Genomic DNA, 56,439 nt, shown 5'->3' on the forward strand with positions numbered 1-56,439 from the left:
TGAACGGTTTCCCGACGAGCGCGGATGGGTAGCACCACTGGTTGGCACGACGGACCCGATGCGGCGAGGGGGACCGATGGCGATCCGGTACCAGCAGTTCGTCGATGGTGTGCGGGAACGGGCGGACCTGCCCGCTGCGGAGGATGCCCGGCACACGGCGGTGAACGTCATCGAGGTCATCGCAGGGTATCTGGACGGTGTCGACCAGCAGCAACTGGCTACGGTGCTGCCGGGGAAGATCAGCGAGAAGGTGCACTGGGACCGCTCGGCGGTGGGAGCGGTCGACAGCGAAGGTGAACTGGTCGCCGAAGTCGCGCGAAAGGCAGGAGTTTCACCCGAGCGCGGCCGCTACCTGACGCAGGCGGTGCTGTCCGAACTCGCGGCGGACGAGAGTTCGCTCGCAGAGTCGCTGCGCCACCGGCTGCCTTCGGAAATCATCGGGATGTTCGAGGCTCCCGGACACGGACCACCACCGGATTGGGCTGCCGCCGAAGCCGAGGCCCGTCCACGACCACTGGACTCCGACGAGCTCTCCCGGGCTCTCGGCGAACTCGTGGACTGGTCCGGGACGACCGAGCAGATCAGCAGGCTTGTCGGGCTGCCGAAGGACCGGTTCTCGCCGCTGATGACTCAGGTGAAGGCCGCCGAGAAGGAGCTTTCCCACCACGCGTCGATCGACGAGCGGGATGACGGCATCCTGTTCTCGCTTCGGACCTGGTCGTTGGAGGCGGTGACCGAGCTCGACCTGCAACTGGCACGCCGCATCGACGCGGCCGTCACCGAGGTGAGCTCGGGAGGGTGACCGGACGGCGGGAGTCGCTCGTTCCGGAGCGGATCACCGTCGAGTGCCGGCGGGCCGAGTCGCGGCAACCGGGTGGCGGGTCCGTCCCCGCCGGTGACCCGCCTGCACAGCGCCGGTGTCTCGAGCCGCGAGTTCCGGCCTCTGCTCGAAGCCTTGGCTGGACGACGGGCACGTGGGCGCTGGACTTGCCCGGATTCGGCCGCAGCGCGGGGTTGGCCGGGCCACCGACCGTGAACGCGCTCGCGGATTGGCTCGTCGACTGGCTGGACGCGGCGGACATCCCCGAGGCGCACCTGCTCGGATGCTCCTTCGGGTGTCAGGTCGCAGTGGAAGCGGCGTTGCGGAACCCGGGACGCGTTCGCAGCCTCGTACTCGTGGGGCCGACCACCGATCCGCGGGCCCGCTCGCTGCCGCGCAGGCCGTCCGATCGGGACCCGCCGGAGGCGGACGGCAAGAGCCCGGAAGCCGAGTGGGGCTTCGACCGGTCACTGCTGGACGACCTGACGGAGTTCGACGATCGGTCCGGGTCCGCGGTGCGCCGCCTGCGCTTCGAGCATCCTGAGCAGTGAGCCCGGCGGTAGCCGAGATCTATCGCCGGTGGTACAGGCATCGTGGAATACCGGCCGGCCGCTTGTTGGCCGAATGCTTCGTCCCCGTGGAACCGTGGTGGGCGCTGCGCAGCGGGTCCATGCCGTACTGGATGACGCCGAGCAGTCCCGGCAGAATCTTTGCGAGCACTTGGATGCCACCGGCGAGCCCGAGGAGATTCGGATCCTGCTGTTCCCCCACGGTGTCGAGTCCATCGGGCTGGCGGGCATCGAGGAGTGGCTGCGCGTGGCCGCGAGGGCGGGCAAGGTCGGCTCGTTGGTCGGTGTGGACGAATCGGCCTTTCCTCGCGATTTCGCCGGTCTGGTCCGGGCACATCGCGACCTGTACAGGATCCGCCGCAAGTGCTATCCCATGCCGAGACCGTTGCGCTTCGACGAGGTCGAACCGGTGTTGCGGGAAAGCCCCGGAATGTCGTTGGCGCCTCGTTGAGCATGGGGTGGATCGCCTACGTGCGGAGCGAGTCACATCTCGGTGAGGTCGATGCCGTACTCGTTGATGCGGCGGTAGATCGTGGCTCGGGAGATCCCCAGCGTCCGAGCGGCCCTCGCGCGATTCCCCCCGTTTTCGGCGAGGCTCCGCACGATGGCGTCCCGTTCCATAGATTCGATCGGGGTCAGCACGCGCCGGTTTTGGCTCCGGCACTCGGGTGGGAGATCCTCGAGCGCGATCACCCCGGCCCGGGTGCGTTTGAGCGAGTGCAGGACGACCCGGTGCAACTGGGCGATGTTGCCCGGCCAATTGCCCCGAAGGAGTGCGCGCATCGCCTCGGGCGCGAACGTTGGGCCGGTGCCCTTTGTAGCCTGACGCACGAACAGATCGACGAGGCCTTCAACATCCTCGATGTGGTGACGTAGTGGAGGCACCTCCACGGTGTGCGCGAGGTGCTGGAGTACGGAGGTCAGCTTGGAGTGGTTCTCGCGAGCGCTGAGAGTCGCGGTGACGAGCGCTCCGCCGCCGCGGTGCTGGCGGAGGACCTGATCGACCCGGGTGCATCCGTGCGCGGGCAGCTTGTCCAGGTGACGGAGCACGACCGTCGTGTCATCGCTGACGAGCTCGCTCGCGAATTCGTCGATCCACTCGTGCGTGGCGGAGGCTTCCGCGAGGTCGAAGACCCGTAACCGCCCGGTGGGCTTGTGGTGCTGCTGCATCGCTCTCAGCAGGGCGAGTTTGCCGGTGCCGCGTTCGCCTTCCAGCACGACCGGGGTGTGGTCGTCGAAGTGATGGTTCAACTGACGACAGCACTTGTCCCACATCGGGCCGGTGCCGATGATGCCCGGCAACGCGGGTTGAGTGCGGGGAGCTGGCCGGGTCACTCGCGGTGCCTCCCGCAACTCCACACGCACCACGCTCCCGGCGACCGCCGCCTCGTAGCGAACCTGGTTGACATGGACGCGGCACCGCATACCGCTCGGTAGTTCGATCTCGGCGGGAGGGTTTCGAGTTCCTCCGGTGACGGTGTGGAAGTGTTCGGTCAGAGCGGTCTGGTCTCCAGTGCTCAGCAGGTTCCGGGCCTTGTCGTTCATCATGAGGATGTCGGAGCTGAACGCCAGCACCGGTTCGACGCATCGGGCCGAGGCCTGGCGGTACTCGTGCAACAGCGCGAGTTCCCGTCCGCGGGCCTGACCGAGCATGATCGACTCGATGTCGTGGGCAGCACTCCGTGCCATGGCCATCAGGAGCGGGTTGGCGTCCTCAGCCCAGCAAGTCAGATCCAGGACACCGGCCACTTGACCGGACAACGGGTCGTGCACCGGAACTCCGGCGCAGGCGAGTTCTCCGAGCTGGTCGGTGTAGTGCTCGCGCTGGTACACGTAGGTTGCGCGGCGACCTTCCAGCGCGGTCCCGATGCCATTGGTGCCCACGAAGTGCTCGGCATAGCTGAAACCGGGTGCGAGGAGGACTTGATCCAGGTGGTCCCGGAGGCCGTGGGTTCCCGTTCGCCTGGCGAGCACGCAACCACGTGCGTCGGTGAGAACCACGCTGACCGGCTGGTCGGCGAGTTGGTCGCGCACCCGGTCCAGAACCAAGGTGGCATGGTGCGCCAGCCGTCCCTGCGTATCGAGGTCTTCGTGGAAGGGCGCGTCGAGGCGGTCGACGGTCACCTCCGCCTCGGCGCACCGTTGCCAGGAGGCGAGGATCGGACCCCGGACGGCGTCGGATTCGACGTGGCGGCAGTCGAGAAAGCGTTCACGGGCTTGGACGACGGTCTCGGATTCACCCGTGGTCGTGGTCATCCGGTGCGAAGCACGGGACGGATTCGTGTGCTCCTCCATGGGCGGTGTGCCTCCTCGGTCGGCCGAGGGTTGTGGCCGGACCGAACGGACCACAACACGCACCCATCACAACAACACAGAGCGCCCGAAACAAGTGTCTCATATTGAGATGAACAAGAGCTGCTGTTCGAGGTGTGATTCTGGTCATCCCGGCGCCGCGACGACCTTTCCGGGAAGACGTGACACGCAGGAGGCAGCTCGTGAGCCGACAGAGTTTGAGCAAGGCGCACAAGAAGATCACGGAACTGTCCTGGGAGCCTACGTTCGCCACCCCGGCCAAACGGTTCGGAACGGACTACAAGTTCGACAAGTCCCCGAAAAAGGACCCGCTCAAGCAGATTCTCCGGTCGTATTTCCCCATGGAGGAGGAGAAGGACGGCAGGGTCTACGGCGCGATGGACGGGGCCATCCGGGGGAACATGTTCCGTCAGGTCCAGCAGCGCTGGATGGAGTGGCAGAAGCTCTTCCTCTCGATCATCCCGTTCCCGGAGATCTCGGCAGCACGTGCGATGCCGATGGCCATTGATGCCGTGCCCAATCCGCAAATCCACAACGGACTGGCCGTGCAGATGATCGACGAGGTTCGGCACTCGACGATCCAGATGAACCTCAAGCGCCTGTACATGAACCACTACATCGACCCCGCGGGCTTCGACATCAGTGAGAAGGCGTTCTCGAACAACTACGCGGGCACGATCGGTCGCCAGTTCGGAGAAGGGTTCATCACCGGCGATGCGGTGACGGCGGCGAACATCTACCTCACGGTCGTGGCCGAAACCGCGTTCACCAACACGCTGTTCGTCGCCATGCCATCGGAAGCCGCCGCCAACGGTGACTACCTCCTCCCGACCGTGTTCCACTCGGTGCAGTCCGACGAGTCCCGACACATCAGCAACGGATATTCGATCCTACTGATGGCGCTGGCCGATGAGGACAACCGCAAGCTGCTCGAACGGGACTTGCGGTACGCGTGGTGGAACAACCACTGCGTGGTTGACGCCGCGATCGGAACGTTCATCGAGTACGGATCGAAGGATCGGCGCAAGGACCGGGACAGCTACGCCGAGATGTGGCGGCGGTGGATCTACGACGACTACTACCGCAGCTACTTGCTGCCGCTGGAAAAGTACGGACTGGAGATCCCGCACGACCTGGTCGAGGAGTCCTGGAGCCGGATCGTCGACAAGTTCTACGTGCACCGGGTCGCCCAGTTCTTCGCGACGGGATGGCCAGTGAACTACTGGCGTATCGACCCGATGACCGATGCGGACTTCGAATGGTTCGAGGAGAAGTACCCGGGTTGGTACGACCAGTTCGGCAAGTGGTGGGAGAACTACAACCGGCTGCGCTATCCGGGCCGGAACAAGCCGATCGCTTTCGAGGACGTCGGCTACGAGTACCCGCACCGTTGCTGGACCTGCATGGTGCCCTGCCTGGTGCGCGAGGACATGGTGGTGGACAAGGTCGACGACCAGTGGCGTACCTACTGCTCCGAGACCTGTCACTGGACCGACGCGGTCGCGTTCCGGCAGACCTACGAAGGCAGAGAGACACCCAATATGGGGCGGCTCACCGGCAAGCGCGAGTGGGAGAGCCTCTACCACGGTTGGGACCTCGCGGAAGTGGTCAAGGACCTCGGTTACGTCCGCGACGACGGAAGGACTCTCGTTCCGCAGCCGCATCTGGACCTGGACGATCAGAGCAAGCTCTGGACTCTCGATGACATTCGCGGGATCGAGTTCGGTAGCCCGAACATCAATCTCAACGAGATGACCGACGCGCAGCGGGAAGCGCACGTGGCCGCCTACCGCGCGAACCCGAACGTGAGCTCCTGAAGCCCGGGTGGAAGCGGCCGAGTCCATCTCTCCGGCCGCTTCCACCCAGCCCACTTTCCGGTGCGGTGCGCCCTCGTGCGTGCCGCGAATGAGAGGAAGTGACGTTCATGGGAGATGCCCATCGCATCCGTTTCGACCCCGTGGACATCGAGATCGAGGCGCAAGAGGACGAAACCGTGCTGGATGCAGCGTTCCGGCAGGGCGTCATGCTCATGCACGGTTGCAAGGAGGGGCAGTGCTCCGCGTGCAAGTCCTTCCTGCTGGACGGCGACTTGCAGATGGGGCGCTATTCGACGTTCGCGCTCGCCGACTACGAGAGCGACGAGGGATACGTCCTGCTGTGCCGTTCCCACGCCTACAGCGACCTCGACATCGAACTCATCAACTACGACGAAGACATGATTCGGGCCGGGCTCCCGGTGGTGACGATTTCCACGAGGATCACCGCACTGACCCGGCTGACCCATGACATCACGATGTTGCGGCTCTCCGTGTCGGGCTCCGAGGAATTCAAGTTCCATCCCGGACAGTACGTGGACATAGCGGTACCCGGATCCGACGAGCACCGGTCGTTCTCGATGGCGAACTTACCGATGAGCAGTGATTCGGAGCTGGAGTTCATCATCAAGCGCTATCCGGGTGGGCGATTCTCGAGCTTGCTCGACTCGGAGCTCGCCGTGGGCGACTCCTTGCCGGTCACCGGCCCGTACGGAGCTTTCACCCTGCGGGTTGATTCTGACCGCAAGCTCGTCTTCATCGGCGGTGGCGCCGGAATGGCTCCAATCCTGTCGGTACTCCGGCAGATCGCGGCAAAGGACGATTTCGACCGCGAAGTCGTCTTCTACTACGGCGCGCGGACGGGGGCGGACCTGTTCTGCCTGGACGAGATGCGGGAGCTCGGAGCGAGGATTTCCGGTTTCTCTTTCGTGCCCTGCCTGTCCGAGCCGGGTGATGAGGAAACCGTGCTTCCCGGCGTGCGCCACGGAATGGTCACCGATGTAGCCGATGAGAGCGAACCCGGACTGGCTGACGCCGACGTTTACATGTGCGGCCCACCGCCCATGATCGATGCAGGGCTGGGCATGTGCGAACTGCGGGCGGTACCGCAGGAACAGATCTTCTACGACAAGTTCACCGTGTCGGCCGCGGCCGATTGAGCTGTACGCGCCCGGTCGACCTGTCCGACCAAGAGGAAGTGCCTCCATGACGACACAGCAGAAACGCAGCTTCCCGAAACCGGAATTCACCGACGCCGAGGCCGGTGCGCTGGAATTTCCGAGCTCCGGTAGTCGGGCCTACAACTACTTCACGCCGCAGAAAATGCGGGCAACCATGTACGAGGACGTCACCTTCGACGTGCAGCCGGATCCCGAACGGCACCTGAGCCAGGGGTGGATCTACGGATTCGCGGATGGGATCGGCGGCTACCCGAAGGACTGGACCGCGCTGAAGTCGGGCGACTGGCACGCCTTTCGAGATCCCAATCAGGAGTGGGAACAGACGATCTACCGGAACAACTCGAACGTTGTACGGCAGGTTCAGCAGAACCTGGAGAACGCCAAAAAGGCCGGCGCATACCGGGGCTGGTCGCGAGGCTGGTTGCGGTTCGTCGAACGGCACTTGGGTGCTTGGATGCATGCGGAGAACGGTCTGGGTATGCACGTGTTCGTCGCCGCCCAGCGGTCCGGTCCAACCAATATGATCAACAACGCCATGGCGGTCAACAGCGCGCACAAGCTCCGATTCGCCCAGGACCTCGCGCTCTACAACCTCGATCTGAGCGATGCCGCTTTGGAGTTCGACGGGGCCGCCCACCGGTCGGTATGGCACGACGAACCCGTGTGGCAACCGGTCCGGGAGGTGGTGGAGGAACTGACCGCGATCGAAGATTGGGCAGAGGCGTTGTTCGCGACGAACATCGTCTATGAAGCGCTGGTCGGAGTCCTCTTCCGCAGTCAATTGGTCATGCAGATCGCAGCCCGTAACGGCGATTACGTCACGCCTTCGGTGGTGGGTGCCGGGGAGAACGACTACGAGCGGGACCTCCGGTATACCCGCGCGCTGTTCGCCATGCTCGCGGATGACGCGGAGCACGGCGCCGACAACAAGCGCGTGCTGCGGGACTGGGTCGAGAAGTGGGCCCCGAAGTGCGGTAACGCGGCGCGGGAACTCCAGCCGATCTGGTCGCAACCGCAGGAAAAGGTCGTCACGTTCGCCGATTCGTGGGAAGAAGCCCGTCGCGGATTCGACGAAATTCTCCAAGGACTGGGGCTGGCCGAATCGAAGGAGTGGGTCAAGTGAGCAATCGTTCCGGCAACGCGTTCACGGCGAACAAGACCGCATCCAACATGTGCGGTGTGACGTTGATGAACAACCAGAACGGACACGTCGTCGCGGAGGTGATGGCGCGCAAGGCGGACGTCCAGGTCGACCACCTTCCCTCGATGATCCGGGTGGACGGCAAAGGGACGCTGGTATTTGACTTCGACGAGATCGCGGACGAGATCGGGTTCGAGTTCGATCAGTCCGATTTCGAGGAGATCATGTCGACGCACTACGGACGCATGGTGCACCTGGACGACAAGACGGTGCTGTTCGCGAATCCCGAGGACGCTGCCGAGTACATCGATTTCGACCTGGAGCCGATTCGGTAGCCGGGTCCGATTCCCGCTCTGGGCGAGCGGGCTCCCGCCGGGAGCAGTGCTCGTCCGGAGATCGGTCGGAGGGAGGTATTGCGGGATGGAACGGCAGTCCGAAAGTCGTCTGTTGAGTACGGTCTGGTGTTCGCTGGACGGAATCAGTCCAACCGGGGAGAAAGAAGCGCCAGCTGCTACCGGGTTCGTCACCGCCGTGTCTGTCAATGGGTCTGTGTTGCGGGTGCTGCTGCGCGTGCCTGCCGAGCTCGTACGGAGCACCGGAATTCTCGGCCGGGTCAAGAGAGTCTTGAGTTCCGTGCCTGAACTCGATGGTGTGGCGTTGCACGTCAAGCCCTACCGTCCGGCATTCGAAGTGTGGCGGCCGGAACCGGTCCCGCACGGTAGCTGCGTTGCCAGCGCGATGGCAGGGCTCGTCGGCGAATCGGGATGGGTGTTGGACTGTCCGGAGCAGCCGGGTACGGAGCGGCACGACCGGGAGATGTTCCGTGTGATCGCTCGTGCGGAGGTCGTCGACCATCCAGCAGGAACCAGAATCGCAGTGGACGCACAGGTCCACTGAGGAACTGCACACGTCTTTTCGAAACTGAACCGCGACGATTCACACTCATGCGGAAGGACGAAGCATGGCCAAGGAATTGCGTTTCAACGTAGAGGCACGGCAGCTGCTCGAGTACGGCGTGAACGCGCTGGCCGATGCCGTGAAGGTGACGCTCGGCCCCAAAGGCCGCAACGCGGTGATCGAGAAATTGACCGGGCCGCCCAGCATTACCAACGACGGGGTAACCATCGCACGCGAGATCCAGTTGCGGGATCCGTTCGCGAACATGGGGGCGCAGCTGGTCAAAGAGGTGGCCAACAAGACCAATGGTGTCGCCGGCGACGGAACCACCACCGCTACGGTGCTGGCGCAGGCTCTCGTGCGGGAGGGTCTGCAGGCGGTCGACGAGGGTGCGAACCCGATGCTGCTCAAGCAAGGCATCCAGCGGGCGGCGAACGCGGTCGTGGAGGTGCTCGGGCGGGCTGCTCGCCCCGTCGGCGGCAGAGACTCCCTGGCGCACGTGGCCACGCTTTCGGCGAACAACGATGTCGAGGTCGGAGAGCTGATCGCGGTGGCGATGGACCGGGTCGGGACGACCGGAGTGGTCACCGTCGAGGAGTCGCCGAGCTTCGGGATCGACGTCGACTTCATCGACGGCCTGGAATTTGACCACGGATACATCTCGCCGTACATGGTGACCGACGAGACCAGAATGGAGACGGTCTTCGAGGACCCCTACATCCTCCTGACGAACGAGAAGATCACCCACGTCCAGACGCTGATGCCGGTTCTCGAACAGGTGACGCGGAGCGGTCGGCCCTTGGTAGTGGTCGCGGAGGACGTGCAGGGACCGCCGCTGGGCATGCTGGTGACCAACAACGTGCACGGCACGTTCAAATCGGTGGCGGTGCGTTCTCCTGGGTTCGGACATCGGCGCCTGGCGCAGTTGGAGGACGTCGCCGCGCTCTGCGGTGGGAGAGTGGTGACTCGCGATGCCGGTCTCCAGCTCGAGAACGTCCGGCTGGAGCATCTCGGCCGGTGCGGCAAGATCACGGTTACCGCCGAGAGCACGACCATCGTCGGTGGGGCCGGCGACGAGAGCAGCGTGGTGGCGCGCATCGAGCAGCTCAAGCGGGAGTTCGCCAGGGCCGAGAACGAGCACGATCAGGATTCGCTGCAAGAGCGGATCGCGCGCTTGTCCGGCAGCGTGGCCGTTCTGTCGGTGGGTGCTGCCACCGGCGTGGAGCTCAAGGAGAAGCAGCATCGCGTGGAGGACTCCGTATCGGCCACGCGGGCGGCTATCGAAGAGGGGATCTTGCCCGGCGGAGGTACGGCTCTCGTGCAGGCGGCTCGAGACGTGGACGAGGCCGGTCTTTCCGGGGACGTCGCCCTCGGGTACGAGATCGTGCGGCGGTCGTTGTCCGAGCCGCTGCGTTGGATCGCGATCAATGCGGGTTACGCCGCGGAGGAAGTGCTGCCCCGCGTGGCGGAAGGACCGGCTGGTCACGGGTTCAACGCTTTGACCGGGCAGTACGGCGACATGACGGACTTCGGCGTCATCGACCCCCTGAAGGTCACCCGCTCCGCGTTGGAAAGCGCGGCTTCGATCGCCGCGTTGTTGTTGACCACCGAGACGTTACTGGTCGAAGAGGTGGTCCAGAACCCGGGCGCGATCGTGTCTCCGGAGTTCGGTGACCTGGCAGAGGGAATGGTCCGTCCGTCCAACATCGCCTGAGGGCGCTGGACTGCCGTGGACCTCCACGGCGGCAATGCCCGTGGGGCCGTGGCCGGGTCGCGGTGGTCCCGGCTCCACGGGTGGTCGAGATCAACTGGCATCCGGCGCTGCGGAGCGGCCGCCGTGGATGTTTCCTGAATACCGAACCGCGTCTCCGCGCACGCCCGAGATGTGAAAATCCGTCGTTTCGGGTGCGGAATCGAGCGAGAGGAGTTCGAGGTGAAAGCGGTACGAGTTCATTCCTACGGCGCTCGCCCGCGCATCGAGGCGGTGCCCGACCCGGTGGTGAAAGGGCCGTGGGACGTGCTGGTCGAAGTCAACGCAGCCGGTGTCTGCCGGACGGACCTGCACATCATCGAAGGACAATGGGCCGACAAGAGCGGCGTGGCGCTGCCCTACGTGATCGGCCATGAGAACGCCGGAACGGTTCGTGAAGTCGGGCAGGCGGTAGGCAACGTCCGTCCTGGTGACCGGGTCATCCTGCACCCCCTGGCCACCTGCGGGTTGTGCCGAGCCTGCAGGTCCGGCGACGACGTGCACTGCACGGCTTCCACGTTCCCGGGAATCAACACCGACGGCGGCATGGCCGAGCTGTTGCTGACCAATGCCCGTTCGGTGGTCAAGCTCGACGACGGTCTCGATCCCGCCGACGTGGCCGCTCTCGCCGACGCGGGGTTGACCGCCTACCACGCGGTGCGCAAGGCGCTCCCCCTGCTGCACCCCGGCGCCCACGTGGTGATGATCGGTGCGGGCGGGTTGGGGCACATCGGGCTCCAATCGCTGGTGGCGATGACGTCCGCCGAGATCACCGTGGTGGACCGTTCCCCGGAGGCACTCGACCTCGCCGGCGGACTGGGCGCCCACCACACCGTCACGGCCGACGGCAACCACGTCTCGGAGGTGCACGACATCACCGGAGGCGGAGCCCACGTCGTGCTGGACTTCGTCGGTGAGAACGGCACCGAAGCCGACTCGGTGGCGATGACGCGGAACGCCGGTTCGTACTTCGTCATCGGCTACGGCGGAAAGGTGGACGTGCCCACGATCGACATCATCTCCCGCGAGATCAACATCATCGGAAACCTCGTCGGTTCCTACAACGATCTCGAAGAGCTGATGACACTCACGGCGCAGGGCAAAGTCACCCTCCGCACCCGGATCTACCCGCTCGATGACGCGCTGACCGCACTGGACGACCTCGATCACGGTCGCATCCCCGGTGGCAGGGCGATTCTCGTCCCGTGAAGGACGCACTCCCGAAAGCAGGTCAGAGATGTACACGAAGGACAACGAGCAGTACTTCATCGTCGACGGGCACATCCACTTCTGGGACGGGACGCCCGCGAACCAGGCCAACCGGTACGGCGAAGGTTTCCTCAACTGCTTCTACGACTACCACCGCAACCTCAGTCCCGAATCGGAGAAGTGGTCTCTCGAGCACTTCCAGAAACAGAGCGAACAGGACCTGTTGCACGACCTGTTCGAGGTCGGCTACGTGGACAAGGCCATCTTCCAACCCACCTACCTGACCGACTTCTTCGTCAATGGTTTCAACACCACTGAACAGGACGGGGCGCTGGCCGAGAAGTACCCGGAGAAGTTCATCGTCAACGGAAGTTGGGATCCGCGTGATGGGGAAGCCGGGCTGGTGAAGCTGGAACGGCTCGCCGAACGATGGAATCTGCGGGGAATCAAGCTGTACACCGCCGAGTGGAAGGGCGATTCGAAAGGATGGAAGCTCAGCGACCCGTGGTCGTACCGGTACTTGGAGAAGTGTCAGGAACTGGGCATCCGGAACATTCATGTCCACAAGGGACCGACGATCTACCCGTTGAACCGGGATGCCTTCGACGTCGCCGACGTCGATGAGGCCGCTTCGATGTTCCCGGACCTGAACTTCATCGTCGAGCACGTCGGTCTGCCGAGGCTCGAGGACTTCTGCTGGATCGCCACCCAGGAACCCAACGTCCACGGTGGCCTCGCGGTGGCGATGCCGTTCATCCACACTCGACCGCGCTACTTCGCCCAGATCATCGGTGAACTGCTGTACTGGCTGGACGAGGAGCGGATCATGTTCGCCAGCGACTACGCGATCTGGACTCCCAAGTGGTTGGTGGAGCGGTTCGTCGACTTCCAGATCCCGGAGGACATGCAGTCCGAGTACGGCACATTGACCACCGACATGAAGCGCAAGATCCTCGGGCTCAACGCCGCCCGGCTCTACGACATCGATGTCCCGGAGGAGATGCGCGCATCGGAACCGGAGATCCCGGCGACTCGCGCCCCGGTGGCCTCCGAACTGAACGAGCAGGTGATGACGTCGTGACGGCCGGAACCGGGATCGCGTCCGCGGCGTGGCAGGCGTTGGGCACGGTGCTCGACCCGGAACTCGACGAGCCCATCACCGATCTCGACTTCATCGCGAACCTCGAGGCCGATGAAAACGGCGTACGGGTGGACCTGCGGCTGCCGACCTACTTCTGCGCGCCCAACTTCGCCTACCTCATGGTGGCCGACGCGCAGGACGCACTCCTGGCGACGCCGGGAGTGCGGAACGTCCGGGTCCGGTTGCTCGATCACTTCGCCGCGGAGGAGATCAACGCGGGCGTTGCCGCAGGAGAAGGGTTCGACTCCGCATTCCCGGTGGAGTCGGAAGGCGAACTCGAAGAACTACGTCGGACCTTCCTGCGCAAGGCCCACGCCGCTTACCAGCAGCAAGTGGCCGACCAGCTGCTCGACACGGGGTTCGACCACGCCGACCTGGTTCGGTCCCGGTTGGCGGTCGTGCCGGAATCGGATCTCGTGGAACGCCTGCGGCGGCGGCGAGATCAGCTCGGCTGGCCGTCCGGACCGGACTCGATGCTGCTGCTCGACGATGACGGTCAACCGATGGGCCTGGCCGGTCTGCCGCTGCGGCTGCGGATGGCCCGAACCACCGGCGTGAGCATCGAGGCGAATGCCGCCTGGTGCCGCGGCCTGCTGGGCACCCGTTACGGGGAGTCCGCCGATCCGGAAACCGCGCGCTGCGAGTCCGGCTGAAGCGGGAACCCGGGTGTCGTGGCCGGAACCGTATCCGGCCACGACAGCCGAGTCACACCCGTTCGAGCAGGAAGTAGTAGGGCTTGCCTTCGCCGTAGAGCGGCATCGCGCTTTCCTTGCCGTTCATCACCCCGAGAAGTGTGTTGTCATCGACTTTCTTGAGGTGGTCGAAGATCGGCTGCCCGTCGTAGACCATCGTGGCAGTGACTTCGCCCCGGAACTCCACCATCCACAAACTCGCCTCACTACGACCGAGCTTGGTGTTGGAGAACAGGTTATTTCGACATCCCGGCAGATCAGCGGTTTGGCGTCGGAGGCCGAGTCGAAGAACTTCCCGTACCACTTGCTCGAAATCAGGTGGTCGTGCAGGAAATGACCGGTGGCGAAGTCGTCGCCCTTCACTTGTGGCCCCACGCCACCAGGGAGCATGGTGAACATCGGGGCCGAGCGAATAAGGGAAATGGCGGTCACCCTCAACGCGAGCTCGGCCCCGCCGTCCGTTGTGATCGTCTCGGACAGCTTATTTATCGCTCGGTAGGTTAGCTACTGGGGACGAACGGTTCAAGCATCGAACTTGCGAGCTGTTCGAGTGACGGAACCGGCACGATGCGTGGCGGCGTCGGTTGACACTTCCCACCTCTGAAGCGTTCTAACGAGCGTTCAGTACAGCGGGTCAGCACAGCACGCCGCGATGTTCCAGGTGTGCGGCCCCGGCAGGCGGCCAATGTGCTCGACTGCCTGCCGGGCGGGTCCGCACACTGACCGCCTCCGAGGTCTCAGCGGGGGCCGTGGTTCTGTTGCTTCGGCTTTTCCTCGGGCTGGATATCGGTTCGATCGTCCGAGCTGGGCACGTCACCGGGCAGGTGCACCGCGTCGGTGAGCGGACCGGGCGACCACATGCCCCAGTGCGTTTCGACGTGTACCGACATCGCGGCCTCCGCGGGCAGGGCGGACGGGCCATACGGGTCGATCGCGTACAGCGACCCCCAGTCCTTGTGCAGGTCGTTCTGCATGTAGGTGGGCAGTTCACGAACGCTGGATGCGACGTTGAGCCAGCCGAACGGACCACCCGCGTCCGGGGAGGACCAGCCTTGCCCGATGCTCCGGAACTTGCCCCCGCCCGCTACGCGGAACTCGGGCATCTCCGCGACGCCGTTGCGCAGACCCGAGATCGCCAGGCACGGGTGGACGAGCGCCGCCGGCCATTCCACGAAGGTGGGTGAGTCGCCGACGACCTGGGTCATGCTCTTCAACTGCGGGGCACGTGGTGCGCTGACCGCGACCCAACCGTTGGGGCCGAGCGCCTGATCGAGAGCGACCACCCGCATCTTGGTGGCCCCTTCGGCGTTCCCGCCCACCGTGATCCGGTGGTCGCGCCACTGCGGTGCCTTGCTTTGGCCCACGAAGTGCCGACCGACGATCTCGAAACCCTCGGGCGTGTCCTCGCCGAACTCGACGACCATGGCGTTCGAGCCCGTCTCCTGCCCGGCGAGGGCGATGACGACCGGGACCTCTTGGTTGATCGCCCGTTGGGGCAGGTCGTACCACTGGGTTCGGAGTTCGCCCGTCCCGACCCCGGCGGGGTCGTAGCTTCCCCACACCGGCGCGTTGTCGCCACCGAATTGGTACGGCGGGCGCCAGTCGGGTTCGTTGGGGGCCTGCCCGGTACCGGGCGGCAGACCCGGTCGGTTGAATCCCTCCAGCTTGGCGCGGAGGTAGTCGTCGGCGTCCTCCCTGCCTGCGAGTCGCTTCGGTGGAATGGGCATGTCCTCGTTGGCGGGGGAGGAGACCGAAGGTTGCTCGGCCGACACCCGGAGCATGCCGTGCTGCGGATTGGTCTCCACGTACACGTAGTCGGAAAGACCGCAACTCGTGCCCGCGAGCTGGCGGACGTTGTCCGCCCCGAGGCTGTAGCTGCCCCACCGTTCCTGGATGACCTTGGCGAACGCCGCGACTTCGCCGATGACCAGGAGGGCGCACAGGATCGACAGCGGAGCCGTCCCGAGACGCAGGGCACGGCTGCGCCTCTCGTGGCCGGTGAGCACCGAGCGGTTCCCGTCGAGCCGCAGATGCTCGATGAGCGCGACCAACCCGGCTGCCCCAGCGGCGAACAACAGCAACGTGCTCGCCTGGTATCCGGCGACGTCCGGTGGGCGGTTGAACCAGGGAACACCCCAACCCGACACGTACCACCACGAATTGGGACCGGTGGCGGAGAACGCGAAGATGACCAGCAACCCGGCCAGGAACGCGGCCCGGTTGCGCTTCGATCGCAGCACTGTGCCGCTGGTGGCCAGCGCGGTCAGCGCAGCCAGGGCGCCGCCGAAGGCCGCCAGGATGCCGAAGTGGTGGGTGTGCTTGGTGGGGGTGAGCATCAGGACCACGAACGAGAGCACTGCCACCGAAAGCAGCCGTCTGCTCGGACCGAGCGCGGCTCCGCGGATCTTTCCCCGGCGCAGCAGCACGACCGCGCAGGTTGCCAGGCACAGGATCACCAGCAGCACCGGGAAACGCCTGGTGAGCGAGCCATCCGGGACCTGACTGAACAGCAGGCTGTAGCGCTGGAGTTCCTGGAACCACTTGCCGTTCGGCCCGAACTCGGTCTTGAGGGCGGTGGCGTCCATGACCGACTGCCAGGTCTGGTCGGCGAAGACGGCGGTGAGGATGATGAAACCGGAAGCCGCGAGCGGGGCCAACGGGGGTAGCCAGCCGAACTCGTTGACCCGCTGGCGGACCAGGTGCACGAGCGGCTTGAGCGCGGCGAGGAACGGGAGGACCGCGAGCAGGCCGTGCGGGTTGGCTGCCACCGCCAGTGCGGCAGCGACGAGACCCAGCGCGGCCGGTAGCAGCCTGCGGGTGGCCACGGCCCGTTCGACCGCGCACAGCGAGATCAGCGAGAACAGCACGACGACCGGTTCTGCGCGCAGGCCGTTGTTGTAGGGCAGCCAGAAGGCGAGGAACACCGCCGCGGCGGCCCAACCGGCGGCGTTGCTCCGGCGGACCTGCTGGCCGAGTCTCGGAAGCACCTCACGGCTGATCAGCAGCCAGCTGACGATGCCCATCAGCAGTGCGGGCAACCGAACCCACGGGGTCGACGTGGAGACCTGCACCCACATGGCGTAGACCTCGTAGAACCAGCCGAACGGCGACTCGGGATTGGCGAACCAGCGGAAGTAGTTCGTCACGTAACCGGCGCTCTCCCGCGAACGGATCATGCTCAGCACATATCCGTCGTCGGATGTCATGGCGCCGATCAGCCACCATATGGCCAGCGCTCCGATCACGGAGATGTCGCGGAAGGTGGGTTTCCACCATCCGCGGGTGGCCCACCTGGGAGCCCGGTGGGCCACCCGCCCGTCCAACTTGTGCAGGGAGAAGACGGCGCCGAGGAAGCACAGCACGGCCAGCAAGATCGTGGTGAACTTCAGGAAGGTCGCCGAGGTCGCGAACCGGTTGTCCGTGACCGCTTCGAAGGACAGGCCGTGCACCGAGTCGACGGATTCGTCGAGATCGGAGTAGATGCCGGTCAGTTGCGAGCGATGATCCCCTCGGATGTTCGTCATCGGCTGGTCGCCGAGAAAGGCCTTCGTGCCGTAACCGTCCGAGTGCATCGTGAAATCGCACTGGCCCGCGGGCAGCGGAAGTGTGCTCAGTTGCCTGCCCTTGGACAGCAGGCTCAAGTGGCCGTTGTTGACCTGCAGAGTGAGGCCGGTCAGCTTGCCGTACTCCGAGGACGGTGGGTTCGTGCTGATCAGGGTCGCCGGACGGTTGGTGCGTTCGTCCAGGCTGCGCGCGGTGTCGCACGGAACCGTGATGTCCAGCCAGACCGGCGAGAAGCTGACCAGCGGAGCCGAGACGGATTCCGTCCCTTGGGCCGTCGGCCACTTCAGAGTCGTGATGTTGTGGTGGACCGGCAGGAACGGGACCACAAGGGCAAGCAGAGTGCCGAGCACGCCGAGGACGGCGGCAGCGATCTTGGCTCGTCGCGCCGAGCCAATTCGTCGGGACCGGTGAACCGTCTCGGCATCCCGGTCGTCCTCGCCAGGGCCTTCATCACTTGCTTCCAGCACAGGAGGAGGATAGATGCCGGTCTTGACAGCGGTTCGACCGTGTTCGGGTGTGGCGTCGTGTTCTGCTGTTTCAGTTGGCTCTCAGCTTTGGGTGACCTGCCCGTGACTGCGCGCGTACCTCTCCGCGACCCGTTGGGCGGATCATTGCGGATACGTGGTGGAAGGCGTTTTCGCGAGTTTCTTACTGGGAAGCGGCAGTGCGACCTCACCACGCCGACACGCCAGGTACCAGCGCATCCCGGAGTTGTAGGTGCGCAGCATTCTGCGCAGTGGTGTGAGTTGGGTGGCGCGGTGCACTTGGTATTGCCACGTCGGCTGGTACCCGTGGCGCCCGGTCATCGCGTAGGAGAACGCCACCGCATCCCGGTCCAAGTAGCGATGCGCGTGCTCGAACCACGCCATGCTCGTTCGCGCGGCGGCCTGAACCGGTCGTAGTGCCGCGCGTGCTTCCTGATCGAACTCGCGCAACGCCGTCGCGGTGTCGTCGTGCTCGTAGAGCCGCTGGGCGAGGACGATCGCGTCCATGATCGCCAAACGAGTACCCGAGCCGATCGTGAAATGGGTCGTGTGGGCGGCGTCGCCGACCAACACCACGTTGTCGTGCACCCACGTGTCATTGAGCACTTGCGTGAAGGTCGACCAGCGGGCCGGCCTGCCACGGGACTGGCTGATCAACGAATGTCCGCCGAGCGGCTGCGCAAAGATCTTCTCCAACAGTCGCAGGCTGTCGTCGCTGCCACGCGAGTCGAATTCCAAGGCCTCCCAGGTGTCCGGCTCGCACTCCACTATGCAGGTGCTGATCCCCGAACTCGACGGGTAGGCGTGAAACCAGACCCAGCCCGCGGAGGTCTCCTCGAACGCGAAGGTGAACTTGTCGAACACCTTGTCGGTGCCCAGCCAGATGTACGGGTTTCGACCGGTGTGGCGCACCGTCCCGAAGTGACCGGCGAGCTGATCACGGATCCGGCTGTTGGCGCCGTCGGCAGCGACCACGAGGTCGGCATCGGCGAGATCGGCCGGATTAGTCATCTCTTGCCGGTACTGCAGATCCACGTCGAGGTCGCGGGCGCGCTGGGCGAAGATGTCCAGCAGAGCCGCGCGGTTCATGCTGAACCCGTAGCCGCCCAGATGCGCTGCCTCCTCGCCGCGCAGCACGATCTCCTGCTCCTGCCAGAGGATGGATGCCGCCCGGATGGCGCCTGCGCTCTCCGGGTCGTTGCTGTAGAGCACGTCGAGCAGGTCGTCCCAGTACACGACACCCCAACCGTAGGTGGCCCCTGGCGGGTCGCGTTCGATGACGGTGATGTCGTGCCCCGCGTCTCGCAGCTTCATCGAGATGGCGAAGTACAGGCCCGCGGGCCCGCCTCCGACGCACGTGATCTTCATGTGGCGATCCTTCCCGCAGCCATCTGCACTTCCGGGTGTCACGGTTGACGGAGAGCGGCGCGTTCGCACTCCTGATCGCGAATTCCGCCTCCGCTTGTGTGGCCAACGTCCACTTTCCCGCTCCGCGGAGGACGTCCCGAGATCTGATTGATTCCCACATGCGGAGCGGGGTATGGCGAACCGAACCGAGTAGCCCCCCATTCTTCAGCACCTTTGCGTGGTTGGCAGCGTGCCGCCGACAGTGCGCTCCGGCGCAATCTTGGTACCGGGTCGCGGCCATGGTCTCGGGAAAACCGGTGAGGGGCGGCCGAGCGAGCTTCCGGGTCTTAAGTCATCTCTTCTCCGCAGTCGGCCCGCACGCCTTGTACCGGTACGAGGCGAGACCTACCGTGGGAATCGGCCACAGAACAAGCGAGAACGGTCTCCGATATCGGGGTCGGATCCCGAATGGGTGCACGCGACAGTGGGGTGCGCGTGCATGCTGGGGGTCATGTACGGATCCGGACGAGGTTGTGCCGTCGATCGCACGAATGTCGCTCCGTAATCCGGTCGCGCTCGCTGATCTATGTTCCAGGAAAGGTCTTTCTGGACGGCCTTCGTGAATCGTACGAGGTGATCTGGAATGAATATCAAGGACATTTTCCGGTTCCACTACCGCCGCCGCCACCACCACCGCCACCACCGGCGCCATGGCTGGGGCTGGGGCTGGGGCCACGGCTGGGGTCACGGCTGGGGCCACAAGAAGTAGCAGTCTCGCGCACACGAAGAAGCCGGGGGTAGCGCTCGTTCGGACGTAGAACGAGCCGCTGCCCCCTACCGATGGGGGTGAGCGAGTGCTGGGGGTGGTGAAGTGGCTGCTGCGGCCGGCGGATCCGGACAGCGAAGGGTTGGTGGAGACAGCCCCCACCCTCGGAGTAAGCGAGGTTTTTCGGCGGTTCTGGCCGGACGCGCGTCCGTTTCGCCGGATGATGGCGCTGATCCTGCTGGTGGTGCTCCTCTCACCACTGCTCGACGCGGTTGCCATCTGGCTGTTCAAGGTCCTCGTCGACGACGTGCTGACACCCCGGAACTTCGCCGTGTTCCCGATGGTGGCTGCGGCCTATGCGGGCATCACACTGCTCGCAGGCCTGTTCGACTTCGCCGAGCAGTACCTCATGGTGTGGATCGGGGAGAACTTCCTGCACCGGTTGCGCACTCGCGTGTTCGCTCACCTGCACACGTTATCGGTCGGCTTCTTTGACCGCCGTCGTCTCGGGGACACGCTCAGCCGCCTGACCAGTGACATCGCCGCGATCGAGGCGATGGTCCTTTCCGGAATCACCCAGGCCGTCTCCACAGTGGTCAAGATAGTGGTGTTCGCCGGTGTTCTTTTCTACCTGAACTGGCGATTGGCCGTGGTGGCGCTGGTCGCCGTTCCCCTGTTCTGGTTCGCCGCCCGCTTCTTCGCCCGGCGCCTCAAGGTCGCGTCGCGGGAGGTCCGCGGACGGAGCGGATCGATCGCCACGGTCGCCGAGGAGAGCCTCGGCAACGCTCCCCTGATCCAGGCCTACGGGCGAGAAGAAGCCGAAGTGGACCGCTTCCGGGAGCAGAGCAAAGGCAGCGTACGCGCGGAGCTCTCCGCAGCACGCCTCGGTGCGAGCTTCTCACCACTGGTGGACTTGTTCGAGGTTTTCGGCGTGATGGCGATCGTCGGCGTCGGCATCGCAGAACTATCGGCCGACCGGATCTCGCTCGGTGGCCTGCTGGCGTTCCTCGTGTATCTCTCGCAGCTCTACGGTCCGGTCAGCAACCTCGGTCAGCTCGCCAACACGGTTTTCGAAGCGGCCGCCAGCGGCGAGCGCATCGCAGACCTGCTCGATCAGAAACCCGCCGTGGCAGTGCCCGCCCGGCCCGCACCGCTCGGACGCGCCGAGGGGTTCCTGCGCGTCGAAGACGTCAGCTTCCGCTATCCCGATACGGACGCTGAAGTGCTGTCCCGGGTCGGGTTCAGCGCGCTACCGGGGGAGACCACGGCCGTGGTCGGTGCCAGCGGTGCCGGAAAATCCACCCTGACCAAGCTGTTGCTGCGCTTCTACGATCCCGGCGAGGGACGCATCACCCTCGACGGGCACGACCTGCGCGATCTGGATCCGAAGGAGCTCCGTTTTAACATCGCGATCGTCCTGCAGGAGACCCTCCTCCTGGACGGAACCATCGCGGAGAACATCCTCGCGGGCAAGCCGGAGGCGAGCGAGAGCGACATGGTCGAGGCCGCCCGCGCCGCCGACGCACACGAGTTCATCCAGAACCTGCCCGACGGCTACGGCACTCGGGTGGGGCAACGCGGCCGGTTGCTCTCCGGGGGACAACGGCAGCGCATCGCCATTGCCAGGGCGATGGTCCGGAATGCTCCGATCCTGTTGTTGGACGAGCCGACCGCCAGTCTCGACGCCGAGGCCAGCAGCCGGATTCTGACACCGCTCCGCAGGCTGATGGCCGGGCGCACGACGATCGTCATCTCGCACAACCTCCTCACGGTCACCGACGCCCAGCAGATCATCTACCTGGAGCAGGGCGGTATCCGCGAGTTCGGCACCCACGAGGAGCTACTCGCCGAGGGCCGTCGGTACGCACAGCTGTACCGGCTGCACCACCCGGATTCCGAGCCTGTCGCCGACGCGTGGCCGTCGTCGAACCGTGCGCGGATCTGACCCCGACAGGTTTCGGTCGAGCACACCGCGGATGCGCTGGTCAGGTTTCCTTGCGCCAGACGAACGCAGCCGAGATCGGGTGGTTGCGGAACTTCTCCCACTTCGGTTTCACCGCGATCCAACGGTCGTCGATCACTCCTTCGCGCATCTCCGCCAGCCGCCACCCCGTTCCCAACGCGCTGGTGACGTGGTCGCTGAGCAGGTGGACGTGGGTCGTGATCGCGACCGGTTCGCCCGAATCGCTCGTGTAGTGCGTGGGCATGCCCGCGTGCATGATGAAGTGGGGGTGGAACGCGACGATCGCGAAAGTCGCGTCCGCGCGGGCCAGTCGCCACGCCTCGGCATAGAGGGTGTCCAGGTCCGCGATGTGCTCGTCGATGAGCGACGCGCTGATCAGGTCGTACGTGCCGGACGGGAGGCCGGTGCGGATCACGTCGGCTTCGACGAGGTTGTCATGCGCACCGCGGGTCCGTGCGAGCGCCAACATTTCCGGAGTCAGGTCGACCCCGTCGATCTTTCCGACCCCGTTCCCGCGGAGCCATTGGGCGGTCCGGCCGGTGCCGCAGCCGAGATCCACCGCGTGCTCGGTCTCGTCCCAGGATGGAGTGACGAGGTCGTCCAGCAGTGCGATGTCCATGGTGTCCTGGACGGTGTCCTCGTAGGTCGAAACCCACTCGCCGTAACCGGTCCGTACGTCCACGGTGCGATAGTGGCGGGCGTCGAAGTCGTCAAAGCGCATGGTGCGGAGTCTCGCGGAGCACTAGTGCGACGAGCAACGGGATTCCGATGCAGGCAGCCACCGTCGCCACCGCGCCGGTCCGCTCGGCGCGGGCGCCGACTCGCCGGGTGCCTACCGTTGCGGAAAGACACTCGGCGGGCCGGAACCCGTGGACTCACTCACCCGTGCCACCGTACGAATTGCGGTTCAGCCCGCTCAGGAGTCGCTCCATCACCTGCGGGTCGACCTCGGTGGCCTCGTCGGGCAGCTGCTCCGCGAGGGTCGACCGCTTGCGCTCGCGCCGAGGAAGCGGCACCGCGGAAGCTTCCACACCGCCGGGCAGCGGCAACTCGCACCAAACCCGTTTGCCCTGCCCGTTGGACATCGGCTCAACACCCGAGCGGTACTCCTCGAGTTCGGAGGGGACGGCGGGTTGTTCGATCATCTGCTCGTCTTCGAGTTCGATGACCAAGCAATCGCCACGCAACCGCAATCGCACCGTGATCAAGGAGGGAGATTTGGGGTTGTTGTTGTCCACGGCCGTCTGCACGAGATGACTGGCCGCCTGCACGGCCTCATCCGCCATCGGGCGTAAGGACCATTCGGTGAGCGCGAACCGCACGAAGATATCGGTGCAGTTCACGGCGCTGGGGAGTGCGATGAGCTGAAGGTCGTCGACCTGTGCGGTCTGGTGGTTCACCTGGGTCCTTCCTTCGTTCACGTCCAGTGCGAGCTGTGAGCGTCACCCGAAGGTTGTATCTTGCCAAGCTGATTGCGTCTCGCCTATTGCAGGTCCGCCACGCCGGACACCGAGTTCGGGGCCGACTTGGTCGCGTTGGGTGCTCGGTCCCACTACGACATTAGGTCGTCGCAGCTCACCACATTAGTGAGGGGTGCGTACACCGGTTCCGCATGGGCGATTGCCAACACGCTACGCGCCGTGTTCGAGTACATTGAGTAGTGGTCCGCGAGTGGGGTCGGCAGTTCGAACGCCAGTGGGCTCGTAGGACGGTCGCCTGACGGGGACGATCGCCGCACGACGGGGAGGCGGCCGCCCTGCTTGACGATGAGTGGGCGGCGGTGTGGTTCCGGGCGCAGTTCCTCCCCGCCGAGGTCGAGCGCCGTTCGAGCTACGCATGCGGTCGATCGGACTTCTGCTCCCAGGACGGCGCACACGGTTACCGGGTCGGGGTATTCTGGGCGGCGACGTCGAGTCGGTGAAGGAGCGAGCGATGCACGGGTACAGCCATGACCGGGACGCGTACCTCAAGCGGCTGGCCCGGATCGAAGGCCAGGTTCGCGGGCTGGCTCGGATGATCGAGGAGGACAAGTACTGCATCGACGTCCTGACTCAGGTCTCCGCGGTCACCAAGGGGCTGCAGGCGGTGTCGATCGGTTTGCTCGACGAGCACCTCAAGCACTGTGTCGCGGACGCCTTGGCCGAGGGCGGGAGCAATGCGGACGAAAAGGTGCGCGAGGCGAGTGAGGCCATCGCTCGGTTGGTGCGTTCCTGAGGTGCACCGGGGTGGACCCGACCGCTGTTTGTCCGCTCACTGAGTAGGGCACTCCGAGGCCGGACGTAAATGTCGGCAGGACCGGAGGTGGCAGATGGGCTCTCCGGCCACCCCGCCCGTCGCTTGGCGAACGGTCGGCAGCCTTCAGGGCTTGGTCCTGATCTTGCTGGCAGCTGTGGGTCTGATCATGGCAGCAGGAGAGCAACGGCCGTTGGCGAGATCCGAGGCGCCCTTGCTGTTGTTCGACCTGAACCCGGCCCACGCCGTGCTGTTGCTGGCCACGGGCGTGCTCTCGCTGCTGTCCGCGCAATGGCGGACGAGTCTGCTGTGGTTCTCGGTGGCCGAGACCACCGGTTTCGTGGTGCTGTTCTTGTACGGAACAGCCGAGAGCACGGCGGGGGAGGGCAGGACTCCGCTGGAGCTCGATGCGGCGGAGAACTTCCTGCACGCGGGCTTGGCGCTCATCGGCTTCTGCATGCTGTGCGGTGTCTCCCTGATGCCTTGGTTGACCAGCCAGCGTTCGGCACGGGCACGTCGTTGAGTCCCCGTTCCATCCGCGGCGGGGTTTATCCCGGTCGGTCCCGGGTAGGCCGCCGTGAGACGACTCGGTCGCAGCTGAGAAGGGACGGCAACATGGCTGACGCGTTCACCCCGCCGGCACAGCAACAGGAGCCTCCGGGCACGAGCGGGCCGATGGAGCCGAGCCCGCGGGATGAGATGCGTGATTACACCGGCGGTTCGTTTCTGACGGCCAAGAAAGCGCTGATCACCGGCGGCGATTCCGGGATCGGTCGTGCGGTGTCGGTGGCTTTCGCGAAGGAAGGGGCCGATGTCGGCATCGCGTATTTTGCCCCGGATGAGCGTAACGACGCCGAACACACCGCGGCGCTGGTCCGGGAGCAGGGCCGTCAGTGCTACCTGTTCGAGGGAGATCTCGCCGACGAAGCATATTGCGCGCGGGTGGTCGACGATGCTGCCGAGAAGTTGGGTGGGTTGGACGTACTGGTCAACCACGCGGGGACCCAGTATCCCCAGGACGGGCTGGACAAGGTCGACACCGGTCAGCTGGATCGAACCTTCAAGGTCAATGTGTACTCGTTGTTCTGGTTGAGTCAGGCGGCGTTGCGCCACCTCCCCACCGGGGGAGCGATCATCAACACCGGTTCGGTCAACGGGTTGCGGGGCAACAAGGGACTGATCGACTACTCGGCGTCCAAGGGAGCCGTCCACGTGTTCACCCAGTCGCTGGCGCAATCGCTTGCGGACCGGGGTGTGCGGGTCAACTGCGTGGCGCCGGGACCTGTGTGGACGCCGCTCATTCCCGCCACGTTCGGCGAGGAGAAAGTGGAGGGTTTCGGAGGGCAAACTCCGATGGGCCGGATGGCGCATCCGGACGAGATCGCGCCGTCCTACGTCTTCTTCGCGTCGTCGGTGTTGTCGAGCTATTACACCGGGGAGGTTCTCGCCCCGGTCGGTGGTGAGACGCATCCGGGCTGACCGGCGGGGTCGTCTCCGAAGGTCCGTCACCGACCACGGCAACGAGAGTTCTCGTGAGCGAACGTAACCCGATCCGACCGGACGGCGGGAACAGTGCCGCCTGAGCCCTCGTTCTCGATGGCCTGATAAGTCCGCGGGCGGCTATGGCGAGCCGGCCGGTGCTGCTCGTCTCGGGTAACCGCCCGGTGCGCGACACCGGTGGTGTTACGGTTTTGGCCGCTCGCGCGGCCTGCGTCCGGCATGGACGGGACCGGACGAGCACCACACGCGGTCGGGTACGAAGGAGAAGCACCGTTGGGAGAACAGCGGGTCCATAGTCGGCGCCTGGTCTTGCGCCGCGATGTCGGTGAGGAATCCGTGCAGGAGTTCGCGGTATCCCGGCTCGGTTGGCCCCGGCGTGCGGAGAATCCCGGCGATCCGCGCGCCGGAACCGAACGCCAGATCGTTTGGTATGAGGATCCGGCGATCACCCTGCACTTCTTCGACGAGGTGCTCACCGAGAACGGTTTCGTAACGGTGGCCGGCGAAGACCCCGAAGCCGTGGCGGCAATGGCCGAAACGGTGCAGGACGGACTGGACACCTGGCGCTTGGACGAACTCCTCCATGCGCTGGACGACGCGTCCGCCCCGGAGGAGACCGCCACTGCGTTGTTGCGGGCCGGAGTGGGGTCACCGAAGGAGACGCACGACGGCTTCGTCGCCCGGATCACCGAACTGATGCGCAGTGAGTCTGTACTGGTGCGGGAGGCTTCCACGTGGGCGATCGCGTGTTCGGGCCTGGACGAGTTCAAGGAACCGCTACGGTGGATGGCCGACAACGACCCCGAACCGGAGTTGGCGAAGCTCGCGTGGATGACCCTGGAGGCGTTGTCCGAACACTGAACGTCCGCAGTGGACCGTGCACAAGCACACGATGCCTTCAGCAGCGCTGTTGCCCCCTGGCACATCGGGCGGAATCGCCGTGCCGTGCATCGGCCGGGACGCCGGGAGAAGCGGGATGGGCTGCCACCACCCGGAATTGTCCGGAGTGGAACACCAGTGGTTCGAACCACCGAGGCAGTGATCGTCGACCCGGCCGATGAAGGTCGTGTGGTCGCCCTCGGTCGGTGCCCCGGAGAAAACCGGCTCGCGTTCGGGGCCGGCTGTTCCAGGCTGGGTACCCGAGTCATGACGCGGAGGTGGAGTACGCCACGCGGGTTCCGACGAACGCTCGGTGCCGGCTCGCACCAGCGGACGGCCACGAGGAGCGAACAATGTCGTACCAAGGTGATTGTGCCGACCGAGCCGACGTTGTCGATCCGACAGCGCTGCGCCCGCGGTCGAGCGGGGCCGCGAGCTTCGGGGTGGAGGAGGAGTTCCTCGTAGCCGACCCGGTGAACGGTCGCACGCTGGCGCTGTCGCGCGAACTGCTCGACGAAGCACGGACCTCCGCCAGGGGATCGCTGCTGCAGGAGGAACTGCACGCCTGCCAGGCGGAGGCCGCGACCGGAGTCTGCGGAACCCTGGCCGAGCTCCGGGAACAACTGGTCGACGCGCGGACCCGTCTCGGTCATGCCGCACGGACTCAGCGAGCTCGCCTGCTGTCGACGGGAACTCCGGCGTTGGGAGAACCGGAGGGAGCCGCCATCGTCGGTGAGCGGTACCAGCTGATCAGCGAGACCTACACCGGAATGATCGAGGACTACCTGGCTTGCGGCTGCCACGTGCACGTCGGTGTTCCCGATCGGGAGACCGCGGTAGCGGTGCTGGAATACCTGCGGCCTTGGTTGCCGACACTGCTGGCGCTGTCGGTGAACTCGCCGTACTTCCACGGGCGGGACACCGGCCACCAGAGCTGGCGGACGGTGCAGCAATCCCGGTTTCCGGGTTCCGGGGTGCCGCCCGCGTTCGACTCGGCAGCGGCTTATGACGCCGAGCTTTCCAGGTTGGTCGACTGTGGCGTGCTGATCGACGAGCGGATGAGCTTCTGGTTGGCACGGCTGTCGCCGCGGTTCCCGACCGTGGAGTTCCGCGTCGCGGATGCGGCGAGCAGTGTCGATGGCGCCGTGTTGCAGGCGGGCCTGAGCCGAGCGATGGTGGCGACCGCCCTGGACGAACTGAGGCGCGGGCGGCCACGGCCCGCTCCGAGTGAGCAGGTGCTGGCCGCCGCCGTCTGGTCGGCGGCCCGGTACGGCCCGGGCGGCACGGCCGTGGACCCGTGGCGCGAACACCAGGTCCCAGCTGATCATCTGGTACGGGAACTCCTGTGCTGGGTGATGCCGGCACTGGCCGAGGCGGGAGACCTCGCCGTGGTTCGGGAACTGCTCGAACGCGTATTGCGGGACGGCTCGGAAGCCCAGCGGCAACGTCTGGCTGCCAGAAACGGGGCAGCGGCACTGGTGGACGCGTTGACTGCCGACGCGTTCCCCGAACCGCAGGCAGAGGGGAGCTCCGGCTCGGATTGAGCCGAATCAGCCATCCGATCGACGAATCTGGTTCCGGGGGAGGCGAGCCGCAACGGTGGAACGCGGCGATCGGGTGCTCATTGATCCTCGCCGTCGCCTCCGGCGCGGTTCCTGCGGCGGTGGCTCGTATCGCAGAGGGGAAACAGCCTGCTTCGCCGGCAAGCGCAGATCGCGACCCGGAATCGTTCGGAGACGACAGTGCTCCCGTCCTCCCGAACGAGTTCGACCGGACCGTCCACCAAGACCGGGCCGCCGGGAACGACCACGACGCGGCGGGGCCGTTCCCGACCGCCGTCACCGGGAGATGGGGTTGTCGGCACGGATGACCACCAACTCTTCGTATCGCTGGCCGGGCTCGACCAGTCCTCGTTTCTCCAGCAAAGCGGCTCGACCGTGCATCACCGGCCCGAACGGCTCCCGCCGCCTTGCCACGACGGAGGCCTCCAGGTGGCCGCTTCGCAGTCGTTCCAGCGTGGCTGTCACGCCGCTCAACGACGATTGCACCAACAGCAGCGCGCCGCCTGGCGACAGCGAAGATGGCGCCACGTCGCACAACGGGTCGATCAACGCCCGCCCTTCCGGGCCCGCGTCCCAGTTCCGCGCCGTCCGGTGACGTCGTGTGGTGCCGGTGTCCGGGCCGGGAACGTAGGGCGGATTGGCCAGGATGAGATCGAAGCGTTCGATGCCCAGGTCGAAGCGCAGGTCGCCCCGCCGAACCCGCAGAGGCACACCGCGCACTGCGGCGTTGAACCACGCTGCCAACAACGCACGGCTGGACAGGTCCATGGCCAGCACGTCGTCGGCACCGGCACGGATCGCTGTCAACGCGAGCGCACCGGTCCCCGTGCCGACGTCGAGCACGCGGCAGCCGGCCTCGATTCCGTGGCGGTGGACGGTCTCGGCCAGGAACCGGGTGTCGGCCTGCGGCCGGTAGACACCGAGCGGTCGGAACAGCCATCTCATGAACGGTCGGTCCCTCCGGAGCCCCGCAGTGAGGTGGTGTCCCGACTCCACGCGGCCAACAGATGTGCGGCGAGCTTGCCTTCGAGGAGTTCGGTGGCCTGGATCCCGAAGACGACGTCCGCCGCGAGTTCCGGTTCCCGGTCGAGCAAGTCGCCGATCACGTCGTGGCGCATCACCTGCTCATGGACCGCGTCCGCTTCGATGTGCTCGGCGAAGAACCTTGTGCATTCGGGGGCGGCCTCGAGCCTGTCGAGTGCCGCGACCATTCGCTGCGCGCTGGGAGAGGTGGATACTTCGGCAGCTGTGAAGTGCCCGACCAGGGCACCGCGTAGTGAACGATGCAGGCCCAGCATCGACATCAGGTTGACGATGTTGATCTGCGGAGCGGGAACGTCGTCGAAGTAGTGGAGGTAGCCGGCGTCGAGTCCCGCGTGCGAGAGCAGGTCGGCGTACAGCTGGGCGTGCACGTTCTCGCCTCTGCCGGCTCCGAACTCGTCGAACTCGACGGAGACGAGTGCGGCTTTGGCGTGGCCCCGGAGCCGGGGCACGACCCAGATATGCGGATCGGCCTCCTTGAGGTGGTAGATCGACCGGTGCACGAGGTATTCGCGCAGTTGCCACCACGGGCCGCGGTCGCGCAGGTGGTGGGACACCCCGTAACCGGGCACGGCTTCAACCAGCAGCGGGTCGAGGGCTTGCGAGACCTCGGCACCGCCGCGGACATCGGTGCGAAGGGCGGTGAGGAAGGTCCGTTCGAGCTCTCCTCGGAACCCGATCAGGTCGGGCTGCCACTCCCATTCGGGATCGACGCCCTCGAAACCGCGGTAGTGCAGTTCGTAGCAGGTGTGCAGTGCGACCGCGAGGTCCTCGCCGTACGCGTCGGTGGGCCGAATCGCTTTCGGAGGGATCCACCCGCGAGCGGATTCGTGGTGACGCAATTTGCTGATCACTGCCTCGGAGAGCGGACCGCGGCTTTTCGGAAGTGTCGCCGTTTCGGCGTCCTTCCCGGTCGGTGCTGTCGAGGTCATCGGGACTCCGAATCGTCCGTGAAGGTCGGAACTACGAGTGGCGTACCCGTGGTGCTCCTACTTCAAGCCCGTGCTCGGATCGATGGCGGTATGTCCGGGACGCGATTCCGCGGTCGTTACCGGCGTTGCACGCCGTCCGGACGCGCATTCGATGCCGAAATCCGATCGTTCCCTCGGAACTTGACGAACGCTATTTGTTCAGTGGAGACTGAAATTAACCGGCTCGCGCGAAACGGTCGAACCGCCGCAAAACTTGAACGATCGTCCTGTTGTGCTGTGGGATCGTGCACGCATGACATCTTCAGCGCCCGAACTCATGGAATCGGTGCGACGCGATCTCCTCCCGTACGAGAACGACAATCGCCTGGTGCCGCGAGTTCAAACGGGAAAGGTCGACCGTTCGACGCTTGCCGCGCTCGCGGCGGAGGAACACCGGATCGTTGCCAGCGATTGGCGTAGCTTCCTGACGCTGGCGAGCAACGCGCCGGACCAGCCGACGCGGGAATACTTCAGCGGGCTCGCGCAGGGCGAAGGCATTGCCTTGGCAGCGCTGCCCCCGCTCGCCGAGGCACTGGGAATGGATGCGCAGGCCGTGCGCGCCTACCAACCCACCGCGGGGTGCCAGGCGTACCCCGCCTACCTCGCTTGGCTCGCGTTGAACGCCGAACCCGCGGAGGTCGTGGTCGCGGTGACCGCGAACTTCGCCGCCTGGGGCAGCTACTGCGCGGCCATGGCTGCGGCGCTGCGCGAACAATACGGCCTCGACGAGGAGTCCTGCGCGTTCTTCGATTTCTTCGCGACACCGGCACCCGAGATCGAGAACCAGGCGATCGCGGCCGTACAGGCCGGGATGGACGCGGGACGGGTCGATGATTCCCGCGTCCGGGAGTACGGAGGGTTGTTCCAGAGCTACGAGTTGATGTTCTGGAACAGTCTGATCGACTGAGCTTCGACTCGTCGAGGGAAGGCGTCTTCCGTTCACTCCAACCGGCTTGCCAGGGGCGGCCTGCCAGGGGCGGCCTGCCAGGGGCGGCCTGCCAGGAGATGGCTTGTCAGGTCAGCCAGTGGTGACGGTGGTCAGATTCGGTGCCTGACGCCGCTCGCCCGACAGCAGAGGTGGCGGAACGATCTTGCCCGCCCTGAACAGGGCAAAGAACGCATCGACCACCATCGGATCGAACTGGTTTCCCCGCCCGTCCCGCAGCTCCTCCAGTGCCTGTTCGATATCCAGCGGAGCGCGGTACGAGCGGTCCGAGAGCATGGTTCCCCAAGCGTCGCAAACTGCGACCACGCGCGCCTCGAAACGTATCGCGGCGCCGGCGAGTTGCTGTGGGTATCCGTTGCCGTCGAAGCGCTCGTGGTGCTGCCGCACGATCTCGGCGATGCCGTCGAGACTCGGAACCGCGCTGATCAACCTGTACCCGTGGTCCGGATGCTCTCGCATGACGGCCCACTCGTCGGAGGTGAGCACGGATGGCTTGTTGAGGATCGCTTCCGGGACGACGATCTTGCCGATGTCGTGCAGGCGTCCGGCAAGTTCCGCGTTGCTCGCCGTGGACTGGTCACAGCCGAGTTCCTCGCATACCAGTCGCGTCCATTCTCCGACCGCGCGTCCGTGCACGTGATTGGACAGGGAAAGGTCCACGCGATCGGCGAGGCCGCTCAGGAAGGTGAGGGCTGTCGTGTGGTCGCGGTCGTGCTCGGCCTGCGGCAACGGTTCGTCGTAGGCGATGCGATCCCTGCCCTGCGCTTTCGCCGAATACAGGGCGCGGTCGGCGAGTGCGACCAGTTGGTCCGGGGTCTGGTCGGTGTGGTGGGCTGCGCCGACGGAGACGGTAACCGGAACCCAGGAGTCGGATGACGCGGCGATCGGGTGGTCGGAGATGGCGTGGCGAACCCGCTCCGCGATGTCCCGGGCGGATCGTTCGTCGTTGTCCACCACCAGCAGGGCGAACTCCTCACCGCCGTACCGGGCGAGGCTGACGCTGTCCTGCACGATCGTGCGCAACCGCCGAGCCGTCTCGATCAGTACGCGATCACCTGCCGGGTGGCCGAAGCGATCGTTGATGGATTTGAAGTGATCGATGTCGATGATCAGCAATGTCAGCGTGCGGTGCGTCCGGTTGGCTCGCGCGATGAACTGCGGCAGATGTGCCTCGAAGTGGCGCCGGGTGTGCAAACCGGTCAGCGCATCGGTCACGGCCAGCCGACGTTGTTCGGTGACCACTACGATCAACCTGCTGATGGTCAGCAGGAAAAGAAGAGCGCACGCGCCGGCGATCATCGGGATGTCACCGCTCATGCCTCGAACGTGCTGCACCACCAGGGTGGTGGGCGCGATCAGTGCGGCACCGGTGAGTGCCGCGGTCCGCAACGGGCCCAGGCTGAGGTCTTTGGTCTTGGTTGGTTCGACGAGCTCGCGCATCGTCGGGTGCAGACCGGCGGCCCCGAGCATGATGTTGCCGAACAGCCACATCACGTCGAGGTAGTTCCCGGCATCGTAACTGCCGCCGACCTGTTGCAGCGCGTAGAGGGAGTCGGTCGCGACGAACGCACCCAGGTTGAGGGCGAGCAGGAAGAACGCGGCGGGGCGGCGACCGGAGCCGATGACCAGACGCATGGCGACGGTGAACAGGATCAGGTCGAGCACGGGGTAGGCGAGTGAGGCCATTGTCGCGGGGATCGGCAGGCCCGCGTTGACCCGAGGTTGGATCAGGTAGATCCAGGAGACCAGGGCGGCGACAACGCCGAGCACGGCGGCGTCGAGCATGCTGGGAAGGTCGCGGCGCGGACTGCGCCGCCGGATCAGCAGGATCACGCCGACGAGGATCAGCGGATAGTGCGCGATGTAGAACACGTCCGCGAGAGCGGGGAATCGGGTGCTACCGAAGAGGAAGTGCGCGATGTAGAAGCTGGTGTCGGCCAACGCGTAGACGATCTGACTGCCTGCGATCATCAGCCACGGAAGTCGAGGGGTAGGCCGGTGCCACGCGATGCCGTAGAGCATGGCGGGAACCGCCGATGCGCTGATGAGGCAGTACGTGAAGACCCGGGCCGGGTTCCATTCCGAGGACTGGGGAATACAGTAGTACGCGAGCAGGAATACCGAGCCGCCCAGCAGGTAGAGCAGCCAGGCGTTGTGTCGTAGGTTCTGCCGCGTCGTGTTCGTCATTGCGCCCTTTCGCTCGCGAGGCAAGGCCGGGGTCGGCCATGGGGCAACTCGTGACCGTGCCGTGCCTCGGGTGGCCGCGGTTGTTCAGGTGGAGAGATCATCAGACTAGCCGGATGCTGTGAGGGCTTGGTGAATCCGCTCGATTGCTCGCACGAACGGACGATAGATCTGAATTGTTTTCACGCGAATGGGCTTTACCTGGGCCGTATACCGCCGAGCCAGTAACTCCGAGTTGCGAAACGTCCGCGCCGTGGCGCCGGGCTGCTTCAGAATGACAACGGCTGCACATCTTCTCGAGTCCCATCGCGATCGACGAGCGTTCTCACTTGAGGCGTCACCCGCACGAGTGATCTTTCTGGTGCGGCGGTTGGCGGCTCGTTACGGAAACCGTTCCCATGTGGAACCGAGAAAGATCAACACATCCGAAGTGGAAGCTTTGGTTTGCCTTGTGTGGCAACAGGTTTGCACGTAACGCGAACACGCGCACGAAAGGTGTTCGGATCCGGGCGGATCGGAACACGGCGGGAGAAGTGGGACCTTCGCTCGGAGATCGAATAGACGCAGGTCATGGTCGGTATGAGGATAGGTCCATGCAAAGTCCGACCCGGATTTCCGCCGACGCGCCCCACCTGCCGGAGGTGTTGGCCGAGTACGGGCGGCTCGCAGCCCAACTGCCGGATGCCACTCCGGATCAGGTCGAGCGGCTGCACCGCCGCCTTGCCGAACTCGATGTCGTCATCGACACCGAGGTTGCTGCCGCGGAGGTCCGCGAAGAGTAGGTGCCGGGTGACCGGAACGCGGTCGGCTCAAATATCGAGATCGACGACCACGGGAGCGTGGTCGGAAGCACCCTTTCCCTTGCGCTCTTCGCGGTCCACGTAGGCATCGCCGACCGGTTCCGTGAAAGCCCCGTTGCCATAAACGAGATCGATGCGCATGCCCTTGTTCTTCGGGAAGGCCAACGCGCGGTAATCCCAATAGGTGAACGGAATGTCGTATTTGAGCGCTCGCGGGTAAACCTCGACGAGACCGCTTCCGCACAGCTCGGTCAATGTCTTGCGCTCTCGGTCGGTCACGTGCGTGCAATCCGAGAAGCGGGTGATGTCCCAGACATCCTGGTCGGTGGGTGCGATGTTGAAGTCCCCCAGGATCGCGAACGGGCGATCGGCGAGGAGTTCCTCTTCGGCGGTCGCGCGCAGCGCCTCCAACCACCGCAGCTTGTAGGTGAAGTGCGCGTGGTCGACTTCACGGCCGTTGGGGACGTACACCGACCACAGCCGGACGCCTCCGCAGGTCGCGGCGATCGCCCTGGGCTCACCGGCGGGCATCAGCGCACCGTCGGCCTGGTAGCCCGGCTCATCGGTCAGGCCGTGTCGAACCCCGTCGAGGCCCACTTTGGACAGGATGGCCACTCCGTTCCACCGCCCGGTGCCGTACGCGGCGACCTCGTATCCCAGCTCGGCCACCTCGGTTACCGGAAACGCGTCACTCGTGCACTTGAGCTCCTGCAGGCACAGCACGTCGGGAGCTGCCGACCCCAACCAGCTCAACAGCCTCGGCAGCCGAGCACCGACGGAGTTCACGTTCCAGGTGGCGATGCGCATGCTGAAAGCCTGCCACATCCGTCCGACACCACATTCGCTGTGGTTCAGTAGGCGGCCCCTACCGGTTTTGGGGAGGTCGCCGGATTCTCCACGTGGTGAGCATGGCGTGAGCCGTGTCGGCACGGGAGCGTATGGCCACGTTGCCGCCGACCCTCGTTCGGTAGCTGCCGCTCGGTGCAGCATTCGTGAGCTTGGGAGGTGTCGCCTGGTCCGGTCCACTGCCCTGCGTCGCAGCGTTTCCGGGGAGCTGGTCCGCCTCCCGCCGGACGGGCGGGACGTAGGGTGAGGAACAGCCCGTTGTCGCCGGATACACATACTCTGCAAAAGGTGACTACCTCGCCGAATTCGCCTTCGCCGCCGCGTTCAAGCGCGAATTCGGTGCGGTACCAGGTGCCTGCCGCCGCCGATACCGGACACCGGGTTCTTCTCCTGCAAGTAATCCGATTCTCGCTCCGAGCAAACTGCCGACCACTCGAGACAGGTGTCGGAAAAAACTCGTGCGGCCGGTTCGACGAGGGGCAGCGTGTCGTAGCGGGCAACGCTCCGTGACGCGTGGTGCGGGCCGCGCCGTTCAGCGCCAGAGTCGGCGCCAGACCGGGCGCGGCGCGAACCGCATCGCCGCGAAGACGTACCGCAACACTCCCGGAACCCACACCTCACCGCGGTTCCGCCGCAGCGCGGTCACGGTGGCATCCGCCACCTGGTCCGGTGTGCTGGAGAACGGTGCGGGGTGCATGCCCTCGGTCATCCGTCCGATCACGAAGCCGGGCCGCACCAGCAACAGGTGGACCCCGGTGCCGACGAGTGCGTCCGACAGTCCGCTGGCGAATCCGTCGAGCCCGGCCTTCGCCGAACCGTAGACGTAGTTCGCGCGGCGCACCCGGATTCCGGCCACCGAGGAGAACACCACGAGGCGGCCGTGACCTTGTTTCCGCAGGATTTCGGCCAGGTGGGTCAGCACGCTCACATGCGCGACGTAGTCGGTGTGCAACACCGCGAGGGCGTGCGCGGCCTCGCGTTCGGCGCGCTGCTGATCGCCGAGGATGCCGAACGAAACGATGACGTCGTCCAGCGGCCCGTGTTCTTCGACGACGTTGTCGAGCACGGCGCGATGGCTGCCGACATCGTCGGCGTCGAACTCCACCCGTGCGACGGTGGTGGCGCCGGCTTCCCGCAGCCGTGATTCCTCGCTGTCCAGGTCGTGGCTTCGGCGGGCTGCCAGCAGCACCGTCCGGGCGCCACGGTCGACCAGACGTTGTGCCACCTCGAGCCCGATCTCACTACGGCCACCGAGGACCAGAACCGTTCCACTCATCGCGATCAGTGTGCCGTATACCCTCGGATGGTCGGCGAAGAGCCCTGGTGCCGCACTCGGAGGCTGTTCCGGCGGACTCGGTATTCAACACGAACGCCGGACGCCACCGTGTGTCCGACGGTTCGGCCGATGCCGCGGGCTCGACGATGAGAGGGCCGTCCCGGTAGAGAAGGGGGTTCGCCGTGACCGACCATGCCCAGCCGAAGGATCGCTCCGCGCTGCGCAAATGGCGTCGCCGCCTTGCCGATGAGCGGCAGGAGGCCAAGATTTACCGGGACCTCGCGTCCCGGCGTTCCGGGGAGGAGCGGGACATCCTGCTCGGATTGGCCGCCGCGGAGGAGCGCCACGCCGCGCACTGGGAAGAACTGCTCGGCGACGCGGTCGGTCCGCCCAGCCGCGGAGACCCACGGATGCGGGTGCTCGGATTCCTCGCACGGCGTTTCGGGTCGGTTTTCGTGCTGGCTCTGGCCCAGCGCGCCGAGAGCAGGTCTCCCTACGAGGTCGACACCGATGCCACTCGGGCGATGGCCGCGGACGAACGCATCCACGAAGAGGTGGTTCGCGCGCTCGCGGCGCAGGGGCGCGCCCAGGTGTCGGGGTCTTTCCGGGCGGCGGTATTCGGGGCAAACGACGGCCTGGTCAGCAACCTGGCCCTGGTGATCGGTGTCACCGGCGGTGGCGCGAGCCCGAGCACCGTGCTGCTGACGGGACTGGCCGGGCTGCTATCGGGGGCGATGTCGATGGGTGCGGGTGAGTACATCTCCGTTCGCTCCCAGCGGGAGCTGCTGGCGGCTTCGACACCTGGCGTGCGTGCGCGCGCGGCCGTTGGTGATCTCGACGTCAACGCCAACGAACTCGCCCTCGTATACCGGGCACGCGGCATGTCCGAACAGGAGGCCGAGCAGCGGGCGGATTCGGTTCTGCGGGGATCGAGAATGGGCGAATCCGCCGCATCGAGAAAGCAGGACGACCATGAAGTGGTCGGTACCGGGATCGGAGCCGCGCTGTCGAGCTTCGCGTTCTTCGCTTCGGGGGCGGCTGTCCCGGTGTTGCCCTTCGTGCTCGGCTTCCCGGTTTTCTGGGCGACGGCCGTGGCGGTGGTGCTGGTGTGCGTGGCTCTAATGCTCACCGGTGCGACGGTCGGGGTGCTCTCCGGTGCGGCACCGCTGCCCCGTGCGTTGCGCCAGCTCGGTATCGGAATGGGAGCCGCTGCGGTGACCTACTTACTCGGCGTTGTGTTCGGTGCGACCGTGGGTTGAGACGTTTCGAAGCCCACCGGGTCGGGAAGCCTCGGATACCGGTGAACATCGTTCGTGCGAGTAACTGACGCGGCGTGGGCGGAATCCGCCGGTGCGCCGCGTGCCGGCGGATTCGCCGAATGACGCTCGTCGAGGGAAGGGGATATGCGGGAAAACTTCCACGGCGAACTGAGGTTGCTGGACGAGCAGCTCGGTGAGCTCGGCCGGCTGGCTACGGAGGCGATCGCCGAGGCGACCGAGGCGCTCGCGGTCGCCGACCGCGAGCGCGCGGAATCGGTGCTCTCGAGCGACGCGCGACTCGATTCGCTCCGTGACGAGATTCAGGAGCGTGCCGCGACGTTGCTCGCTCTGCAGGCGCCGGTGGCGAGTGAATTGCGGCGCATCTTCGCCGCGCTGCTGATCGCCACCGAGTTGGAGAGGATGGGCGACCTCGCTGAGCACATCGCCGGGATCGCGCGGCGGCGGTCACCGAACCACGCGGCTACGGATTCGCTGACCGAATCCTTCCGTCAGATGGGTGAGCACGCGCATCGGCTGGCGCAACAGATGTGCCGTGTCCTCCGTGATGACGACGTCGAACTGGCGCGGAGCCTGGAGCAGGAGGACGACGAGCTGGATCGCCTCAAGCGGATCGTGCAGGACGAACTGTTGTACTCGCCGGAGATGCCGGGAGCAACGCATTCAGAGAGCGTCCAGCACGCCGTCGACGGAGTGCTGCTGGCCCGGTTCTTCGAACGCTACGGCGATCACGCTGTTTCGGTGGCACGGCGGGTGGTGTTCCGCTGCGTCGGAGGTGCGCCCGGCGGTGACACGAGCAGCGATCAACCGGCCTCGTGATCGCGGCACGGCTGCCGATGAGGCCGGATCGGCACGCCACCCACCGGCTCGGCCCCCGCCCAGAAGGGGGCAAGGGCCGAGTCGGACGGACACTCAGCGGGGGGCATTCGGCCCGGTTCCGCGGAGCAGCTGGGCTGCGGCGGTTTTCATGCCACTCATGCCTTCGTTCACCACGTCGGTGAACATCACGGTCCCGAGGATCAGTACGAGCAGGAATGCGACTACGACGACGAACACGATTTTCTCCTTCCGATCTGAACATCGGGCGATACCGATGATCGTTACTGTTCGAAGGAGTGACGTTGCACGCGTCGATGATGATGCCGTTACGTGTGTTGGCTGCGCCACCAGAACTCGAGCGGTTCGGCTTCGCCGGCGTCGTGCATGTCCAGGAGGGTCTGTTCGGTGTCGTCGGCCGGTAGTGGTTCGGCCGGGATCTCATGAGTCTCGTCCACAGCGGTCATGTTAGGAGCCGGTGCCGTGGATACGACATGATCGTCGTCCGATCGGGCGGAACTGTTGTCGTGCTCCGGGCGACGGCCGGACCAGCCGCGATGGTCCGGCAGCCGAACATTAGCCTTGAGTCATGGCGACGAACCGGCCGAATCCCGCCCAATGGGTCTGGTACGCGTTCGGCGGCAAGCTTCCGCAGCGTTGTGCGGAGTGGGTTTTCCACGACGCGACCTGCCCGACGTGGTGGTTGCGCCACATCGCGCGAACGCTGACCCAGCTCTTCCCGTTCGCTGCGGCGTTGATGTTGCTTCCGGGGCCCTTGTCGATCCGCTTGTCGGCCCTCACACTCGGCCTGTTGGTCGGGATCTTCTATTCGCTGTGCCTGATGGGCGAGATGGCCGAGCATCGAATCATCAAGCACGGGTATCCGCCGGGGATCGGCCGGGACACGCGCGCGCTGCGCAAGGACATGCGGCGCGCGGCCAAGTACGGATTCGAACATCGTCCGTGGTGGGAGTGAGCACGACTGCTGAATCGAACGCTGGATGACACGCCGGATGAGGGCGTTTCGGGTTCCCGGGACGTGCCCGGTATCGGTTCCCGCGGCGGAATCGACACCGGGCACTGAACGGGCGTCCGAATTCGCGGAGAGTCGTGGACCGTGGTCACTCCGCCATGGCAGCCCGATGCTGTTCGCTGAGTTGGATGATCTGCACGTAGTTGCCGTCCGGATCGACCGCGGTCGCGAACAGGCTCCCGTCGCGGTCCTCCAGTTCGGCCACCCACCGGCCTCCCAGCTCATCGATGCGGCCGGTGGTTTCTCGAGCGTCGGTGACATCGAAGTTCAGGATCACCCGGCCCGGCTCCGGGTTCTGCCCACTCACGTCCTCCCTGGTGTCGATCATCATCCAGAACGTGCCGAACCGAAGCATCCGGTATCCGCTCTCCTTGTGATCGACATCGGGCTGCAATGCTTGGACGTACCAATCGCGCAGCCGATCGGGGTCGGTGCTGGACAGCAACATGCTGTTGAGCGCTGATGCGGACATGTCGTCCTCCTCGATGTGGCGGAACATTCACCGGTACTGACTCGGGAGAGGGCGAATGCTCATCGCACGACCGGCCTCGGATCGGTCGGGTTCATCCGGCGGTCGCTTCGGCGCACTGGCGCAGCCGCTCAAGCCTGCCGGTGCATGTGCAGCCACTCGGACCAGGTCGTCTTGCCTCGCCTGCCTCCGGGGCACGTCCAGTGCTCGGCAGCTCGGACGAGGACCGGTGGTACCGGAACCTGAACTGTCCGGACCGATTTGCCTCGAGCACGTTTCCACTGATCCACCAGCGTCGGGAAGGACAGGACTTCCGGACCCCCGAAGTCTTCTCGCAGTCCGCCGGGGCCCTCCGCCATTTGATCCACCAGGTACTCCGCGAAATCGTGCGCGTCCACCGGTTGCGTGACGATCTTGGCGGGGGCCGGCAACATCCACAGGCGGGATGCGCGGTGCAGCATCCGGTCGAGCAACCAGTGGAACTGGGTGGCGCGCACGATCGACCACGGCACGTCTCCGACGCTCACCAGTTCCTCGGCGGTGTGCTTGAGCCGCAGGTAAGGGCCCCGCGGGCGGTCGACTCCGACGATCGAGACGTACACGAAGTGTTCGACCCCGGCACGAGCGGCCTCGTCGAGCAACGTGCTCGTCCCGTCCACGTCGACATCCGGCGGACTGCTCCACAGGTCGGTGGGTGCCAGGTAGCCGCGCTGGGCAGCGGGGGAGAGGGTCGCAGCGTGGATCAGCGTCCGGACACCGTGCACGGCCTTCGGGACACCGGCACCCGTGCTCAGGTCGCCCCGAACCCACTCCACGCCGCGCTCGGAACCCGGATGACGCGACAGGATGCGCACCCGGTGAATGGGCTTGAGCAGAGCCACCACTTCGCGCCCCAGGTGGCCGGAACCACCTGTCACCAATACGGTGTCCATCGCCGCACCCCCGCCAGTGACCTAGTCCCACTGTCCCACCCAGCCGGGCACTCCGCAGCGAGGTCGCACCCGGGGCGCAGACCGTGGGGGCGGGTTCTCCCCGGAGCACCGAGCTCCTCCAGGTTTCAGCCGCTCCGGGGACGTAGCTCCCGCCGCAGCAGTTTCCCGGTCACGGTCTTGGGCAGTTCTTCGCGGACCTCCAGCAGACGCGGGTACTTGTAGGCGGCCATCCGCTGCTTGCAGAAGGCGATCAGCTCCTGGATGCCTACCTGCTGACCGGGCCGGAGGCTCACGAACGCCTTGACGGTTTCACCCCGGTACTCGTCGGGAACTCCGACCACCGCCGCCTCCCGCACCGCAGGGTGTTCATAGAGGACGTCTTCGACCTCGCGCGGCCAGACCTTGTAGCCGCCCGCGTTGATCTGGTCCTTTTTGCGGTCGACGAGGTAGAACCAGCCATCGGAGTCCATGTAGCCCACATCGCCGGTGCGCAGTGCGCCGTCCGGAAAACTGTTGGCGGTTTCCTCCGGCTTTCCCCAGTAGCCGGGTACGACGCCGGGCCCCGAGATGACCAGCTCACCCACCTCGCCGACCGCCACGTGCTGTCCATCGTCGTCGACGACCCGGGCGATCGTGCTGAACACCGGCACTCCGATCGACAGCGCCCCGGACGCCTGGTCGACAGGTGCGTCGGCGCCGAGCGGTACCGCGTGGCTGGGGGAGGTGGTTTCGGTCAGCCCGTAGATGTTGTGGATGTAGTGTCCGAAGTGCTCCTGGAATGCGCGGACGGTGCTGGGTGGGATCGGTGCTCCACCCGAGTAGATCTTTTTGAGCGAGGCCAGGTCCTCCTTCGACCCCTCCGGTGAGTTCATCAAAGCGATGAACGCGGTGATCGCCCCCACGGTGTAGCTGGGCCGATGTTCCCGGATCGAGTCGATCGCCGCCGCAGGCTCGAACCGGCAGAACAGGACCAGTGGTGCCGGGAGCAGCAGCGCGACGGCCAAGTGCCCGATCATGCCGGTGATGTGGAACAGCGGGGCGACTCCGAGGATCACGTCCGAGGAGTCGAGGCCGATCCAGTCCCGATAGGTCTGGGCGTTGAACACGATGTTGCGGTGGGTGTTCATCGCGCCCTTCGGCGGGCCCGTCGTACCGGAGGTGTAGGTGAGCACGGCGGTGTCGTCCGGTCTGAATCGGACGGCGGGTGGCTGCCGCGAGCGGAACTGTTCGATCAGCTCGCTCATGTCCAGTGTGCCCGGGCAGTCGATCCGGCCCGTACCGGTGAAGATCCGCGGATCGTCACGGCTCTGGTATTCGAGCTCGGACGTGGTGATCGTGAGCTTCACGGCCGTGTCGGCGACGACCTTGCTCGCGACCGACTCGTAGAGCCCTTCCAGACACACCAGTGCCCGCGCCCCGGAATCCCGCAGCAGGAGGTCGAGCTCGCGTTCCTTGTTCATCGGGTTGATCGCCACCGCGGTGCACCCTGCCTTCCAGGTACCGAGCATGGCGATCACGAATTGCGGCACGTTCTGCAGGTACAGGCCGACCCGGTCGCCCGGAACGAGCTCATGCGCGAGGAGTGCGCAGGCGAAGGCGTCGGTGAGCTCGTCGAGTTCCCGGACCGTGAGGACGCCGTCGAAGTATCGGATGATCTCGGTGTCCGGTGCTGTGCGGGCGGAGGCGGCGAACATCTCCAACGCGTTGGCGAACTCCGGTTCGAAATCCGTTGCCCGGCCCGCGTATCGGGCAAGCCACGGGCGCTCGTCGTACTCGGTCCCGGTAGTCATCCGTTCTCCACCGTGTTCTGCTGCCCGTGCCCGTGCCCGTGCCCGTGCCCGTGCCCGTGCCCGTGCCCGTGCTCGGGAGGTGAGGGCAGCTGATCGCCGGCCCGCAGCGGATTGCCGTGGAAACGCCCTTCGTGGGCGAGTACCGGTCGCGTGTCCCCGGCCAACTCGGGATGGCGGTCTTCCAGCTTCTCGCGCCGCTCCCAATCGCGGTGCAGTCGATCGAGGTATTCCCGCGAGCCGTTGTAGGTGCCCCGCCACGTCTGTGGCATCTGCTCTCGGGACAGACCGGGGTCGGCCCGTCCACCGAAAGCGAAGGTCGACGGCACCTTGGCCACTTGGTCGCCGCAACCCGGACAGGAGGGGGTCGGACTGTCGCTGCGGCGGACCAACCGTTCGAACCTTGCCCCGCAGTCGCAGCGGTACTCGTAGATCGGCATGGTTCACCAGTTCCGGATCGAACGCGTGAGAATGTCGGTGATCTCCTGCTCGCCGACCTCGCGCGGGCAGGTGGCCAGCAGTCGTTGCTGTTTCATGGTGCCGGGCACGAGCGTGGGCACGTCGCCTTCGGTGAAGCCCACCGCCCCGATCCCGTTGGGGATCCCGATGTCGCGCATCAGATCGATGAGGACCTGCGGCAGTCGCTCGGCAGGTTCGTCCGCGAGCGGGCGGTCTCCGGCGAGCAGTCCGGCGGCGCGGAGATGGCGTTCGGGGTTCGACTCGAACGTGAAGCGGAAGGCTGCCGGTGCCGTCAACGAAACCGACTGTCCGTGCGGCACCATCGGTACGTCCGGTGGATACCCGTCCGGCACGTAGTCGGTGACCATGCCGGCGATGGGGTAGGCGTTGGCGTGCGGGATGTGGACCCCGGCGTTGCCGAATCCCATGCCCGCGAACGTCGCCGCCATCATCATGTCCGAACGTGCCTCGACGTCGCTACCACCCTTGTGCACGGCGTCTCGGAAGGAATTCGCCAGCAGCGTCAGGGCCTTCTCGCACCACATGTCGGATACCGGGTTGGCTCCGCAGTAAGTGACGCGCTCTTCGGGTTTTTTCGCGCCGAAGGTTTGGTATCCGCGTGCGGTGTAGGACTCCAAAGCGTGGCAGACGACGTCCATTCCCGTCGCGGCGGTGACTTCCGGGGGCACGCTCATGGTCAGAAGCGGGTCGATGACCGCCAGCGTCGGGCGCAGTCGCCAGTGGCTGATCCCGGTCTTCACCTTCATCGACAGCACGTCCAGGATGCACATGGCCGTGCTTTCCGAGCCGGTGCCCGCTGTCGTCGGTACTGCCACGAGCGGCTTCAGCGGCCCGTCCGGCGGTTTGGCCGAGCCCACCGGCTTGTTCACGTAGTCCATGAGCTCGCCGGGGTGGGTGGTGAGCAGGTTGACGGCCTTGGCCGTGTCGATGGCCGAGCCGCCACCGACGGCTACGAAGCCGTCCCACGGGCCCTGTGAAGCCGCGTGTCCGGCCGCTTTGGCGAAGCTGTCGTCGGTCGGTTCCACGTGGACGTCGTCGAAGACTTCGGCGCTGATGCTGTAGCGCTGGAGGGATTCGGCGATGCGCTGCGGCGCGCCGGTTGCCGCGACTCCGCCGTCGGTGATGACCAGGACTCTGCGGACGTCGTACTGGGAGAGGTCGAAGCCGATCTCGTCAGCCGCGCCTGCTCCGAACTTCAGCGGGGGCGCACCCCAGGTGAAGATCGTTTCTGCGGTTCCGTCGGACATGTGCGGGACCACTTTCGTCGGTCGGGTCGGGAAGTCGCCGATTGCGAACCGGTCAGGAGTAGTGCCCTTCGGGAGCTTTGCGCAGCCGGTGGATCTGTTCGGGATCGTGTCCGAAAACCATGGTGGCGTCGGTTCGCTCGGCGATCCCGCGCAGTTTCTCCACCGAGGAGTAGAACTGCTCGAGGTTGTTCACGATCGCGGCCGGAGTCGCGGGCGGGCCGAAACTCTCGCCCATGTACACCGCGTCGGAAGTGAAGATCATGGTTCCGTCGTTGGGCAGGTCGACCTGCATGGACATGCAGCCGGGGGTGTGGCCGGGAGTCTGCAGCAAGGTGACTCCCGGTAGGAACTCGGTGTCGCCGGAGACGGTCTCGAAGTCGAGCTTCTCGTAGTCGGCTTTCAGGTGCGCTCCTTTGAACGGTCCGTCGAAGCCGAAGGCGAAATCCTTCTCCTTGTCGCTGCACACGAGTTTCGCGGTGCTGTTGGCGAACAGATCGGCGTTGCCCGCATGATCGAAGTGCAGGTGGGAGAGCACGACGTAATCGATGTCGCCCGGTTGCAACCCCAGCTGGTTCAGCCGGGAATCGAGGTATTCTTCCTCGCTGACGGTGTCGTACGGGAAGAAGTCCTGGAGGCCGGTGGGGGACCAACGCTTTTCCCAGTCGCGCGGACAACTCGTGTCCCACAGCAGTTTGCCTTCGGGAGTGTCCACCAGCACGCAATGCGAAGGAACTTCGGTCCACGGCGCCGGAAGGTCTTTGTCCTGCCTTCGCCGCATCGCCCTGCCGGGAGCGAGCAGCAGCCAGGTCAGGTCCGCGTGCATGGAACCGCAGTGGAGGACGCTCACAGTCGTTTGCTTTGCCACGTCGCGCTCCCCTCGGGCGGGGACGTTTGTCCCGGTGGTCTGTGGTCGGCGGTCAGCGCGCGGGGTTGATCGCCGGAGACTGGAGACGAGTGAGTTGTCGAGCAGGTGAACTTGTGTCGAAATGGAAACGCCTGCCATCACATTAGTTCTGGCGTAGGTGAAGTCAACAACAACCAGCACTTGACCTTCACCCTGTTGAGTGCGACCCGCACTCACTCGGCAGGCGGCTCGATCTCGCGCGCGATCCCGGGAGCGCGTTCGCGGTCGGGTGGTCCGAAACGCGGACTGTTCGCCAGGATCACCGCCAGCCACGGGACGGGGCCGGTCACCGCGATGATGGCCACGGCCAGTACCCAGTATTCGGCCAGCAACCCGGCCAGCAGGAACCCCACCAAGTGCACCACCATCAGCACCAAGTACACGCGCTTGCGTGCCCTCTGCTCGTCGGCGAGCGAGGGGTGGGCGTCGGTGATCAGCTCAGGGTTTCGCTTTGCTCGACTGCGTCGCACGGCACTCCTCTCGAACCTTCGAGTACCCGGATTCGCCGCCGCGCACCGGTTCCCGCGTGGTGCCGTTTATCGGTCAGTCGCCGAGCAGCTCGTCGATCAGGTCGGCCACTTGTTCGGTTTCGAAGAGGAAACCATCGTGTCCGTGTGGCGAGGTGATCGTGCGGAGAGTGCAACCGGTGATGTTGGCCGCCAGCACCTGCTGCTCCGGCAATGGGGACAGCCGGTCGCTGTCCACCCCGGCTACGATCGTGTGAGCAGTGATCCGCCGTAGAGCAGCGGTGCCGCCGCCCCGTTCGCGGCCGACGTCGTGGGCGGACATCGCCTCGGTGAGCAGCACGTAGCTGGCCGCGTCGAACCGGCGAACCAGCTCGTGCGCATGGTGGTCCACATGCGCTTCGACCGCGTAGCGGCCGCCGTGCCACGGATGTTCGTCGGGCTGGTGTTCCGCGGCGAATCGCTCCTGCAGCTCTTCCGGACTGCGCTGGGTCAGGTGCGCGATCCGTCGAGCGAGCCCGAGGCCGAGGTGTGGCCCTCGCCCGGCGGGCAGATCGTGATAATGCCCGCCCCGCCAGTTCGGGTCGGACCGGATTGCGTGCAGTTGGGTGGCCGACCACGCGATCTGCTCGGCCGACGCGGTGGATCCGCAGCAGAGGATCAACGCCGTCTCCACCCGTTCCGGCTGGTCGACCGCCCATTCCAGGGCGCGCATCCCGCCCAGGGAGCCACCGATCACCGCGGCCCAGCGGGAGATGCCGAGAGAATCAGTCAGTTCGGTTTCCGCCCGGACCAGGTCGCGCACCGTGATCGTCGGAAAATCACCGCCCCACGGTGTGCCGTCTCCGCGATCCTCGGCTGGGCCGCTGCTGCCCTGGCAGCCGCCCAGCGCGTTCGGCACCACAACGAACCAGCGGTCGGTGTCCAACGCTCGTCCTGACCCGACGAGAGCGTCCCACCAGCCCGCGGTCGGGTGTCCCGGTTCCGCAGGGCCTGCCACGTGCGTGTCATCGGTCAGTGCGTGCAGTACCAGAACGGCGTTCGACGCATCGTCGTCGAGTCTGCCCCAGCATTCGTACGCGAGCCGTGCCTGGGGCAGCTTTCCGCCTGCTTCCAACACCAGCGGTGTTTCCAGCGGAAACCACTGCCGTCGTCCTGCCGGGGATCCCGTGCGCCACGCGCCCGAAGCGGATGGAAGGCTCGATTCGGCGCCGTCCACTTCAGTCATGCAGCGCTGTCCTCGCCGGGCTGAACGTCGACACCTGATCGGCTTGAGGCGGGGTCGCCGATCCGCTCGCCCACGCGCTCGGTGAATCAGCCCGGTGAACCGGCCCAGCCCCGACGGACGAAGTGTGCGCCGATTCGGGGGCGATGACACGACTGGAGTCGACGTGGCTGCGGCTGACCGAGCGGAGCATGTGGCGAGCATATCGATCGGCTCACGCCGCGCAATCCCTTGCTCACAGTAAGAAACGATCAGGTTAATCGCCCGCGTCACCCGACAGTGGTGAGGCCCTCCGGCGGAAACGAGGTGCTGGGCCGGTGGGCGTGCGACTGCGATGATGCGCCGGACGGAGTCGACGAGCGAGGAGTGTCATGCGGACAGCAGGTCGAGTCGCGGTGGTGACCGGTGCCGGTTCCGGTGTCGGCCGGCACATCGCACGCGCGTTGCTCGAGGACGGCTACCGGGTCGCGTTGGCAGGCCGTCGGGCCGAGACATTGCGCGAGACCGCGGCGGAGTCCGATTCGGCCCTGACCGTGCCCACCGACGTCGCCGAGGCGGAATCGGTCGCCGCGTTGTTCGAACAAGCCGTCGGTGCGTGGGGAAGAGTGGACCTGCTGGTCAACAACGCCGGCACCTTCGGCCCGACCGGCGAGACCGACGAGGTCGACCTCCGCGAATGGCAGCGGACCGTGGACACGAACCTGACCGGCTCCTTCCTGTGCGCCCAGCAGGCGATGCGCATCATGAAGAATCAGGAGCCGCGTGGCGGGCGGATCATCAACAATGGCTCGATCTCGGCGCACAGTCCGCGTCCCGGAAGCGCGGCCTACACGGCAACGAAGCACGCGATCACCGGCCTCACCAGGTCCCTGGCCCTGGACGGGCGGGCCCACGACATCGCCTGCGGGCAGATCGACATCGGCAATGCCGCCACGGAGATGACCGCCGATATAGCCGAAGGCGCTCGGCAGGCGGATGGCAGTCTGCTGCCGGAGGCGACCTTCGACCCCGGGCACGTCGCTGAGGCCGTCGTGTACATGGCTGGTCTGCCACTGGAGGCGAACGTGCCTTTCCTGACCATCGCGGCCACGAAGATGCCCTTCATGGGGAGGGGTTAGATCTTCGTCGGCGCGGCCGGGTCTGTATGAGCGCTGCCGGTCTTCATCGGACGCGGCCGGGTCTTCGTGAGCACGCGCAAGGGGAGTGGCCGGGTTCTTCGAGCGGGCTGTTCGGCTGGAGAAAGCCTGTGTCGCCATCCGGACACCTGACTGCCCCGCAATCTCCGGGAACGCTCGCCGACGGAGCACCCCGATTGTCCGGAGTCCGCTGGTCAGAGCGTGTGGGGACAGCGCTGGGACCGCGCCGCCGGAGGCCGCTATGCACAGGATCACAAGGTTCCGTCACTTGCTATTCGAGAATAACCCCCTAATGTCGTATTCGGCCCGCAATTGAGCGGCTGCACAGTACCGGCAATGATGTCGACGAATTCGGCAGGTATTTTCCTGCCGCCTTCGAACGGTTTCGTTCGACATCTGCAACGCAGGGAATTGGAGCATGGGCAAAAACGTGGAAGCGCCTACGAACACGGGCGTTCAGGATGTTCTTCCGGCCGACGACGTGGACGCCGTCCGCTTGTCGCGCCAGGAATTCGGCGAGAACCCACTGGAAGTGCGTGCGAGTGACCACTACGCGCAGGAGTACGTCGGCGGCCTCGTCGACAAGTGGGATGACCTGATCGACTGGGACAAGCGCGCCGAGAGCGAAGGCAAGTTCTTCATCGATCAGCTCAGGGAGCGCGGGGTGGAGACTGTGCTCGACGTGGCAGCCGGAACCGGTTTCCACTCGGTCCGCCTGCTCGAAGAAGGTTTCGACACGGTCACCGCCGATGGCAGCCCGCAGATGCTCGCGCGGGCCTTCGACAACGGCATCAAGCACGGCGGACACGTCCTCCGGATCGTCAACGCGGACTGGCGCTGGCTCAGTCGGGACGTGCACGGTCAGTACGACGCGATCATCTGCCTCGGAAACTCGTTCACCCACCTGTTCTCCGAGCACGATCGCCGCAAGGCGCTTTCCGAGTTCTACGCGATGCTCAAGCACGACGGTGTTCTGATCATCGACCAGCGCAATTACGACGCGGTTCTGGATTCGGGTGCGGGCTCCAAGCAAACCTATTACTACTGCGGTGACGAGGTTTCGGCGGAACCCGATTACGTGGACGAGGGATTGGCTCGCTACAAGTACACGTTCAAGGACGGTAGCCGATACCACCTGAACATGTTCCCGATCCGCAAGAACTACGTCCGCGGTCTGCTGCGGGACGTCGGTTTCCAGAAGATCGACACGTTCGGCGACTTCCAGGAGACCTACGCCACCGAGCAGCCGGACTACTTCGTGCACGTCGCGGAGAAGCGTTTTCGGACCGAAGAGGAACTGCGGGCGCTCGACGCGGAAGCCAACTGACATCGGGCGCGGTCGCCGGCAGACGAACGAACGTCAGCCGGCGGCCGCGCTGGTCGGCAGGCCCGCCTCGATACGGTGCGCGGTGGAGACCAACGTGGGCACCAAGTGCTCTCGTGGCGTTGCCTGCGGCGAATCGTCGATGTGCAGGGTGACGTTGAGTGCCGCGATGACGCGGGCCTGGCGGTCGCGAATGGGGACCGCCACGCCCCGCATCCCTTCTTCCAATTCGCCGTCGCAGACGACCCATCCTTGGTCACGGACCTGCTCGATCTCCGCGAGCAGACGTTTGCGCGTCGTGATGGTGTACTGCGTCAACGAACTCAGCCGCGGCGAATCCAACCGCGTGCGCAGGTCGTCGAAGGGCAGTCCGGCCAGCAGCACCTTGCCGACGGAGGTGGCGTGCGCGGGGTACCGGCTGCCGACCGGGATGTCCGCGGACATGACCATGCGTCCCGGGGCCTGGGCCACGTAGTAGACGTCGTTGTCGAACAGGACGGCCACCGAGGTCATCACGCGCAGTTCGGCCGCGAGATCGCGCAGGTGCGGAAGTGCGATCCTGGACAGCGGCAGGCTGTCGAGGAACGAGTTGCCGAGTTCCAGCACGCGTGTCGTGGGCGTGAAGTGCTGGTCGTCGTGCCGCAGGTAACCCAGGTCGACCAAGGTCTGCAGGAATCTGCGCGCGACCGGCAGTGTCAGGTCGGTCGCCCTGGCCACCTCGGAGAGCGTCAGGAATCGGCGGTCCGCCGAGAACGCGCGCAGCACCTCCAGCCCCCGTTCGAGGGCTTTGACGAAGTGCTCGTCACGTTCTGCCACCGTTCGCCCTTCCGTCGAATGTCGCAATCAGCCCACGCGCGACTCTAGTCGGTGGTCTCGTCGGCGGTTGCCGGAACCTCGCTGTTCTCGACCTGTCCCGCCGACGGGCCTCACCAACCTCGAGCGCGCCGGGCGGCCTCGCCTCCCGAGGTGGTGCGTGAAGCCTGGGAGCCGTTTCCGTCGGTTGCGACCGGAAAATTCGCCGTTCTCCCGCACACTGAGGGTGCGCTCTTCGCGACGGAATGCCGCTGCGGAGGGGCCGCGAGGTCAGTCGTTCTCGGTGTTGGCGGCGCGGAGAGCGCGCATTGCTTCGGCGAGGTCGGACGAGCGTTCGGAGCCCAGCGGGGTGAGCACCCTGCGGCGCAGGATTTCCGCGCACGCGCTGCGAGCTCGGTCGGCGGTGGCGAGTCCGTGCTCGGTGAGCACCGCGTAGGTCACCCGGCGGTCGGTATCGCACGGCTCCCGGGTGATGAGGTCGGCGGCGGCGAGCCGGTCGGCGACCTTGGTGAACCCACCACTGCTCAGTGCCGCCTCTCGGGCCAGCCGGGTCATGGGCATGCGATTTTCGGGAGAGCGCAGCAGCCTGATCAGGATGTCGAAAGCGCCGGGAGCGAGACTGCTCTGCTGTTCGATTTCACTCATGAGGTGTTCCTGAGTGACGTGATAGCCCTCGATGACCAGGCCCCACCACGTGACGATCTCGTCGTCGTCGGTGGACGGGTCGGCCGGTGCCGACTCTGCGTAAGCCGTGTTTTCGGTGCTCACTCGAATGCCTCTCGATACTGCTGGTTTCCCGGAGGTGGAGTCTACCTGGTAGGGATCGACGAAACTGTCTTGCGCGAAAGAGATTAGCTGAGTAATGTCTGCAGCGCGAGCATAAGCTCGAGATTTCGGGAAGAGCAGTCGTGAGCGGTCGAACCTCCGGCCGTGGTCAAGGAGTCGAAATACCCATGAGCACCCCCGTCAAGCTCAGCGTCGTCTACTACTCGGCGACCGGGACGATCAATGAGATCGCCAACGCGCTGGTAGCCGAAGCCGAAGCGGCAGGCGCCGAGGTACGGCTGCGCCGTGCCCCTGAACTCGCTCCCGACGGAGCCATCGACGCCAACCCCGCCTGGCGGGCCAACGTGGAGGCCACTCGGGACATCGTCGAGGTCACCGCCGACGACGTGGTGTGGGCCGACGCGGTGATCTTCGGCTCGCCCACGCGCTACGGGAACATCGCCGCCCAGCTCAAGCAGTTCATCGACACCCTCGGTGGCGAGTGGGCGCAGGGACTGCTGGCCGACAAGGTCTACAGCGGATTCACCTCCAGCGCGAGCAAGCACGGTGGTCAGGAGTCCACGCTGCTTGCGCTGTACAACACCATTCATCACTTCGGCGGCATCATCGTCAGCCCCGGCTTCACCGAGGCCTCCAAGTTCGTCGACGGCAACCCCTACGGCACCAGCCACGTCGATGGGCAGGGTCAGATCAAGGTCGACGACGAGACCCGCACCGCGGCCGCCGTCCAGGCCAAACGTGTCGTCAAGGTCGCCCAGGCGCTCAAGAACGGCACGTCCTGACCCGGCCGACCACCGCCCGCCCGCGGATCGAGTGCGGGCGGGCCGGCACCAATCCCGCCCCACGCCAATCGAGGAGAGCGCGATGACCATCGCCACCAGGGGACTGCACCACGTCACGGCGATCGCGGGTGATCCGCAGCGCAACGCGGACTTCTACCTGCGGACGCTCGGATTGCGGCTGGTCAAGTCCACGGTCAACTTCGACGACCCCGGCACCTACCACCTCTACTACGGAGACGAAGCGGGTCGCCCGGGCAGCCTGCTGACGTTCTTCCCGTGGGAGGGCGCTCCGAGCGGGCGCAGGGGAACCGGGCAGGCCACCACCACGTCGTTCTCCGTCCCGCAGGAGTCGATCGGGTGGTGGAAGCAACACCTCACCGCCGCTGGCGTGGAAGTGGGACAGGTATGCAACCGCGACGGGGAGGACGCGCTGGAATTCCGTGACCCGGACGGCCTGTCGCTCGCCCTGGTCGCTCACCCGCAGGACGACCCACGAGCGCCGTGGGACAACGGCATCGTGCCCGCCGAACACGGCGTCCGCGGACTGCACTCGGTCACCCTGTCGGTCTCGAGCGAGGAGGCGACCGCCGAACGGCTGGGCCGTTTGGGGCTGTCCTTGAGCTCGCAGGAACAGAATCGCTTCCGCTTCACCGCAGGTGATGGTGGGCCCGGTTCGTTCGTCGACGTGCTCGTCACTCCGGAGTCACCGGAGGGGCTCGTCGCAGCCGGAACCGTGCACCACGTCGCGTGGCGTGCACCGGATGCCGCGACCCAGACCACCTGGCGCGAGGAACTCGCCGACGACGGCGTTCAGGTCACCTCGATCCTCGATCGGCAGTACTTCCGCTCGATCTACTTCCGGGAGCCGGGTGGCACCCTGCTGGAGATCGCCACCGACGAGCCCGGCTTCACCGCCGACGAGCCCCTGCTCGAGCTCGGCCGGGCGTTGAAGCTGCCGCCGTGGCTGGAGCCCGACCGGGAGCAGATCAACGCTGCGCTGCCTGCGCTGCGGTTGCCTGCCGAGAACAACCCGGGAGGACTGACCGCATGAGTTCGCCGGCTTTGGACCACGAGTTCCACGAAGGTGATCCGAGGGACCCGGTAATGCTGCTGTTGCACGGGACCGGTGGCGGGCCCCGGGACCTGATGGACCTGGGGCGGCAATTGAGCCCGGAGTCGGCGGTGCTGGCACCGGCGGGTCCGGTTTCGGAGAACGGAGCCCGCAGGTGGTTCCGGCGGCTGGCCGAAGGCGTCTTCGACCACGACGACGTCGTCGCACGCACCCACGAGCTGGCCGACTTCCTGCTCGCCGCCCGCGAGCACTACGAGCTCGGGGAGCGTCGTTTCGTGGCGATCGGTTTCTCCAACGGTGCCAACATCGCCGCCTCGCTCCTGCTCCTGCGGCCGGAAGTGCTGCGGGAGGCAGTGCTGTTCGCGGCGATGCTTCCGCTGCCCGAACCGCCGGCCAACGACCTCGCTGGGAGCCGGGTGTTGTTGGCCAACGGGCAACAGGACCCGATGGCGCCCCTGGCATCGGCCAACGAGCTGGTGGGGGCGTTGCGAGAACGGGGAACGCAGGTGTCGACCAGCTGGCACCCGGGTGGGCACCAGATCACCCCCGATGGAGTCCGGGAAGCCATCGGCTGGCTGGGTGCCGGCCTCGGGTAGATCGACTCCGGCGCGGACCGCGGCCGGTACCGCCCCACGGGCCGTACCGGCCGCAGTCGTTCCCGCTCCTGCCGGACCGCCGCTCGGTCGGGTGTCCGGTCACTCCCGTCCGTGGGGATGGTCGACGGGCGGGACGCAATCAGGACCGCCGCGCAGCTCAGGATCGCGCAGCTCAGGACCGGCGCAGCAGGGAGACGGCGGTGAGCACGAGTCCGTCCCGCACCAACCAGCGACCGTCGAACTCGATCAGCGGCGCACCATCGATGTCCGGCCCCTTCTTGTTCAATCGAGCGTTGAAGCCACCGCCGGTGTCGAAGGTGAGCTCGGCATCGGCGAAACCCAGCCACTCGCCGGTAATGGGGAACCACGCCTTGTACACCGCCTCCTTGCAGCTGAACAGGAGTCGATCCCAGCGCACCTCGGGCACCGTCTCCGACAGTGCTGCCAGATGACTGTGTTCGGTCTCGGTCGAAACCACCTTCAGCACACCGCCGGGGAGCTTCTCGTGCGGCTCGGCGTCGACTCCCACGGTGACGGTGGTGGACGTGCTACCTGCCGCGGCCGCCCGGTAACCCGCGCAGTGGGTCATGCTTCCGACCACGCCTTCCGGCCAGTTCGGCGCACCGCGTTCACCGGGAAGGAGCGGAGCCGGCGGCACACCCAACGCCCGCATCGCACGGCGCGCGCAGAACCGCGCGGTGGTGAACTCGCGGCGTCGATTGCTCACCGCGTGGGCCACGGCAGCCGCTTCCGAAGCGTAGAGCGTCGCCTCGGGCGGGTCGGTGAACGATTCGGCGGAAGCGATGTCGCCGGGCAGGATCTCCTCGAGCACGTCGCCTCCGTGGTGAGTTCCGATCTCGGCGTTGCCGCACGCCGGATTCCATGGTAGCTGATCTCCCGATGGTGTCGGGTACCGCGATTGAACGGAGAAATCCCTGGTGAATGGGTTCTCCATTGCCGGTTTGGCGGATTGACGTCGGGCATTCGTGAAACGCCGGGGGCCATCGGTTAAGGTTTTGCGGCTTTTGACCGGTGATTTCGGCGGTCCAGTGGTCGAGCCGTTTGTTCGGCGCTCGGATGGCGTCGTGGATGTCCACGTGGCCGCCCGAGGCGAGAGGAGAGGACTTCGTGGCCCTCGTGCCCGGCAAGTCCCGGGACCCTGTCCTGACACTCGACGGCTTCGTTGACCAGCTTCGGGCGTTCGTCGTGACGCGCGCGCATTGGATCATCGGAGTGTCGATCCCGCTCATCGTTCTCTCACTCGCGACCATGGTCGCGCTGGGGCGGGCGGGTATCGACCAGCAGGCGGCGATCGACTACCAGGTTTACCGCTGGGCGGTGGAAACCTGGCTCAGCGGCGGGGACATCATGAACGACGCCCCGACCACCAGCATCGGAACGGTGTTGCCGTGGGTGTACCCACCGTTCGCCCTGCTGCCGTTGATGCCGCTCGCGCTGTTGCCCTTCCTCGCGGGGCTCCTGACTCTCTACGGGCTGAACCTGGCGACGTTGTGCGCGGTCATGTACCTGGTGGTCCGGCGGATGTGGCCGGCGGTGGGGGAGCGCGGGGCGTTGGCGGTGTCCTTCGCGTTTCTGCCGTGGACGCTGTTCCTCGAACCCGTGTACTCGACGTTCGGCCTCGGCCAGGTCAACCTGCTGCTGATGGGGCTGGTCGCCCTCGACTGTTTGGTGACATCTCCTCGCTGGCCCCGCGGAACGCTGGTCGGAATCGCAGCGGCCATCAAACTGACCCCGGCGGTGTTCCTGCTGTTCTTCCTGGCGAGAAGGGATTACCGGGCTTCGGCGACGGTGGTGGTCACTGGCGCGTTCGGCACGTTCCTCGGCTTCGTGCTCAACATGGAAGCAGCGGTCGAATACTGGTTCGGCACCGGTCCGGCAGGCGGCATCAGCGGATCCACTTTCCACACGAACCAGTCGGTGCTGGGTGGTCTGGCCCGACTGGATCTGCCCGCGCCCGTGGAGATGTCGATCTGGGGGCTGGTGTGCGTGATCCTGACCGTTCTAGCGGTCGGCGTGCTGCGCCGTGCCGACGCGGTGCAGGCCATGTCGGTCGTCGGTCTGCTCGGGTTGTTGCTCTCGCCGACCTCGTGGTCCAACCACTGGGTCTGGGTGGTGCCCGGGGTTCTGACGATGCTCGGATGCGCGCTGATGTTGCGCAGCAAAGGCTGGTTCGCGGCAACGGTGGTGACCACGACCATCGGGGTTTTCGGGTCGTTCCGACTGGCGCCCGCGCAGGATCCGTTGTCCTGGTCCGCGTGGCACCACGTGGTCGGCAACGCCTACCTGCTGTTGGGGGTGGTGCTGTTGGTGGCCCTTCGCCGATACGTCCGAATCGTGGCGGGCGATGTCAACGACGAGGCACGTGGCCCCGATCGACCGCCCGACGTGGTCGCTTCTTGCTGAGAGCTCACTGCCCGCGGTCCCCGGTAGGGCCAACTCCTCCGGTGCCGTAGCCGGTGGTCCAGACTCCAGACTCATGCCGCCGCAGGGGGACGGCCTCCGATTCGACCGTACGGAACGAGGTCCGCGGGTCGAGAGCGGGCGCCGTCCCCGCAGCGCGCGGTTTCACCGCACTCCTCGTCCGGCGTCGTTCGTGAGTCGGGTCGGACGAGGCGTGGGCTCAGGAGCGCGCCACGGCGAACCACCCGTGGGTACCGAAGGCCAGTGCGGCGAAGCGCTCGCCGATGCGGCGGTGGGCGGCGGCGTCCGGGTGGAGCTGATCGGGCAGCGGCAGCTCGGTGAAATCCGACTCGCCGTAGAGGTCGCGGCCGTCGAGGTGGTGCAGATTGGGGTCGTCGGCTGCGCGTTGGGCCGTGATGCGGGCCAACTCCTCCCGGATGTCGCTCAGCGCCAGTTTCCCGGCGGCGCGCTCGGCAGGGTCACCGGTAGCCCGGAACCGCAGCTCCCCGGCGCTGAGAGCGCTGAAGTCGAACCCGCTGGGGCCGGGCGTCTCCTCGTGGATCGGGCACAGGATGGACGAGATGACCAGCAGTGGAGTGGCGGGATGCCCCTCGCGGATGGTGTCGAGGAAGCCGTGCACCGCCGACGTGAAGGCGCGCAGCCGCATCAGGTCGGCGTTGACCACGTTGATGCCGATCTTGATGCTGATCAGGTCCGCTGGGGTGTCCCGCATGGCGCGCGCGGTGAACGCGTCGAGCAGGGCGCTGCCACCGAGACCGAGGTTGATCAGCTCCACGCCACCGAGGGAGGCGGCCAACGCGGGCCACGTCGTGGTCGGGCTCTCGGCGTTCGAGCCGTGGCTGATCGAGCTGCCGTGATGCAGCCACACTCGGCGGCCTGGTTCCGCTGCCGTCTGGACGGGTGCATCGGTGCGCAGGGCCACCAGTTCGGTGATCTCGTTGTGCGGCAGCCAGATCTCGACGTTC

Annotated in this window: 56 protein-coding genes and 1 pseudogene (1 of these 57 only partly in view); 30 read left to right on the top strand and 27 right to left on the bottom strand. The window is 66.0% G+C overall.

What is annotated here, in order from left to right:
* Positions 1-76: 76 nt before the first annotated feature.
* The 3 genes from ACYVAN_RS12990 (at position 77) to ACYVAN_RS13000 (ending at position 1,840) form a co-directional block, all read left to right on the top strand.
* Complete coding sequence (locus ACYVAN_RS12990; RefSeq protein ID WP_460959205.1) at positions 77-802, top strand: DUF2267 domain-containing protein; 726 nt, start codon at positions 77-79, stop codon at positions 800-802.
* Positions 799-1,371 carry an alpha/beta fold hydrolase gene (locus tag ACYVAN_RS12995; protein WP_460959207.1) on the top strand — a complete coding sequence of 191 codons (573 nt, stop codon included), beginning with the start codon at positions 799-801 and terminating at the stop codon, positions 1,369-1,371. The genes ACYVAN_RS12990 and ACYVAN_RS12995 overlap by 4 nt, the downstream gene beginning before the upstream one ends.
* 97 nt (positions 1,372-1,468) lie before the next feature.
* Positions 1,469-1,840, top strand: a complete 372-nt coding sequence (locus tag ACYVAN_RS13000; protein WP_460959209.1) for a hypothetical protein — start codon at positions 1,469-1,471, stop codon at positions 1,838-1,840.
* A 32-nt stretch (positions 1,841-1,872) separates the two neighbouring features.
* Here the strand turns inward: ACYVAN_RS13000 and ACYVAN_RS13005 are convergent, their stop codons facing one another.
* Positions 1,873-3,684 carry a sigma-54-dependent Fis family transcriptional regulator gene (locus tag ACYVAN_RS13005; RefSeq protein ID WP_460959211.1) on the bottom strand — a complete coding sequence of 604 codons (1,812 nt, stop codon included), beginning with the start codon at positions 3,682-3,684 and terminating at the stop codon, positions 1,873-1,875.
* 200 nt (positions 3,685-3,884) lie between these two features.
* On the opposite strand from ACYVAN_RS13005, the gene ACYVAN_RS13010 reads away from it, so the two are divergent.
* The 9 genes from ACYVAN_RS13010 to ACYVAN_RS13050 all read left to right on the top strand — a co-directional run bounded on the left by ACYVAN_RS13010 (position 3,885) and on the right by ACYVAN_RS13050 (position 13,488).
* Entirely contained in the window at positions 3,885-5,519 is a 1,635-nt protein-coding gene (locus tag ACYVAN_RS13010; RefSeq protein ID WP_460959213.1) for a ferritin family protein, read from the top strand.
* Positions 5,520-5,626: 107 nt separating this feature from the next.
* A complete protein-coding gene (locus ACYVAN_RS13015) occupies positions 5,627-6,676 on the top strand; it encodes an FAD-binding oxidoreductase (RefSeq protein WP_460959959.1) in 1,050 nt (349 codons plus the stop codon).
* A 46-nt stretch (positions 6,677-6,722) separates the two neighbouring features.
* A complete protein-coding gene (locus ACYVAN_RS13020; protein WP_460959215.1) occupies positions 6,723-7,820 on the top strand; it encodes an aromatic/alkene monooxygenase hydroxylase subunit beta in 1,098 nt (365 codons plus the stop codon).
* Positions 7,817-8,173 carry a propane 2-monooxygenase effector subunit MimD gene (gene mimD, locus ACYVAN_RS13025; RefSeq protein WP_460959217.1) on the top strand — a complete coding sequence of 119 codons (357 nt, stop codon included), beginning with the start codon at positions 7,817-7,819 and terminating at the stop codon, positions 8,171-8,173. The genes ACYVAN_RS13020 and mimD overlap by 4 nt, the downstream gene beginning before the upstream one ends.
* A 298-nt stretch (positions 8,174-8,471) precedes the next feature.
* Entirely contained in the window at positions 8,472-8,735 is a 264-nt protein-coding gene (locus ACYVAN_RS13030) for a hypothetical protein (RefSeq protein ID WP_460959219.1), read from the top strand.
* A gap of 64 nt (positions 8,736-8,799) precedes the next feature.
* Entirely contained in the window at positions 8,800-10,449 is a 1,650-nt protein-coding gene (gene groL, locus ACYVAN_RS13035; RefSeq protein ID WP_460959221.1) for a chaperonin GroEL, read from the top strand.
* A 219-nt stretch (positions 10,450-10,668) separates the two neighbouring features.
* Positions 10,669-11,694 carry an NAD(P)-dependent alcohol dehydrogenase gene (locus ACYVAN_RS13040; protein ID WP_460959223.1) on the top strand — a complete coding sequence of 342 codons (1,026 nt, stop codon included), beginning with the start codon at positions 10,669-10,671 and terminating at the stop codon, positions 11,692-11,694.
* Between the two features lie 28 nt (positions 11,695-11,722).
* The gene (locus tag ACYVAN_RS13045) at positions 11,723-12,775 is read left to right on the top strand and encodes an amidohydrolase family protein (protein WP_460959225.1); all 1,053 of its coding nucleotides are present in this window, start codon (positions 11,723-11,725) and stop codon (positions 12,773-12,775) included.
* On the top strand, positions 12,772-13,488 hold the full coding sequence (locus ACYVAN_RS13050) for an iron-sulfur cluster assembly protein (protein ID WP_460959227.1): 717 nt from the start codon (positions 12,772-12,774) through the stop codon (positions 13,486-13,488). Before ACYVAN_RS13045 ends, ACYVAN_RS13050 begins: the two co-directional genes overlap by 4 nt.
* Before the next feature lie 52 nt (positions 13,489-13,540).
* Here ACYVAN_RS13050 and ACYVAN_RS13055 read toward each other — a convergent pair whose 3' ends face one another.
* From ACYVAN_RS13055 to ACYVAN_RS13070, 4 genes and pseudogenes are all read right to left on the bottom strand, one after another.
* Positions 13,541-13,831, bottom strand: coding sequence for a DUF4334 domain-containing protein (locus ACYVAN_RS13055; RefSeq protein ID WP_460959229.1), 291 nt, complete (start codon positions 13,829-13,831; stop codon positions 13,541-13,543).
* Positions 13,786-13,926, bottom strand: a pseudogene (locus ACYVAN_RS13060) (GXWXG domain-containing protein); the annotation flags it as partial. The pseudogene ACYVAN_RS13060 and the gene ACYVAN_RS13055, both read right to left, overlap by 46 nt.
* A gap of 338 nt (positions 13,927-14,264) precedes the next feature.
* The gene (locus tag ACYVAN_RS13065; protein ID WP_460959231.1) at positions 14,265-17,558 is read right to left on the bottom strand and encodes an arabinosyltransferase domain-containing protein; all 3,294 of its coding nucleotides are present in this window, start codon (positions 17,556-17,558) and stop codon (positions 14,265-14,267) included.
* Between the two features lie 141 nt (positions 17,559-17,699).
* The gene (locus ACYVAN_RS13070) at positions 17,700-18,944 is read right to left on the bottom strand and encodes an FAD-dependent monooxygenase (protein ID WP_460959233.1); all 1,245 of its coding nucleotides are present in this window, start codon (positions 18,942-18,944) and stop codon (positions 17,700-17,702) included.
* 622 nt (positions 18,945-19,566) lie between these two features.
* Between ACYVAN_RS13070 and ACYVAN_RS13075 the strand changes: the two genes are divergently transcribed.
* Together ACYVAN_RS13075 and ACYVAN_RS13080 are read left to right on the top strand one after the other, a co-directional pair.
* Complete coding sequence (locus ACYVAN_RS13075; protein ID WP_460959235.1) at positions 19,567-19,692, top strand: hypothetical protein; 126 nt, start codon at positions 19,567-19,569, stop codon at positions 19,690-19,692.
* A gap of 85 nt (positions 19,693-19,777) precedes the next feature.
* Positions 19,778-21,634 (top strand): ABC transporter ATP-binding protein, encoded by a 1,857-nt coding sequence (locus ACYVAN_RS13080; protein ID WP_460959237.1) that lies wholly within the window; start codon positions 19,778-19,780, stop codon positions 21,632-21,634.
* 40 nt (positions 21,635-21,674) lie between these two features.
* On the opposite strand, the gene ACYVAN_RS13085 is transcribed toward ACYVAN_RS13080, so the two are convergent.
* Together ACYVAN_RS13085 and ACYVAN_RS13090 are read right to left on the bottom strand one after the other, a co-directional pair.
* Entirely contained in the window at positions 21,675-22,373 is a 699-nt protein-coding gene (locus tag ACYVAN_RS13085) for a class I SAM-dependent DNA methyltransferase (protein WP_460959239.1), read from the bottom strand.
* 154 nt (positions 22,374-22,527) lie between these two features.
* The gene (locus ACYVAN_RS13090; RefSeq protein WP_460959241.1) at positions 22,528-23,052 is read right to left on the bottom strand and encodes a hypothetical protein; all 525 of its coding nucleotides are present in this window, start codon (positions 23,050-23,052) and stop codon (positions 22,528-22,530) included.
* A gap of 532 nt (positions 23,053-23,584) precedes the next feature.
* On the opposite strand from ACYVAN_RS13090, the gene ACYVAN_RS13095 reads away from it, so the two are divergent.
* From ACYVAN_RS13095 to ACYVAN_RS13115, 5 genes are all read left to right on the top strand, one after another.
* On the top strand, positions 23,585-23,866 hold the full coding sequence (locus ACYVAN_RS13095; protein ID WP_460959243.1) for a metal-sensitive transcriptional regulator: 282 nt from the start codon (positions 23,585-23,587) through the stop codon (positions 23,864-23,866).
* 94 nt (positions 23,867-23,960) lie between these two features.
* Positions 23,961-24,407 carry a DUF4383 domain-containing protein gene (locus ACYVAN_RS13100; protein ID WP_460959245.1) on the top strand — a complete coding sequence of 149 codons (447 nt, stop codon included), beginning with the start codon at positions 23,961-23,963 and terminating at the stop codon, positions 24,405-24,407.
* Between the two features lie 92 nt (positions 24,408-24,499).
* A complete protein-coding gene (locus ACYVAN_RS13105; protein WP_460959247.1) occupies positions 24,500-25,363 on the top strand; it encodes an SDR family oxidoreductase in 864 nt (287 codons plus the stop codon).
* Positions 25,364-25,657: 294 nt separating this feature from the next.
* A complete protein-coding gene (locus ACYVAN_RS13110) occupies positions 25,658-26,245 on the top strand; it encodes a hypothetical protein (protein WP_460959249.1) in 588 nt (195 codons plus the stop codon).
* A 371-nt stretch (positions 26,246-26,616) separates the two neighbouring features.
* Entirely contained in the window at positions 26,617-27,807 is a 1,191-nt protein-coding gene (locus ACYVAN_RS13115) for a carboxylate-amine ligase (RefSeq protein ID WP_460959251.1), read from the top strand.
* A gap of 77 nt (positions 27,808-27,884) precedes the next feature.
* Here the strand turns inward: ACYVAN_RS13115 and ACYVAN_RS13120 are convergent, their stop codons facing one another.
* From ACYVAN_RS13120 to ACYVAN_RS13130, 3 genes are read right to left on the bottom strand one after another with little or no spacing between them, the layout of a single operon-like run.
* Positions 27,885-28,127 (bottom strand): CDGSH iron-sulfur domain-containing protein, encoded by a 243-nt coding sequence (locus tag ACYVAN_RS13120; protein ID WP_460959253.1) that lies wholly within the window; start codon positions 28,125-28,127, stop codon positions 27,885-27,887.
* Entirely contained in the window at positions 28,102-28,770 is a 669-nt protein-coding gene (locus ACYVAN_RS13125; RefSeq protein WP_460959255.1) for a HemK2/MTQ2 family protein methyltransferase, read from the bottom strand. Before ACYVAN_RS13125 ends, ACYVAN_RS13120 begins: the two co-directional genes overlap by 26 nt.
* Complete coding sequence (locus ACYVAN_RS13130) at positions 28,767-29,798, bottom strand: iron-containing redox enzyme family protein (protein WP_460959257.1); 1,032 nt, start codon at positions 29,796-29,798, stop codon at positions 28,767-28,769. Before ACYVAN_RS13130 ends, ACYVAN_RS13125 begins: the two co-directional genes overlap by 4 nt.
* Positions 29,799-30,090: 292 nt before the next feature.
* Here ACYVAN_RS13130 and ACYVAN_RS13135 point away from each other — a divergent pair, with 292 nt between their 5' ends.
* Positions 30,091-30,744 (top strand): thiaminase II/PqqC family protein, encoded by a 654-nt coding sequence (locus tag ACYVAN_RS13135; RefSeq protein ID WP_460959259.1) that lies wholly within the window; start codon positions 30,091-30,093, stop codon positions 30,742-30,744.
* 111 nt (positions 30,745-30,855) lie between these two features.
* Here the strand turns inward: ACYVAN_RS13135 and ACYVAN_RS13140 are convergent, their stop codons facing one another.
* Complete coding sequence (locus tag ACYVAN_RS13140) at positions 30,856-32,970, bottom strand: diguanylate cyclase (RefSeq protein ID WP_460959261.1); 2,115 nt, start codon at positions 32,968-32,970, stop codon at positions 30,856-30,858.
* 590 nt (positions 32,971-33,560) lie between these two features.
* On the opposite strand from ACYVAN_RS13140, the gene ACYVAN_RS13145 reads away from it, so the two are divergent.
* Complete coding sequence (locus ACYVAN_RS13145; protein WP_460959263.1) at positions 33,561-33,749, top strand: hypothetical protein; 189 nt, start codon at positions 33,561-33,563, stop codon at positions 33,747-33,749.
* Positions 33,750-33,776: 27 nt separating this feature from the next.
* Here the strand turns inward: ACYVAN_RS13145 and ACYVAN_RS13150 are convergent, their stop codons facing one another.
* Together ACYVAN_RS13150 and ACYVAN_RS13155 are read right to left on the bottom strand one after the other, a co-directional pair.
* Positions 33,777-34,574: an exodeoxyribonuclease III gene (locus ACYVAN_RS13150; protein WP_460959264.1), complete on the bottom strand. Its 798-nt coding sequence runs from the start codon at positions 34,572-34,574 to the stop codon at positions 33,777-33,779.
* 571 nt (positions 34,575-35,145) lie between these two features.
* Positions 35,146-35,889, bottom strand: coding sequence for an SDR family NAD(P)-dependent oxidoreductase (locus tag ACYVAN_RS13155; protein ID WP_460959266.1), 744 nt, complete (start codon positions 35,887-35,889; stop codon positions 35,146-35,148).
* A 182-nt stretch (positions 35,890-36,071) separates the two neighbouring features.
* Between ACYVAN_RS13155 and ACYVAN_RS13160 the strand changes: the two genes are divergently transcribed.
* Complete coding sequence (locus ACYVAN_RS13160) at positions 36,072-37,148, top strand: VIT1/CCC1 transporter family protein (protein WP_460959268.1); 1,077 nt, start codon at positions 36,072-36,074, stop codon at positions 37,146-37,148.
* Between the two features lie 144 nt (positions 37,149-37,292).
* A complete protein-coding gene (gene phoU / locus ACYVAN_RS13165) occupies positions 37,293-37,985 on the top strand; it encodes a phosphate signaling complex protein PhoU (protein WP_460959270.1) in 693 nt (230 codons plus the stop codon).
* 93 nt (positions 37,986-38,078) lie between these two features.
* Here the strand turns inward: phoU and ACYVAN_RS13170 are convergent, their stop codons facing one another.
* Both ACYVAN_RS13170 and ACYVAN_RS13175 read right to left on the bottom strand, forming a co-directional pair.
* Positions 38,079-38,222 carry a hypothetical protein gene (locus ACYVAN_RS13170; protein ID WP_460959272.1) on the bottom strand — a complete coding sequence of 48 codons (144 nt, stop codon included), beginning with the start codon at positions 38,220-38,222 and terminating at the stop codon, positions 38,079-38,081.
* Between the two features lie 89 nt (positions 38,223-38,311).
* Positions 38,312-38,440, bottom strand: a complete 129-nt coding sequence (locus ACYVAN_RS13175; protein ID WP_460959274.1) for a hypothetical protein — start codon at positions 38,438-38,440, stop codon at positions 38,312-38,314.
* Between the two features lie 131 nt (positions 38,441-38,571).
* Here ACYVAN_RS13175 and ACYVAN_RS13180 point away from each other — a divergent pair, with 131 nt between their 5' ends.
* Positions 38,572-38,958 (top strand): DUF5313 family protein, encoded by a 387-nt coding sequence (locus ACYVAN_RS13180; protein WP_460959276.1) that lies wholly within the window; start codon positions 38,572-38,574, stop codon positions 38,956-38,958.
* Between the two features lie 145 nt (positions 38,959-39,103).
* On the opposite strand, the gene ACYVAN_RS13185 is transcribed toward ACYVAN_RS13180, so the two are convergent.
* From ACYVAN_RS13185 to metX, 8 genes are all read right to left on the bottom strand, one after another.
* Complete coding sequence (locus ACYVAN_RS13185; RefSeq protein ID WP_460959278.1) at positions 39,104-39,487, bottom strand: VOC family protein; 384 nt, start codon at positions 39,485-39,487, stop codon at positions 39,104-39,106.
* A 128-nt stretch (positions 39,488-39,615) separates the two neighbouring features.
* Entirely contained in the window at positions 39,616-40,416 is an 801-nt protein-coding gene (locus tag ACYVAN_RS13190) for an SDR family oxidoreductase (RefSeq protein ID WP_460959280.1), read from the bottom strand.
* A gap of 125 nt (positions 40,417-40,541) precedes the next feature.
* Entirely contained in the window at positions 40,542-42,206 is a 1,665-nt protein-coding gene (locus ACYVAN_RS13195; protein ID WP_460959282.1) for an AMP-binding protein, read from the bottom strand.
* On the bottom strand, positions 42,203-42,643 hold the full coding sequence (locus ACYVAN_RS13200; RefSeq protein ID WP_460959284.1) for an FmdB family zinc ribbon protein: 441 nt from the start codon (positions 42,641-42,643) through the stop codon (positions 42,203-42,205). Before ACYVAN_RS13200 ends, ACYVAN_RS13195 begins: the two co-directional genes overlap by 4 nt.
* Positions 42,644-42,646: 3 nt before the next feature.
* Complete coding sequence (locus ACYVAN_RS13205; RefSeq protein ID WP_460959286.1) at positions 42,647-43,930, bottom strand: hydroxyacid-oxoacid transhydrogenase; 1,284 nt, start codon at positions 43,928-43,930, stop codon at positions 42,647-42,649.
* A gap of 52 nt (positions 43,931-43,982) precedes the next feature.
* Positions 43,983-44,795 carry an N-acyl homoserine lactonase family protein gene (locus tag ACYVAN_RS13210; protein WP_460959288.1) on the bottom strand — a complete coding sequence of 271 codons (813 nt, stop codon included), beginning with the start codon at positions 44,793-44,795 and terminating at the stop codon, positions 43,983-43,985.
* Between the two features lie 212 nt (positions 44,796-45,007).
* Positions 45,008-45,304 (bottom strand): DUF3099 domain-containing protein, encoded by a 297-nt coding sequence (locus ACYVAN_RS13215; protein WP_460959290.1) that lies wholly within the window; start codon positions 45,302-45,304, stop codon positions 45,008-45,010.
* A 73-nt stretch (positions 45,305-45,377) separates the two neighbouring features.
* On the bottom strand, positions 45,378-46,526 hold the full coding sequence (gene metX / locus ACYVAN_RS13220) for a homoserine O-acetyltransferase MetX (RefSeq protein WP_460959292.1): 1,149 nt from the start codon (positions 46,524-46,526) through the stop codon (positions 45,378-45,380).
* A 368-nt stretch (positions 46,527-46,894) separates the two neighbouring features.
* On the opposite strand from metX, the gene ACYVAN_RS13225 reads away from it, so the two are divergent.
* Positions 46,895-47,641 carry an SDR family oxidoreductase gene (locus ACYVAN_RS13225; protein WP_460959294.1) on the top strand — a complete coding sequence of 249 codons (747 nt, stop codon included), beginning with the start codon at positions 46,895-46,897 and terminating at the stop codon, positions 47,639-47,641.
* 436 nt (positions 47,642-48,077) lie between these two features.
* The gene (locus ACYVAN_RS13230) at positions 48,078-48,986 is read left to right on the top strand and encodes a glycine/sarcosine N-methyltransferase (protein WP_460959296.1); all 909 of its coding nucleotides are present in this window, start codon (positions 48,078-48,080) and stop codon (positions 48,984-48,986) included.
* Positions 48,987-49,019: 33 nt separating this feature from the next.
* Here ACYVAN_RS13230 and ACYVAN_RS13235 read toward each other — a convergent pair whose 3' ends face one another.
* Both ACYVAN_RS13235 and ACYVAN_RS13240 read right to left on the bottom strand, forming a co-directional pair.
* Entirely contained in the window at positions 49,020-49,799 is a 780-nt protein-coding gene (locus ACYVAN_RS13235; protein WP_460959298.1) for an IclR family transcriptional regulator domain-containing protein, read from the bottom strand.
* A gap of 267 nt (positions 49,800-50,066) precedes the next feature.
* Positions 50,067-50,564 (bottom strand): MarR family winged helix-turn-helix transcriptional regulator, encoded by a 498-nt coding sequence (locus ACYVAN_RS13240; protein WP_460959300.1) that lies wholly within the window; start codon positions 50,562-50,564, stop codon positions 50,067-50,069.
* A gap of 185 nt (positions 50,565-50,749) precedes the next feature.
* Between ACYVAN_RS13240 and wrbA the strand changes: the two genes are divergently transcribed.
* The 3 genes from wrbA (at position 50,750) to ACYVAN_RS13255 (ending at position 53,032) form a co-directional block, all read left to right on the top strand.
* Positions 50,750-51,364 carry an NAD(P)H:quinone oxidoreductase gene (wrbA, locus tag ACYVAN_RS13245; protein WP_460959302.1) on the top strand — a complete coding sequence of 205 codons (615 nt, stop codon included), beginning with the start codon at positions 50,750-50,752 and terminating at the stop codon, positions 51,362-51,364.
* Between the two features lie 82 nt (positions 51,365-51,446).
* A complete protein-coding gene (locus ACYVAN_RS13250) occupies positions 51,447-52,415 on the top strand; it encodes a ring-cleaving dioxygenase (protein ID WP_460959304.1) in 969 nt (322 codons plus the stop codon).
* Entirely contained in the window at positions 52,412-53,032 is a 621-nt protein-coding gene (locus ACYVAN_RS13255) for an alpha/beta hydrolase (protein WP_460959306.1), read from the top strand. The genes ACYVAN_RS13250 and ACYVAN_RS13255 overlap by 4 nt, the downstream gene beginning before the upstream one ends.
* 172 nt (positions 53,033-53,204) lie before the next feature.
* Here ACYVAN_RS13255 and ACYVAN_RS13260 read toward each other — a convergent pair whose 3' ends face one another.
* Entirely contained in the window at positions 53,205-53,864 is a 660-nt protein-coding gene (locus ACYVAN_RS13260; protein WP_460959308.1) for a 4'-phosphopantetheinyl transferase family protein, read from the bottom strand.
* Between the two features lie 296 nt (positions 53,865-54,160).
* Here ACYVAN_RS13260 and ACYVAN_RS13265 point away from each other — a divergent pair, with 296 nt between their 5' ends.
* Positions 54,161-55,456, top strand: a complete 1,296-nt coding sequence (locus ACYVAN_RS13265; RefSeq protein ID WP_460959310.1) for a glycosyltransferase family 87 protein — start codon at positions 54,161-54,163, stop codon at positions 55,454-55,456.
* 217 nt (positions 55,457-55,673) lie between these two features.
* On the opposite strand, the gene ACYVAN_RS13270 is transcribed toward ACYVAN_RS13265, so the two are convergent.
* Positions 55,674-56,439 carry the 3' portion of a GDSL-type esterase/lipase family protein gene (locus ACYVAN_RS13270; RefSeq protein WP_460959312.1) on the bottom strand. 455 nt of this gene lie beyond the right edge of the window, so only the last 766 of its 1,221 coding nucleotides appear in the window; its start codon lies beyond the right edge, outside the window; it ends in the stop codon at positions 55,674-55,676.

This window comes from Parasphingorhabdus pacifica, from assembly GCF_054779195.1.

Bases quoted from the DNA above. Each gene is read 5' to 3' on its own strand.
- ACYVAN_RS12990 (WP_460959205.1), top strand. From the start codon at position 77: ATGGCGATCCGGTACCAGCAGTTCGTCGATGGTGTGCGGGAACGGGCG.
- ACYVAN_RS13005 (WP_460959211.1), bottom strand. From the start codon at position 3,684: ATGGAGGAGCACACGAATCCGTCCCGTGCTTCGCACCGGATGACCACG.
- ACYVAN_RS13015 (WP_460959959.1), top strand. From the start codon at position 5,627: ATGGGAGATGCCCATCGCATCCGTTTCGACCCCGTGGACATCGAGATC.
- ACYVAN_RS13020 (WP_460959215.1), top strand. From the start codon at position 6,723: ATGACGACACAGCAGAAACGCAGCTTCCCGAAACCGGAATTCACCGAC.
- groL (WP_460959221.1), top strand. From the start codon at position 8,800: ATGGCCAAGGAATTGCGTTTCAACGTAGAGGCACGGCAGCTGCTCGAG.
- ACYVAN_RS13045 (WP_460959225.1), top strand. From the start codon at position 11,723: ATGTACACGAAGGACAACGAGCAGTACTTCATCGTCGACGGGCACATC.
- ACYVAN_RS13070 (WP_460959233.1), bottom strand. From the start codon at position 18,944: ATGAAGATCACGTGCGTCGGAGGCGGGCCCGCGGGCCTGTACTTCGCC.
- ACYVAN_RS13075 (WP_460959235.1), top strand. From the start codon at position 19,567: ATGAATATCAAGGACATTTTCCGGTTCCACTACCGCCGCCGCCACCAC.
- ACYVAN_RS13085 (WP_460959239.1), bottom strand. From the start codon at position 22,373: ATGCGCTTTGACGACTTCGACGCCCGCCACTATCGCACCGTGGACGTA.
- ACYVAN_RS13095 (WP_460959243.1), top strand. From the start codon at position 23,585: ATGCACGGGTACAGCCATGACCGGGACGCGTACCTCAAGCGGCTGGCC.
- ACYVAN_RS13100 (WP_460959245.1), top strand. From the start codon at position 23,961: ATGGGCTCTCCGGCCACCCCGCCCGTCGCTTGGCGAACGGTCGGCAGC.
- ACYVAN_RS13105 (WP_460959247.1), top strand. From the start codon at position 24,500: ATGGCTGACGCGTTCACCCCGCCGGCACAGCAACAGGAGCCTCCGGGC.
- ACYVAN_RS13115 (WP_460959251.1), top strand. From the start codon at position 26,617: ATGTCGTACCAAGGTGATTGTGCCGACCGAGCCGACGTTGTCGATCCG.
- ACYVAN_RS13125 (WP_460959255.1), bottom strand. From the start codon at position 28,770: ATGAGATGGCTGTTCCGACCGCTCGGTGTCTACCGGCCGCAGGCCGAC.
- ACYVAN_RS13130 (WP_460959257.1), bottom strand. From the start codon at position 29,798: ATGACCTCGACAGCACCGACCGGGAAGGACGCCGAAACGGCGACACTT.
- ACYVAN_RS13135 (WP_460959259.1), top strand. From the start codon at position 30,091: ATGACATCTTCAGCGCCCGAACTCATGGAATCGGTGCGACGCGATCTC.
- ACYVAN_RS13140 (WP_460959261.1), bottom strand. From the start codon at position 32,970: ATGACGAACACGACGCGGCAGAACCTACGACACAACGCCTGGCTGCTC.
- ACYVAN_RS13145 (WP_460959263.1), top strand. From the start codon at position 33,561: ATGCAAAGTCCGACCCGGATTTCCGCCGACGCGCCCCACCTGCCGGAG.
- ACYVAN_RS13150 (WP_460959264.1), bottom strand. From the start codon at position 34,574: ATGCGCATCGCCACCTGGAACGTGAACTCCGTCGGTGCTCGGCTGCCG.
- ACYVAN_RS13155 (WP_460959266.1), bottom strand. From the start codon at position 35,889: ATGAGTGGAACGGTTCTGGTCCTCGGTGGCCGTAGTGAGATCGGGCTC.
- phoU (WP_460959270.1), top strand. From the start codon at position 37,293: ATGCGGGAAAACTTCCACGGCGAACTGAGGTTGCTGGACGAGCAGCTC.
- ACYVAN_RS13180 (WP_460959276.1), top strand. From the start codon at position 38,572: ATGGCGACGAACCGGCCGAATCCCGCCCAATGGGTCTGGTACGCGTTC.
- ACYVAN_RS13185 (WP_460959278.1), bottom strand. From the start codon at position 39,487: ATGTCCGCATCAGCGCTCAACAGCATGTTGCTGTCCAGCACCGACCCC.
- ACYVAN_RS13190 (WP_460959280.1), bottom strand. From the start codon at position 40,416: ATGGACACCGTATTGGTGACAGGTGGTTCCGGCCACCTGGGGCGCGAA.
- ACYVAN_RS13195 (WP_460959282.1), bottom strand. From the start codon at position 42,206: ATGACTACCGGGACCGAGTACGACGAGCGCCCGTGGCTTGCCCGATAC.
- ACYVAN_RS13200 (WP_460959284.1), bottom strand. From the start codon at position 42,643: ATGCCGATCTACGAGTACCGCTGCGACTGCGGGGCAAGGTTCGAACGG.
- ACYVAN_RS13205 (WP_460959286.1), bottom strand. From the start codon at position 43,930: ATGTCCGACGGAACCGCAGAAACGATCTTCACCTGGGGTGCGCCCCCG.
- metX (WP_460959292.1), bottom strand. From the start codon at position 46,526: ATGACTGAAGTGGACGGCGCCGAATCGAGCCTTCCATCCGCTTCGGGC.
- ACYVAN_RS13225 (WP_460959294.1), top strand. From the start codon at position 46,895: ATGCGGACAGCAGGTCGAGTCGCGGTGGTGACCGGTGCCGGTTCCGGT.
- ACYVAN_RS13230 (WP_460959296.1), top strand. From the start codon at position 48,078: ATGGGCAAAAACGTGGAAGCGCCTACGAACACGGGCGTTCAGGATGTT.
- wrbA (WP_460959302.1), top strand. From the start codon at position 50,750: ATGAGCACCCCCGTCAAGCTCAGCGTCGTCTACTACTCGGCGACCGGG.
- ACYVAN_RS13250 (WP_460959304.1), top strand. From the start codon at position 51,447: ATGACCATCGCCACCAGGGGACTGCACCACGTCACGGCGATCGCGGGT.
- ACYVAN_RS13255 (WP_460959306.1), top strand. From the start codon at position 52,412: ATGAGTTCGCCGGCTTTGGACCACGAGTTCCACGAAGGTGATCCGAGG.